The sequence below is a fragment of the Streptomyces sp. NBC_01198 genome (assembly GCF_036010485.1).
In the GTDB taxonomy this organism is placed as follows: Bacteria; Actinomycetota; Actinomycetes; order Streptomycetales; family Streptomycetaceae; genus Actinacidiphila.
This window is the reverse complement of sequence record NZ_CP108568.1, coordinates 7325001-7381489: the sequence shown is the minus strand read 5'-3', so window position 1 is coordinate 7381489 and position 56489 is coordinate 7325001. Positions and strand designations below refer to the sequence as shown.

The following is a 56489-nucleotide window of genomic DNA, read 5'->3' as shown; positions in this document are numbered from 1 at the left end:
CCGGTGGCGCCGACCAGGGCGACCGTCTCGCCGGGGGCGATCCGCAGCGAGACGCCGTGCAGCACCTCCTGGCCGCCGCCCCCTGCGTATCCGAAGGACACCTGCTCGAAGGCGATCTCGCCGCGCAGGGTGCCGACCGGCAGCGGCGAGGCGGCGGCGGGGGTGCCGGTGGGGGTGCGCATCAGGGTCCGCAGCCGGCCGAGGCCGACGACGGCCTGCTGGTAGCCGTCGAAGACCTGGGACAGCTGCTGGATCGGGGAGAAGAAGAGGTCGACGTAGAGCAGGAAGGCGATCAGGGTGCCCGCGGTCAGCGCCCCGGAGCGGACCTGGCCGGCGCCCACGGCGAGGACGGCGGCGGTGGACAGCACGCCGAGCAGTTCGATGAAAGGGAAGAAGGTGGCGATGTAGCGCTGGGCGCGCAGCCGGGAGTCGCGGAAGGCCCAGGCGAGCGCGGCGAAGTCGCGGGCGTTGCGGTCCTCGCGGCGGAAGGCCTGGGTGACGCGGATCGCGGTGACGTTCTCCTGGAGGCAGGCGTTGACGGCGCTGATGCGCTCCCTGGCCTCGTGGTAGGCGGGCACCGAACGGCGGCGGAAGAGCGCGGTGCCGCCGACCAGCACCGGCAGCGCGCAGAGCAGGACGACGGCCAGGCCCGCGTCGATGACCAGCAGGGTGACCAGGACGCCGAGTACGGTCAGCAGGCTGACGACGGCGGTGATCAGGCCGGTCTGCAGGAAGTTGGACAGCGCGTCGACGTCGGTGGTCATCCGGGTCATGATCCGGCCGCCGAGCTCGCGCTCGTAGTAGTCGAGGCCGAGCCGCTGGAGTTGGGCATAGGTCTTCACCCGCAGGGTGTAGAGCAGGCGTTCGCCGGTGCGGCCGGTGGTGCGCGACTGGGCGACACCGATCAGCCAGTCGGTGCCGACGACGGCCGCGGCGGCGCCGGCCGCCGCGAGCAGCGCGCTGCCGGAGTGGCGGGCGACCCCGTTGTCCACGCCGTGCCTGACCAGGATGGGTACGGCGATCTGCGCGAGGGCGTCCGCGGCGACCAGCAGCAGCCCGAGCAGCAGCGGCAGCCGGAACGGCCGGATCAGCGCTTGCAGTCCGAAGTGCGGGTCCCCGGCCCTGGCCGGCTCGGCGGGGACGTCGGGGTCGGCGTCGAGCAGCGGCATCCTGGCCAGCCCCGCGATGAGTTCCGGGGTGGGCGGGGCGGCGCCCAGCACCCCGGCGCCCGGGCCGCCGCGCCCGCGGCCCGCGGTGGCCGCGCTGAGCGCCATCGCCTGGGCGGCCTTGAGGTCGGCGTCGTCGCTGCGCCGGTCGGCCACCGTCGCCGTACGCCGCCACAGGTGGGCGGTGACGGCGGGGAGCGCGGTGTCGTCCTCGGCGGCGGGTACGTACTCGGCCGGGCGGTCGGCGGGGTCGCCGGCGGTGGTGCCGGCCGGCTCGGCGACGTCCACGGCGGACAGCAGGCTGCGGAAGAGCGCGGACCTGGAGCGCAGCTCGTCCATGGTGCCGGTGTCGACGACCCGGCCGCCGTCCAGGACCGCGATGCGGTCGGCCAGTTCGAGGGTGGACCTGCGGTGCGCCACGATCAGGGTGGTGGGCCTGCGGGTCGCGGTCCGCAGCCCGGCGTGGATCTCGGACTCCACCCGGGCGTCGATCGCGGAGGTGGCGTCGTCGAGCACCAGCACGGCGGGGTCGCCGAGCAGGGCGCGGGCCAGCGCGACCCGCTGCCGCTGGCCGCCGGAGAGGGTCAGGCCCTGCTCGCCGACGACGGTGTCGTAGCCGTCCGGCAGCCCCTGGATGAAGGCGTCGGCGCGGGCGATGCGCGCCGCCCAGCTGATCCGCTCCTGCGAGGCGTCCGGATCGCCGTAGGCGATGTTGGCCCGCACGGTGTCGGACAGCAGCAGGCTCTCCTCGAAGACGCAGCCGACGGCGCCGCGCAGCGAGTCGAGCCGCAGATCGCGGACGTCGGTGCCGCCGACCAGGACCGCGCCGGCCGCGACGTCGTAGAAGCGCGGCAGCAGCGCGGCGGCGGTGGACTTGCCGGAGCCCGCGGGGCCGATCAGGGCGACGGTCTCGCCGGGCGCGATGTCGAGGGTGAAGCCGCGCAGCAGCGGCTCGTGGCCGTTGCCGTAGCCGAAGGTGACGTCCTGCCAGCTGATCGCGGGCGGCCCGGCGGCCAGGTCGGTGGCGCCGGGGGCGTCGGTGATGACCGGGGCCTCGTCGATGACTTCGAGCACGCGTTCGGTGCCGGCCCTGGCCTGCTGCCAGACGGTGAGCAGGGTGGCGACCTGGCGGACCGGGGTGACGAAGGAGCCGAGGTAGCTGGTGAAGGCCAGGAAGGTGCCGAGCGAGATCCTGCCGTGCAGGGCGAGCCAGCCGCCCAGCGCCAGCACCGCGACCTGCCCGAGCGCGGGTACGGCCTGCAGCGCCGGGGTGTAGCGGCTGGTGTAGCGCACCACCCGCAGCCGGGAGGAGAACAGCCGCCTGGCCCTGCTCTCCAGTCCGGCCAGCTCGCGCTGCTCCTGCCCGAAGCCCTTGACCACCCGCACGCCGGTGACGGCCGCCTCGACGGTGGAGGCGACCTCGGCTGCCTCCTGCTGGGCGTGCCAGTTCGCCGGGAAGAGGTCCTTGCGGCTGCGCAGCGCGATGATCCACAGCAGCGGGCCGACCACCAGTGCCACCACGGTCAGCAGCGGGGACAGCAGCGCCATGAAGACCAGCGAGACCAGGAACATCAGGGCGTTGCCTGTCATGTTCGGCAGGAACTGCAGCAGCGTCTGGATCAGCGTGATGTCGGAGATCGACCGGCTGACGATCTGCCCGGTGCGCAGGTCGTCCTGCTGGGCCCCGCCGAGCCGCAGCAGCGCCGCGAAGGCGTCGTTGCGCAGGTCGTACTGCACTCCCAGCGACAGCCGGCCCGCCCGGTAGCGACGGGTGTAGCCGGCCGCGAACCGGGCGGCGCCGAGCCCGGCGAGCAGCGCGATCCACCAGCCGACCGGCCCGCCGGAGCCCCCGGCGACAGCGTCGACGACGTGCCGCAGCACCAGCGGCAGCACCGCGGTGGCGACCGCGGCGACCACCGCCCCAGTGAAGGCGGCGAGCAGGTCGCGGCGGTGCCGCAGGCAGTAGCCGCCGAGCCGCCGGGCCCATCCGGCGCTCTGCACGGCCGGGCCGGCCGCCGCGGCGGCCGGCCCGGGGGTCGTCGTACTACAGTCCGTCACGAAACTTCCGTGAGAGCGATGCCGAGGTGCCCGGCGCTGGTGTCGACGGTGTCGAAAAGGCGGTTGGCGGGGCGCGGCAGCCCGTAGTGGTCGCGCAGGGTGCTGCCGGTGTACTCGGTCCTGAACAGGCCGCGTTCCTGGAGGATCGGCACGACCCGGTCCACGAAGAGCTCCAGGCCGGAGGGCAGCACCGCGGGCATGATGTTGAAGCCGTCGGCGGCGCCCGCGTCGTACCAGTGCTCGATGGTGTCGGCGACCTGCTCGGCGGTGCCGGCGAAGGTGCGGTGGCCGCGGCCGCCGCCGAGCCGGCCGATGAGCTGCCGTACTGTCAGCCGCTCGCGCCTGGCCAGCTCCACGATGAGGGTGAAGCGGCTCTTGGCCCCCTCGATCTCGTCCTCGGTGGGGATGTCGTCCGGGAGCTCCTTGTCCAGTTCCAGCTTCGCCGGGTCGACGCGCAGCGTCTTGGACAGCTGCCTGACGGCGTACTCGGGCCGGATCAGCCGGTCGAGCTCGTCGTCCAGGGCCCGGGCCTGCTCCTCGGTGTCGCCGATGACCGGCACGATGCCGGGCAGGATCTTGACGCCCTCCGGGTCGCGGCCGAAGCCGACCGCGCGTTGCTTGACGTCCTTGTAGAAGCCGATGGCCTCTTCGAGGGTCTGCTGGGCGGTGAAGACCGCCTCCGCGTAGCGCGCGGCGAAGTCCTTGCCGTCCTCGCTGGAGCCGGCCTGCACGAGCAGCGGGTAGGCCTGCGGGGAACGCTGTACGTTCAGCGGTCCGTCCACCCGGAAATACGTACCCCTGTGCTCGAACTTCCGCACCCGGTCGGCGAGCGCGTGGACTCCGGACTCCTTGTCCGCGACGACCGCGTCGTCGGCCCAGCTGTCCCACAGCTTCGTGGCCACGTCCACGAACTCGGCGGCGCGCAGGTAGCGCTCGTGGTGCAGCGGGGTGTCGTCGAGGCCGAAGTTGCGGGCCGCGTCGGCGCCCGCGGTGGTGACGATGTTCCAGCCCGCCCGGCCGCCGGAGATGTGGTCCACTGAGGCGAAGCGGCGCGCCAGGTTGTACGGCTCGTTGTAGCTGCTCGACGCGGTGGCGATCAGGCCGATGTGCTCGGTGACCCCGGCGAGCGCGGTGAGCAGCACGGTCGGTTCCAGCTTGTTGGCCGGGCGGCGGCCGGGGTCCCCCATCAGGACCGGGCTGTCGGCGAGGAAGAGCGAGTCCAGCTTGCCGCGTTCCGCGATGCGCGCGAGGTTCTTGTAGTGCGCGATGTCGGTGCCGCCGGACGCGGGGCTCTCCGGCAGCCGCCAGGCGGCCTCGTGGTGCCCGACGGACATCAGGAACGCGTTCAGGTGCAGCGGCTTGCGGTCAGTCCTGCGGGTCATCGTGGTCCTTCTCCTCGTGCGGGCGCCCGCTCGCAGCGGGGGCGTCGGCGGGTCGCGGCTCGGGATGGGCGGGCTCGGCGGCGGCGTGCTGGTGCACCCCGAGCGCGGCGAGCAGGGTGTCGCGGTACCCCTGGAAGCGGGGGTCGCGGCGGCTGCGTGGGGTCGGCAGGTCGATGGTCAGATCGACCGCGATCAGGCCGTCCTCCAGGACCAGGACGCGGTCGGCGAGCTCGACGGCCTCGTCCACGTCGTGGGTGACCAGCAGCACCGCGGGGCGGTGGCGCTCGTACAGCTCGCGCAGCAGGTCGTGCATCCGGATCCGGGTGAGCGCGTCCAGCGCCCCGAACGGCTCGTCGGCCAACAGCAGTTCGGGGTCGCGGACCAGGGCGCGGGCCAGCGCGGCCCGCTGCTGCTCGCCGCCGGACAGCTCGTGCGGCCAGGACCGCTCGCGGCCTTCGAGGCCGACCTCGGCCAGTGCCTTCGCACCGCGCTCCTTGGCGTCCTTGCCGCGCACGCCGAGCACCACGTTGTCCAGCACCCGCAGCCAGGGCAGCAGCCGGGAGTCCTGGAAGGACAGCGACACCCGTTCCGGCACGCTCAGCTCGCCGGATCCGGCCACACCGTGGTCGAGCCGGGCGATCGCCCGCAGCAGCGTGGACTTCCCGGAGCCGCTGCGGCCCAGCAGTGCGGTGAACTCCCCCTGCCCCAGGGTCAGGTCGACCTCCCTGAGCACGTCCCGGTCGCCGAAGGAGCGCACCAGCCGGGTGGTGCGTACCGCCGCGCCGGCGATGCCGGCCGGGCGTTCTGCGATCAGTCCGCCAGCGTGCGTCGCCATGACAGCACCCTCCGTTCTGCGGCACGCACCAGCGCGTCCGACACGAAGCCGAAGATTCCGTAGACCACCAGACCGACGATGATCACGTCGGACTGGGCGTACAGCTGGGCCTGGAACATCATGTAACCAAGGCCCTTGGTGGCGTTGACCTGCTCGACCACCACCAGGCCGAGCCAGGACGCGGTGACCGCGAGCCGCAGCCCGACGAAGAAGCCGGGCAGCGCGCCGGGGACGACCACCTTGCGGATGAACTGCAGCCGGGTCAGGTCGAGGCTCTCGCCGAGTTCCACGTATCTGCGGTCGATGCCGGTGAGCGAGGCGTAGGTGTTGATGTAGACGACCACCGCGACGCCGAGGGCGATCAGGGTGACCTTCATCTCCTCGCCGATGCCCAGCCACAGGATCATCAGCGGCAGCAGGGCCAGCGACGGGATGGCCCGCTTGACCTGGAGAGTGCCGTCCAGCAGGTACTCGCCGGTCCGGCTGAGACCGGCGGCCACCGCGAGCAGCACACCGGCGAGCACCCCGAACAGCAGCCCGAGGCCGGCGCGTTGCAGCGAGACCGCCACATTGCTCTGCAGCCGGCCGCTCCTGATCAGGTCGACCGCCGTCGAGGCGACGGTGCCGGGACCCGACAGGATGCGCGGGTCGAGGTAGCCGGAGGCGGCGGCGGCCCACCAGATCAGCACCACGAGCACCGGTCCGGCCAGCCGCGCGAAGGGGATGGCCTTGCCGGGGCCGAGCCGCCGCCTGGTGCCTGTCGTGGTGGTCGTGGTGCGGCCCGTCCGCCGCGTCCGCTCCGGTTCCCGCGTCCGCTGCTCACGCTCGGCGGGCGCGGGGCGGGCGCGGTCCTTGGCCGGAGGCTCGGTGCGGTCCTTGGCCGGGGGCCCGGTGCGGTCCTTGGCCGAGGGCCCGGCCGTGCGCGCCTGGGGCAGGATGTCGGTCATGACGCCACCTGGTATTTCGCCGGGACGGCCTGCGCCGCCAGCCCCTCGAAGCGGCGGTCGAAGAGCGCCTCGGCCTTGACCTTCGGCACGAAGCCGCCCTCGGCCATCAGGTCGGCCGTCTCCTGCTCCCAGGCGATGGCCTTGTCCCAACTGCGCGGGAACTGCGGCTGGGAGAGCGAGGAGACGATGCGCCTGCCGTCCGCGGCGGTCACGCCCTGGTCCTTGACGTAATAGCTCTGGATCCACGCGTCGGTGTTCTCCCAGGCCCACACCACGCCCTTGGCCCACAGCGGGATGAAGCTGCGGATGGCGGCGACCTTCGCCTGGTCGTTGAGGACCTCGGTGGGCGCCCACAGGATGGCCAGCAGGTCCACCACGTCGGTGCTGACCGCCCTGGCGCCGTCCTTGCCGTACTGCGAGAGGTATTTGGTCAACGACGGCTCGGCCAGCGGCGCCACATCGACCTGCTTGGACTGCAGCGCGGTCAGGAACTGCGTGCTGGGCAGCGGGATCAGCGTGACGTCGGAGTTCTTCAGCCCTGCCTCCTTGATGGCTCGCAGCACCACCACGCCCTGGGCCTGTCCCTGCGAGAAGCCGATCTTCTTGCCGCGGAAGTCCTTCGCCGAGGCGATGGCGTCCCCGGTCCCCGGCGCGGTCGCGAAGCTGTAGATGGGGTGGTCGCGGCTCTGGACGGCGACGATCCGGGCGCCGACCTTGATGGCCTCGGCCTGTATCGGCGGAATTCCGGCGTTGCTCGCGAGGTCGATGGAATGGGCGCGGAATCCCTGGATCACATCGGGCCCCGCGGTCAGGTTCGGCCAGCTGGAGACGGTGAAAGGCAATTGCTTGGCCAGGCCGGAATCGGCAAGCTGCAACTGCGACGTGTGAATGGATATCGCGAGTTTCGTTCCCGGCGGCGGCGACCCCGAGGGGAGAGCGCGGGTCGGGACGGTGTCGATCGACGCGCTGGAATTACGGGAGCAGGCGGCTAGGAACGCCGCGCCTCCCGCTAGGGCGAGAAAGGACCGGCGGGGCAGGGGTCGGGCGGCTGGGGTGCTGGTCATGGTGAATTCCTGGGGAGAGGCCGGAATCGTCATCCGGTCGCTGGTCGGGGAGATGGCGTCGTGACGGCCGGTCAGAGGGTGTGGTAACCGCCGTTGTGGAAGAGCAGCGGCCCGCTCGCGCCGCCGGTCCAGGACTCCTGTACGTGGCCGATCACCACGCGGTGGTCGCCGGCCGGCACGATGTGTTCGAGGTCGATCCGCAGCCAGCCGGTCACCCCGTGGAGCACCGGGTCGCCACCCGGCAGCCTGCGCCAGCGGGTGGGTTCGGCGAAGCGGTCGATCCCGCTGGTGGCGAAGGTCCTGGCGAGCTGCTCCTGGTCGGCGCCCAGGAAGTTGACGACCGCGCTGCGGGCCTGCTCGACATGGGGCCAGGACGACGCGCCTGCGCCGATGCCGAAGGAGACCAGCGGGGGTGCGAGCGACAGCGAGGTGAGCGAGGTCGCCGTGAAGCCGGCCGGACCGCTGCCGGCGTCCACGGTGACGACGACCACGCCGGCGGGGTGGTTGCGGAAGATCTGTTTGAACCGCTCAGGGTCGATGCCCGTTGCGGGAAGCGACGGCACGGTGATGGTCAACGTCTCCCCCGGTTCACATGGAGGTGGGCGGAATGCGCGCAGCGGAAAGCACCGCGTCGACGGGCCGCACGGCATTGTGCGGCGCTCTGCGGGCGCGGCTGATCACATGGCGGAAAGCAGTGGAGATTCGGTGGAACGGAGAATGCCGCTGCGGGCGCCGCGCTGATTACGCGGTGCGGCGGGCACCCCGACACGAACGGCGCGGACTACACGCACCGGCGGAGTGACGGCGACAACAACACGCACGTCGGGCGGTGTCGCGGGCCGGCAAGGCGGGCATACCGAAGGAACGCGCCGCGTCGGGCGCCTGCTCCGGATTCCGCTGCTTACCGTTCATGATTCCATTCTCGCGTCCCCGTCGTGCTCGGGTCAACAATGCAACTGCCTGAATTAAGTCCGGAAGTCCGGAAGTGCGGCAGCCGGCCGGACGTGACGCCGGTTCAGCACACGGCGGGCAGCACCGGCCACGGGCCGAGCGGGTCGGCGTAGAGGGCGCCGAGCGCCACCGCCGCGCCGGCGACCGGCAGGACCGAGCCGGTGAAGCTGCTCGGCACCACCGCACGCTCCGGGTCGTCGCAGACCCAGGAGCGGGCCGCGACCTCGGCGCGCAGCACGCCCAGACACTCCGGCAGTCGCCCGGCGCCCGGCTCGACGACCACCACCACCTCGGGGTCGAACATGTCGAGCAGCAGCGCGACCGCCCGGCCCACCAGCAGCGCCCTCCGCCGGAAGAGGTCCACCGCACGCGGCTCGCCGGCCAGCGCCAGGTCGAGCAGCGCACGGAAGTCGGTGACGGTCAGTCCGCCGGCGGCGGCCTGCCGTACCAGCGCGGGCTCCGACACCTCGGACTGCAGGCAGCCGGGGGTGCCGCAGGTACACGGCTCCTCGGACGCCGTGCCGGGTCCGACCGGCAGATGCGCCACGCTGCCGGCCGCCGAACGGGGGCCGCGGTGGACGCCGTCGACGGTAGCGAAGGCGGCGTCCACGACGGCGCCCACGAAGAGCAGCACCGCGCTGTCCCGGGTGGCGACGGCGCCCAGCAACTGCTCGGCGCGGGCCAGCGCCCGGGAGTGGCTGTCGATGTGCACGGGCAACCCGGTGGCTGCCGCCAGGAACTCACGGGCCGGCACATGGCGCCAGCCCAGCCGCGGGTGGTCCACGATCACCCCGGCGTCGGGATCCACCCACTGCCCGGTGGCCAGCCCCATGGCCAGGACCTTCCGGCCGTCGGCGTGGGCCGCGACCATCCGCGGCAGCCGCGCGGCCAGCCCGCCGAGCACCCGCTGCGGGTCGGTGCCGCTGTGCGGCCTGCGGTCGCTGGCGACGATCCGGCCGCGCAGGTCCATCAGCGCCAGGGTGGAGTGGGCGACGGCGATGTGCGCGCCCGCCACCAGGTAGCGGCCGGTGTCGATCTCCAGCGGGATGTGCGGCCGGCCCAGCCCGCGCGGCCCCGCGGTCTCCGGGCGCTCGCGTATGAGCCCGCGGGCCAGGAACTGCGCGCAGTGGCCGCTCACCGCGGCGGGCGACAGGCCGGTCAGCCGGGCCACGGTGCTGCGGGCCACCGGGCCGTGGTCGAGGATCGCGCCGAGCACGGCGCCGGCCGCCGCGGGACGGCGGGGCGGGCCCGCCGCAGGTGGGACGTCGGCGCGGCGCAGCGGGGTCGGGGGCAGCGGGGCGGTGCCACGTCGGTCGGGCGGCGGCAGGACTACCACGGTGGCCTTCCAGGTGGTCGACGGCGGCGGGCGTACCCGTAGGGCCGCGCCGGCGGTGAACCGGCGGGGCGGGCACCCCCGTTGGCGCTCCTCGCGGAGCTGTGCTGTCAGACCTGGTGACACGCGGCGGAGCACACACGCTTGAGGTCGACATGACCCCGCGTCGTCAGGTGTGTGGTGCGCTGCATGCCGCGCAACGTAACCGGCGCAGCCGAGGGCGGTCAAACAGCTGACCGCATCGTGGACGCCGCAGTTGCCCGGCGGACGGCCCGCGGCGGCGCCCGGGGGCGGTTTCCGGCCGCCCCCCGGGCGCACCGGGAAGCGCGGGCGCGGCCGGGGCGCGGCGGGATCGGTACCGGCCGGGGAGCCCGCGGACTCAGCCGCGGAAGGTCTCCAGCAGGCGCAGCCAGATCTCGCTGATCGTCGGGTAGGCGGGGACGGCGTGCCACAGCCGGTCCACCGGCACCTCGCCCGCGACCGCCACCGTCGCCGAGTACAGCAACTCGCCGACCCCGGGGCCGACGAAGGTGACACCCAGCAAGAGGCCGCGGTCCAGGTCCACGACCATCCTGGCCCTGCCGTGGTAGTCGTCGCCGTACAGGCTGGCGCCGGCGACCTGGGCGAGGTCGTAGTCCACGACCTTCGTCCGCCGCCCGGCCTGCTCAGCCTCGGCGGCCGACAGGCCCACCGCGGCGACCTCCGGGTCGGTGAAGACCACCTGCGGCACCGCCGCGTGGTCGGCGGTGGCGACGTGCGCGCCCCAGGGCGCGTCGTCCACCGGCTCGCCCTTGGCGCGGGCGCCGATCACCGCACCGGCGATCCTGCCCTGGTATTTGCCCTGATGGGTGAGCAGCGCCCGGTGGTTGACGTCGCCCGCCGCGTAGAGCCAGCCGCCGTCCACGCCGGTGACCTGGCAGGTGTCGTCGACCGGCAGCCAGCCGCCCGGCTTGAGTCCGACGGTCTCCAGGCCGATGTCGCCGGTGTGCGGCTCCCGGCCGATGGCGAAGAGCACCTCGTCGGCGCTGACCCGGGCACCCCCCTCGACGCTGACCCTGACCTCGCCGTGGGCGCCGTCCCGCTCCACCACCGAGACGACCGCCCCGAACCGCACGTCGACCCCGGCCCCCCGCAGGGCGTCGGTGACCATCTCGCCCACGAAGGGCTCCATCTTGCCCAGCAGGCTCTCGCCCCGCACCAGCAGCGTGACCTGCGAGCCGAGCCCCTGCCACGCGGTGGCCATCTCGACGGCGACGACACCGCCGCCCACCACCACCAGCCGCCCCGGCACCTTCTTGGCGCTGGTCGCGTCCCTGCTGATCCACGGGTTGACGTCGTGGATCCCCGGCATCGGCGGCAGCGCCGCGGTCGTACCCGTGCAGACCGCCACCGCGTGCCGGGCGGTCAGGTGGACGGTGTCGCCGTCCGGAGTGGTCACGGCGACCTGGCGCGGGCCGTCGAGCCGGCCGTGGCCGCGTACCAGATCCACCTGCACCGACTGGAGCCAGCCGGCCTGCCCGTCGTCCTTCCAGTGCGAGGTGAACTCGTCCCGCCTGGCGAGCACCGCGGCCGCGTCCAGCGGTCCCTGCACGGCGTGGCTCAGACCGGGCAGCCGGCGGGCGTCGGCCTGGGCGAGCACCGGGCGCAGCAGCGCCTTGCTCGGCATGCACGCCCAGTACGAGCACTCGCCGCCGACCAGTTCGCTCTCCACGATCACCGTGCTCAGGCCGGCGGCCTGCGTGCGATCCGCCAGGTTCTCACCCACCGGGCCTGCACCGATGACGATCACGTCGTAGGTGCGGGGGGTGTCGTTCATGGCAGCTCCTGTTGCTGGCGGCGGACGGCGGGGCGGACCGGGCGGGGGCGCACCACCACCACCCGCGGCACGTCCCTTCGATCACACCGGCGTCACGCTGATGCCGCAACCGAGGGACGCGCGGTCATCGTACTGACGACCGGTGACGGGGAGTCTTTCCCGCCACCCGCGTGTCATGCGCGCCGATGCGCAGGTGGACGGCGTCTTGCGGACGCCCGACCGGCAGCTTGCGGGCGGCCGGCAGGTCGGTGGCGGGCCGTGCGGCCCGGCCGCCCGCGACACCTGCGACGTATGATCACTGCGGGGCGCCGAGCGGCGTCGCAGGAGGTGCAGCGATGGGTGAACTCGTGCTGATCAGGCACGGTGAGACCGAGTGGAGCCTGACGGGTCGGCACACAAGTTACACCGATCTGCCGCTCACCGAGAACGGCGAGGCGCAGGCCCGCTCCCTCGCGCCGCTGCTCGCGGCCCGCGACATCTCCGCCGTCCTGACCAGCCCCCTGCACCGCGCCCGCGACACCGCGAAACTGGCCGGCGTCGGCCATGCCACCGTCGACCCCGGCCTGCACGAATGGGACTACGGCGGCTACGAGGGCGTCACCACCGTGGACATCCATCGCGAACGGCCCCGCTGGGACCTGTGGACCGACGGCGTGATCCCCGGACCCGAGGGCCATCCGGGTGAGACCGCGCAGCAGATCGGCGAGCGCGCCGACCGGGTCCTTGCCCGGGTCGACGCGATCCTCGCCGCCGGCGTTGACGGCGATGTGGTGCTGGTCGCGCACGCCCACTTCCTGCGCGTGCTGACCGCCCGCAGGCTCGGGCTGCCTGCCGTCGACGGGGCGCTGTTCCAACTCGCCACCGGTACGGTCGGCGCGCTGGGTACCGAGCACGGCCGCTCGGTGCTGACCGCGTGGAACCGGATGCCCTGAGCCGCACACCGTCGCCCGACCGGCCGCACCGCGACCACCCACCGTCCGTGCGCGGCCGCCTGACCGGTCGTCGGTCGGCGCCTGACCGGCCTTGCGCCGGCCACCGGATCCGCTCCCGACACGCCGGGCGCTCCGCATGGCGCCGACCGCCCGGCGTGTGCCGGACCGAGGACACTGGTCGCTCCACCTCCCCGTCCGCGTCGGGGGACGTGTGCGGCGACAGGCGAGGGAGCGCGTATGACGGTGACGGCCGAGGAACAGCGGCAGCGGCTCGCGTCGCCCTGGATCCGCGGCGCCGCCGCGGCCCTCGCCGGCGCCCTGCCCGCACTCGCCTTTCCCGCGCCGTCGCTGTGGTGGCTGGCCTATGTCGCGCTGGTGCCCTGGATGCTGCTGGCCCGCTCGGCCGGCAGCCCGCGGCGGGCGATCCTCGACGGGTGGCTGGGCGGCGCCGGCTTCATGCTGGCCGTGCACCACTGGCTGCTCGCGAGCCTGAACGTCTTCCTCGTGGTGCTCGCGCTGCTGCTCGGGGCGCTGTGGGCGCCCTGGGGCTGGCTGGTGCGCCGGTTGCTCGGGGCCGGCGCGGAGGGACCGCCGCGGCTGCTGCCCGCGCTGGTGCTGCTGCCCTGCGGGTGGCTGATGGTGGAGCTGGTGCGCTCCTGGCAGTATCTCGGCGGCCCCTGGGGATTGCTGGGGGCCAGCCAGTGGCAGGTGGCGCCGGCGCTGCGGCTGGTGTCGGTCGGCGGGGTGTGGCTGGTCAGCCTGCTGGTGGTGCTGGTGAACACCGTGGTGGTCGCGCTGATCACGGTCCCCGCGCTGCGCGGGCCGGCCGCCGGGGCGCTGCTTGGCACCGCGGTGCTGACCGCCGCGGTCTGGCTGTGGACGCCGCAGCCGCACCCGGCGGGCAGCACCAGGATCGCGGTGGTGCAGCCGGGGGTGATCGCCACCGGTGGCGCCCGGCTGGACCGGGAGGCGCGGCTGACCGGGCAACTGGCGGGCAGTCACCCGGACCTGGTGGTCTGGGGCGAGAGCAGCATCGGCGTGGACCTGACCTCGCGGCCCGACGTGGCACGCCGGCTGGCCGCGCTGTCCCGGCAGGTCGGGGCGGATCTGCTGGTCAACGTGGACGCCGAGCGAGCCGACGGCGGCGGTATCTCCAAGACGACGGTGCTGGTCGGCCCGGGCGGGGTGACCGGGCCGACGTACGACAAGATGCGGCTGGTGCCGTTCGGCGAGTACATCCCGCTGCGGTCGGTGCTGGGCTGGGCCACCTCGGTGGGGAAGGCCGCGGGCGAGGACCGGCAGCCGGGCAGCAGGCAGGTGGTGATGGCCGCCGGGCGGCTGCGGTTCGGGCCGCTGGTGTGCTTCGAGACCGCCTTCCCCGACATGAGCCGCCATCTCGCCGGCGACGGGGCCCAGCTGCTGGTCGCCCAGTCCTCCACGTCGTCCTTCCAGCACAGCTGGGCGCCGGCGCAGCACGCCTCGCTCGCCGCGCTGCGGGCTGCCGAGAGCTGGCGCCCGATGGTGCACGCGACGCTGACCGGGACCAGCGCCGTCTACGACGCCGACGGCCGGCGGGTCGGCCGCAGGATCGGCACCGGCGCCAGCACGTCGGCGGTCTACGAGGTGCCGCTGGCGGCCGGCCGCAGTCCGTACGTGCGGTTCGGCGACTGGGCGCCGCACCTGGCGCTGCTGCTGGTGCTCGCCGCGGCGGCCTACGAGCTGACGCGGGCGGTCAGGCGGCCTGTTCCCGTACCTCGGTGACGATCCGTTCGCACAGCTCGTGGGTGAGCAGCGCGTCGCGCCCGTCGAGCTTGGCACCGGTGCGGACGGCGTCGAGGAAGGCCAGGGTGATCTGCTCGATGCCGCGCTGCCGGGCGACCGGCACCCAGTCGCCGCGGCGGCGTACCGTCGGCTGGCCCCGGTGGTCGATGACCTCGGCGAGGTTGAACACCTGGCGCCGGGTGTCGGCGCCGCTGACGTCGAGGCTCTCCTCGACCGAGCCGCTCATCCGGTTCATCGACCCGATCGCGGTGAAACCCTCGCCGGACAGGTGCAGGACGACGTGGTGCAGCAGGCCGCCGGTGACCTTCGCCGAGACCCGGACCTGCTCGACGGTGCCGGGCACGAGGAAGCGCAGGGTGTCCACGACGTGGATGAAGTCGTCGAAGACGACCTCGCGGGGGTCCTCCGCCAGGCCGATGCGGTTCTTCTGCAGGATGATCAGATCCCGCGGGTGGTCCAGGCACTGCAGGTAGCCGGGAGCGTAACGGCGGTTGAAGCCGGCCATCAGAGGCACCCCGCGCTCCTCGGCGAGCGAGACGAGGCGGTGGGCGCCCTCGGCGTCGCGGGCCAGCGGCTTGTCCACGTAGACCGGGACGCCCGCCTCGACGACCCGGGCGGCGATCTCGACGTGGCTCTCGGTCGGCGCGTGCACGAAGGCGGCGTCCAGTCCCTGGTCGAGCAGCGCGTCGAGGGAGGCGTGCCGGTGCGGCAGCCGGTAGGCGTCGCCGACCCGGTCCAGGGTCGCGGGGGTGCGGGTCTGCAGATGGATCTCCACGCCCTGCTGGGCGGTCAGCACCGGCAGATACGCCTTCTGGGCGATGTCACCGAGGCCGATGACGCCGATCTTCAGTGGGGCGCTGCCCGATGCCATGCCGTACTCCTCGTGCCGGTCCCGCGCTTCCCCAGGTGGGAGCGGTGTCACCGCAGCATACGGGCCGGTTTTCCGCCGGCTCCCGGGCGGGGTGACGGAGGTCGTCGCCCACTCGTACGGGTGAGCAGCGGGTGGGCGTGGCCGGTCTTTCACCCTTGCGGGGACTGTCGGGCGGCGTGCGGTGCGGGCACTGTTGGCGGTGTGCGCCTGCTGCCCGTCGTGGTGATCCTGCTGGCGGCCTGTGCCGCGGCCGGATGCACCACGGTCTCCGCTCCCCCGTCACCCGCCGTCCACTACCCTGCGCCGGCCCGGCCGGCTCCCGAGGTCGTGCCGCTGACCCCGCCGCCCGCCCGGCCGTTGCTGGCGACCGTACGGCCGGGCGCCGGAGAGGACGCCGCCGACGCCGCGACGCCGGGCAGCACCGGGCCGGCGCCCCGGCACCGGCCCGCCGCGGCCGCGCCGCACCGGCCACGGCCGGCGGGGCGCCGGACGCCGCGGGCCAGGGCGCCACGGGTCGGGCGGACGCCCGCGGGCAGCGGGAGCGGCGGGGTCTGCGCGCTGGGGCGTACCTACGGCGGCTGGGCGGCGGGCAGCGCCGCCTCCACCATCTGCGCCCGGACCTACGGCAGCTGACCCGAACCGGTCAGCCGCAGTTCCAGCCGGCCCACCGCGGCCCGCACCCCGTCGCCGTACGCGTCCTCGGCCAGCGCGCCGCAGGCCTTGCGGGCGAGTCCGAGGTGGCTGCGGGCCAGGCGGTCCTCGCCCACCCGGGCGTAGGCCGCGGCCAGGTTGAGGTGCAGCGAGGGGTAGAAGCCGCGTACCTGACCGGCCCTGCGCTCGTCTGCGCCCTGCTCGGCGGCCACCGTGTCGGCGGCCCGCAGCGCCCGCAGGTCCCAGGCCAGCTCGTCCTCCGGGTCGTCCTGGGTGTCCGCCAGGTAGTGCGCGACGGTGCACCGGTGCAGGGGGTCGCCCTGCTCGCCGAGCTCCGCCCACAGGGCGGTGAGGCGGTTGCGCGCCTCCTCCCGGTCCCCGGCGTGCAGCAGCATCACCACTTGCCCGATCCTGCCCGTCATGGCGTCGTCCGCGGCCGCCGGGTCGCCCATCGGCGCCTCCTGATGTCCTCGCATCCGATGACGCTAACCGGCGCGCCCGCCGAGATCGGGGATGCGCCAGTCGATCGGCTCGTGCCCCTGCGCCCGGACCGCCGTGTCGATCTGGGTGAAGGGACGGCTGCCGAAGAAGAGCTTCTGCGACAGCGGCGAGGGGTGGGCACCCTGGATCACGGTGTGCCGGGAGGTGTCGATCAGCGGCAGCTTCTTCTTGGCGTAGTTGCCCCACAGCACGAAGACCGCGGGATCGGTCCGGCCGGCCACCGCCCGGATCACCGCGTCGGTGAACTTCTCCCAGCCCTTGCCCTTGTGCGAGTTCGCCTCCGCCTCGCGGACCGTCAGCACCGCGTTGAGCAGCAGCACGCCCTGCTCCGCCCAGGGCAGCAGATAGCCGTTGTCCGGCACCGGGTGGCCCAGCTCGTCGTGCATCTCCTTGAAGATGTTGCGCAGCGAGGGCGGGGTCTTCACGCCCGGGCGCACCGAGAAGCACAGACCGTGGCCCTGGCCCTCCCCGTGGTAGGGGTCCTGGCCCAGGATCAGCACCTTGACCCGGTCGAAGGGAGTCGCCTCCAGCGCCGCGAAGACCTCGTCGCGCGGCGGGAAGACGCGATGCTCCTTGCGTTCGGCCTCGACGAAGTCGGTGAGCTGCTGGAAGTAGGGCTTGTCCAACTCCTCGCCGAGGACGCTCTGCCAGGAGTCGGGCAGCATGCTGGGCACGTCAGAACCTCCGGTACGCGATCCGTTACTGCGTCAGAAACTACCGGCAGGCACTGACAGTGCCCTCGCCCCGGCCGCCGCCCGACCCTGGCCTCGGTCTTCGCGGGGGTCCCAGCCGTCAGGCGACGCCCGCGCGCAGGAACAGGCCGCCGTCCATCACCAGGTTCTGTCCGGTGATCCAGCCGGCCTGGTCGCCGAGCAGGAAGGCCGCGGCGCCGCCGATGTCGTCGGGCACCCCGAGCCGCTGGAGCGGGTAGCCGGCCGCGGCCTCCTCCTCGCGCCCCTCGTAGAGAGCCGCGGCGAACTTCGTCTTGACCACCGCGGGGGCGATGGAGTTGACCCGCACGCCCGGCGCCATCTCGGCGGCTAGCTGCACGGTCAGGTTCACCATCGCGGCCTTGCTGATGCCGTAGGCGCCGATGAAGGGGGACGGGGCGAGCCCGGCGATCGAGGCGATGTTGAGGATCGCGCCGCCGTTGTCCTTCTGCCAGGCCTTCCACGTCTGCTGGGCGAAGCCGAGCGCGGAGATCACGTTGGTCTCGTAGACCTTGCGGGCCACGCCGAGGTCGAGGTCGGCGAGCAGGCCGTAGACGGGGTTGGTGCCCGCGTTGTTGGCGAGGTAGTCCACCCGGCCGAAGGCCTCCATGGTGCGTTCGACGGCGATGGCCTGGTGCGCCTCGTCGTGGGCCTTGCCCGCGACGCCGATCACCCGGTCGGGGCCGAGCCGCTCGACCGCCTGCTTGAGCGCGTCCTCGTTGCGCCCGGTGATGCACACCCGGTCGCCGCGGGCGACCAGCGCCTGCGCGATGCCGTAGCCGATGCCGCGGCTCGCACCGGTGACCAGCGCTGCTTTGCCGGTGTCCTTGGCGGGGGTGGTGGGGGGGAGCTGGGTCATGATGTCGGGCCTCCGGCCTGTCAGTTGAGCGGGCCGCCGGCCACGTAGAGCACCTGGCCGGAGACGAAGCCGGCGTCGTCGCCGGTGAAGAAGGCGATGGCGCCCGCGACGTCCTCGGGCCTGCCGACCCGCTGGACCGGGATCTGGGTGGCGGCGGCGGTCTGGAACTCCTCGAAGTCCATGCCGACCCTGGCGGCGGTCGCGGCGGTCATGTCGGTGACGATGAAGCCGGGGGCCACGGCGTTGGCGGTGACGCCGAACTTGCCCAGCTCGATGGCGAGGGTCTTGGTGAAGCCCTGCAGGCCGGCCTTGGCGGCGGAGTAATTGACCTGGCCGCGGTTGCCCAGCGCGGAGGACGAGGAGAGGTTGACCACCCGGCCGAAGTGCGCGTCCACCATGTGGCTCTGCACGGCGCGCGTCATCAGGAAGGCGCCGCGCAGGTGGACGCCCAGGACGGTGTCCCAGTCGACGGCGCTCATCTTGAACAGCAGATTGTCGCGGAGCACTCCCGCGTTGTTCACCAGGACGGTCGGTGCCCCCAGTTCGGCGGCGACCCGGGCGACTGCGGCCTCGACCTGCGCCTCGTCCGAGACGTCGGCGCCCACCGCGACGGCCCGGCCGCCGGCTGAGGTGATGGCCTCGACGGTGTCCTTGCAGGCGCTCTCGTCGAGGTCGAGTACGGCGACGGCGCGGCCCTGCTCGGCCAGCCGCACCGCGGTGGCGGCGCCGATTCCGCGGGCGGCGCCGGTGACGATCGCGACGCGCTGCTCGGTGCTGGACATCTGTTCTCCTCAACCCTTTGGTGCGGCCGGCCGGCGTCTCGACGCATGAGCGACCGCTTAGTACGTCCCGTTGCCGAAACCGTAGGAGGACAGTGACCCAGTGTCAACGCCACCACGGGCGCGAGAGCGCGTGGCGCTCAGTGGACCAGCAGCGCCAGCAGCCGGTCCACCTCGGCCACCGGGTCGGCGGTCAGCCCGGTGTGGATCGGCCCCGGTTGCACGACGGTGCTGCGGGGCGCGGTCAGCCAGCGGAAGCGGCGCCCGGGGTCGTCGTCGCCGGCCTGGCCCGCCTCCTCGCCGCCCGCGCAGATCTCCTGGTAGCCGCGCAGCGCCGCTCGCACGCCCGCCACGTCCACCTCGGGGTCGAGGCAGCGCAGCCGGTTCTCGTCCAGGTGCACCCGCGCGCCGACGAAGCTCCTGGCCCGGCAGTAGACCAGCACCCCGGCGTTGATCATCTCGCCGCGCTCGATCCGCGGCACCACGCGCACCAGCGCGTACTCGAACACCTCGCGCCGGCTCATCAGGCGTTCTTCCCCTCGACCCAGGTACGCAGCCACTCCGGCGGCGGCTGCCGTTCGCGCCGCAGCGGCGCGAGCGTGATCCGTTCGTGGATGTCCGCCGCCCTGGCCGCCAGCAGGTCGGCGTATGCACGGCGTACGTCGTCGGGCGCGGCGAAGCCGGGTTCGTCGGCCAGCCACTCGTCGGGGACCAGCGCGGTCACCTCGGCGAGCAGGTCCGCGGTCACCAGCGGCGCCAGTTCGGCCGCCGCGGCGGCGGGCTGCGGCGAGAAGCGGGCCAGGGCGTGGTCGGAGGCGTCGTAGGCCTTCGCGGAGGCGGTCCGCGCGCTCTTCCAGTTGTGGTGCCAGATCAGCGAGGCGCCGTGGTCGATAAGCCATACGTTGCGGTGCCACACCAGGAGGTTGGGATTGCGCCAGGACCGGTCGACGTTGCCGATCAGCGCGTCGAACCAGACGATGCGGCCCGCCTCGGCCGGTTCGACGCCGAAGACCAGCGGGTCGAAGCCGAGCGAGCCGGGCAGGAAGTCCATCCCGAGGTTCAGGCCGCCGCTCGCCTTCAGCAGGTCCTGGATCTCCTCGTCCGGCTCGCCGAGGCCGATCACCGGGTCGAAGTCGAAGCGGACCAGTTCCGGCACCCGCAGGCCCAGCCTGCGGCCGAGTTCGCCGGCGATCACCTCGGCCACGAGCGCCTTGCGGCCCTGGGCGGCGCCGCTGAACTTCACCACGTACGTGCCCAGGTCGTCGGCCTCGACCACGCCGGGCACCGAGCCGCCCTCGCGCAGCGGCGTCACATAGCGGATGCCCGTCACGTCTCTCAGCATTGCGCCAGGTTATCGGGGTCGCGCCGGGGCCAGGACCGGTGGTGGCCGAGTGGCCGCTGCGACGCCCGGGGGAATTCCCGCGCGCGTCGTTGAACGGATCGCGGTGATCGCCCGTATGAACGGACACGCGTGGCCACACGCTGCCGGGCGGTCGCACGCGGTCGCCCGGCCCCACCAGCGGACAGGATGCAGCTCATGGCCGAAACGCCCGGATTCTCCCAGCCCCCGACCCGCCGTACCGTCTTCGCGGCCGCGGGCGGCGCCGGCCTCGCCGCGGTACTGACCGCGTGCGGCTCCGACTCGGACTCCGGGTCGGCCGCCGGCGCCCCGTCAAGCGGGTCGGACGCGCCGTCCACGGCCCCCTCGGACGCCGGAGCGCCGTCCGGCTCGTCCTCCTCAGGTTCCGGCGGCGGGACGCCGCTGGGGAAGACCGCGGACATCCCGGTCGGCGGCGGGAAGGTCTTCGCCGACCAGAAGGTGGTCGTCACCCAGCCGACGGCCGGCGACTTCAAGGGCTTCTCGGCGGTCTGCACCCACATGGGCTGCGTGGTCGCCGACGTCTCCGGCGGCACGATCAACTGCCACTGCCACGGCAGCAAGTTCCACGCGGCGGACGGCACGGTGGCGAACGGCCCGGCCACCGCACCGCTGCCGGCCCAGCCGGTCAGCGTCTCCGGCGACAGCGTCACCCTGGGCTGAGCGCCCGGCGGTGCGGGGTCCGCGGCGCCACCCGCGGCCGCAGCGGCCGGGGATCCGCGTGACCGGTCAGGAGTGGCGGCCCGCGGTCCGCGTGACCGGTCAGGAGTAGCGGCGCGCCGCCGTGCCGAGGGCGTCCACCGCAGCCCGGATCGCCGGGCGGCGGTCGGCGTCCTCGCGCCAGACCGCGTAGACGTGGCGCCGCATGGTGTGGCGGACCGGCACCACCCGCACGCCGCCCGGCATCGGGTCACGGCCCAGCCGGGGAATGACCGCGACCCCGAGCCCCGCGGCGACCAGGGCGAGCACGGTGGCGTGCTCCTCGGCATGGTGCGCGACCCGTGGCTCGACGCCCTTGCCGCGGAGGGTGAACAGCAGCCACTCGTGGCAGAAGCCGCCGTCCGGCCAGGCGATCCAGGCGTCCTGCGCCAGTTCGACCAGGTCGATCTCCGCGCGGTCCGCGAGCCGGTGGCCGGCCGGCAGTGCCACGTCGACGATGTCGTCGAAGAGCGGCGCCTTGGCCAGGCCGCCGGGCAGTGACAGCGGCTTGTTGTACCAGTCGAGGACGACCGCCAGGTCGAGGTCGCCGCGGGTGAGGCGGGCCAGCGAGTCGTGCGGCTCCAGCTCGTGCACCATCGCCCGCAGTTGCGGGTGCTCGCGCCGCAGTTCGGTGAGTGCGGCGGGGAACAGCCCGCGTACCGCGGTGGGGAAGGCCCCGGCGATCAGGTCGCCGAGCGCGGCCCCGCGGTGCGCCTCCAGGTCGGTGTGGGCGAGTTCGACCAGCGAGAGTATCCGCTCGGCGTGCCCGGACAGCAGCCGTCCGGCGTCGGTGAGCCGCACCCCGCGGCCGCTCCTGGCCAGCAGGGCCTGGCCGGTCTCCCGCTCCAGCTTGGCCAACTGCTGCGAGACGGCGGACGTGGTCACGCTGAGCACGTCCGCCGCGGCGCTCACCGAGCCGTACGTGTCGATGGCGTGCAGGATACGCAGGCGTTCCAGGCTCAACATGTAAGAAATACTACGACGACTGTGAACGAAAACTCGCTTGTTCTACGAGGTCCGAGCCGTCATCGTGAACACATGACCGCACCTGCCGAGAGCCGACCCGCCGCCGTTCCTCCGACCGCACCCGGCGCCATGCCGCCTGCCGCGGTGCCGGCCGGCGGATCCGCCACCGTGCCCGGCGCCGCGGCGCGTACGCGCCGGCCGGCGGTGGACTGGCGGATCCGCTTCGCGGCGCTCGGCCTGGTCTGGGGCTTCAGCTTTCTCTTCATGAAGGTGGGCAACGAGGCCTTCGCCCCGCTCCAGGTGACGCTGGGCCGGATGGTCTTCGGCACGGCGGTGCTCGCCGCGGCCGTCGCGGTCAAGCGGGAGCGGCTGCCACGCAGTCCGCGGACGTGGCTGCATCTGGCGGTCGCGGCCTTCCTGCTCAACTCGGTGCCGTTCACGCTGTTCGCCACCGCCGAGCAGACCATCCCCTCGATGCTGGCCGGGATATGCAACGCGGCCACCCCGCTGTTCTCGATGCTGGTCTCGCTGGTCGCGCTGTCCGAGGACCGGCCGTCCCGGGAGCGGTTCGCGGGTGTGGGCCTCGGCTTCATCGGCGTGCTCACCGTTCTCGGCGCCTGGCAGGGCTTCTCCGGTCAGGACCCGAAGGGCACGCTGATGGCGCTCACCGCGGCCCTCAGCTATGCGGTGGGCTGGGCGTACGTCCGGCGCACCCTGACCGGGACGGGCAGTTCGCATCTGGCGGTCTCGGCCAGCCAGTTGCTGCTCGGCACCGTGCAACTGCTGGTCGTCACGCCGTTCTTCACCTCGATGCCGGACAGCTGGCCGGCCAAGTCCGTGCTGTCGGTGCTGGCGCTGGGCGCGCTGGGCACCGGTGTGGCGTTCCTGATCCAGTACGGCCTGGTCGCGGAGAAGGGCCCGACGATCGGCGCGATGGTCACGTATCTGATACCCATCGTGGCGACCACCGCGGGCGTGACGCTGCTCGGTGAGACGCTGCACTGGAACGAGCCCGTCGGCGCGGTCGTGATCCTGGCCGGCGCCGCGCTCACCCAGCGGCGCCCGAAGCAGCAGCCGGCCGCCGGGAAGGCTCAGCCGTAGTGAGCGGCGGCAGGACCGTGCAGCACCTCGGCGACCGCGTCGGCCAGCGGCTCGATGTCGCCCTGGCCGAGCGGTGAGACGGTCAGCCGCACACCGGGTGCCGAGCGCAGCCGGAAGCGGGCGCCCGGGGCGACGGCCCAGCCGCGCTGGAGCAGCCCGGCGACCGCGCCGGTCTCGTCGCTGACGGGTACCCAGACGTTCATGCCGCTCCGCCCGTGGGCCGCCACCCCCCGGGCGGCCAGCGCCCCTACCAGCGCCTCGCGCCGTTCACCGTACGACCTGGCGACCGCAGCCGGGTCGACCGCGCCGGTGCGCCAGAGGTGGACCAGGGCGTGCTGGAGCAGATGGCTCACCCACCCGGCGCCGAGCTGGTGCCGGCCGCGGACGCGGTCCACCGTGGTGGCGTCGCCCGTGTACAGCGCCAGCCGCAGATCGGGCCCGTAGGCCTTCGCGACCGAACGCACCAGCGCCCAGTGCTCGGTGGCGCCGGACAGGCAGTGCAGCGGCAGGTCCACGCTGCCGCTGACATGGTCGTCGTCGATCACCAGCACCTGCCGGTGCCGGGCGAGTACGGCACGCAGCTCGGCCGCCCGGGCCGCCGACAGTGCCGCGCCGGTGGGATTCTGCCCCCGGTCGGTCACCACCAGGGCGCGGACCCCGGACCGCAGCGCGCGGGCCACCTCCTCGGTCACCGGCCCCTCGTCGTCCACCGCCACCGGGACCGCCCGCAGGCCCAGCGCGGGGACGAGGTCGAGCAGGCTCCCCCATCCCGGGTCCTCGACGGCCACCGCGTCGCCCGGCCGCAGGTGCGCGGTGAGCACCCGGTCCATGGCGTCCAGCGAGCCCGAGGTGAGGCCCACGGGCCCCGCGGGCACACCGTCCGCGTCCAGCGCGGCCCGGGCCAGCCATCCCAACTCCTCGTCCACCGGGGGCCCGCCGTAGAGCGCGGGCGTCCGGGCGTTCCGTGCGGCGGCGGCTGCGAGCGCGTCGGCCAGCGGCGGCAGCAGGGCTGGATCGGGGTTGCCGGTGGAGATATCCCGCACCCCGGTCGGGACGGCGATCCGGATCTGCGCGCGGGGCACGGTCGCCGGGCGCGCCCTGACCCGGCTGCCGCGGCGGCCCGCCGTCTCGATCACCCCGCGGTCGCGGAGCAGCCGGTAGGCGGCGGCCACGGTGTTCGGATTGACGTCCAGTTCCGCGGCGAGCTGCCGCAGCGGCGGCAGCGGCGCACCCGGTTGCAGCGCACCGCTGCCCACCGCGCTCTCGATGTCGGCGGCGATACCCGATGCGCCACGCCCGGCGATTCGATACTCTCCTAGCACAATGGGAATTGTGCACTAGTTCAAAGGAGCGCGCCATGTCCACCGCGCCCGCCGCGCCTGCCGCCGGCTACACCGCCACCGACCGCAGCACGCCCACCCGTTCCAAGGAGCGGGCCGCCTACGACCGCGAGACCGTGCACGCGATCCTCGACCAGGGCTACGTCTGCCACCTCGGCTTCGTCCGGGACGGTGCGCCCGTGGTGCTGCCCACCCTCTACGCCCGCAGCGGCGAGCGGCTCTACGTGCACGGGTCCACCGGATCGCGACCGCTGCGGGGAGCGGCGGACGGCGGGCTTGCGGTCTGCCTGACGGTGACGCACGTGGACGGCCTGGTGCTCGCCAAGTCCGCCTTCCATCACTCCCTCAACTACCGCTCCGTGGTGGTCCACGGCACCGCACACCAGGTCGTGGACCCGGTCGAGCGCGCGGCGGCACTCGACGCCATCGTCGAGCAGGCGGTCCCCGGCCGGTCCGCCGACGCGCGGCGGCCGAACGCGAAGGAACTCGCGTCGACCGCCGTGCTGAGCCTGGACCTGCACGAGGTGTCGGCGAAGCTCCGCACCGGCGGCCCCATCGACGAGCCGGAGGATCTCGCGCTCCCGTACTGGTCGGGCGTGGTCCCCGTCGTCACCTCCTTCGGTACGCCCGAACCCGCCGAACTCCCGGGCCAGGACGGGCCGCTGCCGGAGTATCTGCCACCGCTGCCGCCGCGGCAGCGGTGAGCACCGCCTGCCGCGGCAGGCGCCGCATGCCGCGGGCCTCGTCGGCGACCAGCAGGCCGACGGCTCCCAGCAGGCATGCGGTGCCCAGCACGGTGGCGGCGGTGAGGCGTTCACCGAGCAGCGTGACGGCGAGCAGGGTCGCCGAGACCGGCTCGATCAGCGCGATCACCGACACGGTGGCCGAGCGCAGCACCGCCGCGCCGGCGAAGTACAGGCCGTAGGCCAGGGCGGTGGGCACCGACGCCAGATAGCCGAGCAGCAGCAGGGTGCGGCCCAGCCGGGCCGCGTGCGGCAGCAGTCCCTCCGCCCAGGCGGCCGGCAACAGCAGGGCCGCGCAGATCCCGAACGCCCACATCGAGGCGTCGAACGGGTCGCCGGCCACGCCCTGCCGGCCCCACCAGCGGGTCAGCAGGGTGATCGCCGCGTAACCCGCCGCCGACAGCAACGCCAGGGCGACACCGGCCGGGTGGACGGTGCCGCCGCCGTTCGGGCTGCCGCCCAGCACCAGGACGGCCAGGCCGCCGAGGGCGCCGGTCACCGCCACGGCGCCGCCGCGGCCCAGCCGTTCGCCCATCGTGAGCCGGGCCGCCAGGGCGATCAGCACCGGGCCTGAGCCGAGCGTCACGACGGTGGCCACGGCGAGCCCGGTGGAGCGCACCGCGCAGAAGTACGCGGTCTGGAAGACGGTCAGGCCGGCTCCCGTCGCGAGCACCCGGTAGCGAAGGGCCCTCCCCCACCGTCCGCTCCGGGCCGCCGCCCCGCGCGGGGCGGGGCGGCGGCGCGAGAGCCGGACGGCGAGCAGCAGCGCGAAGCCGCCCGCGGCGCGCCAGAAGGTGAGGGCCAGCGGGCCGAGGCCGCTGTGGCCGTACAGCGCCGCGGCCACGGCACCGGCGGTGCCCCACCCGGTTGCCGCGACGACGACGTAGATCAGGCCCCGGGCGGCCGGGGCATGCCTGAATGACACGGAGTTCTCCTGTGGAGAAGGGGGATGGTCGGTCTGCTCATCGCTCGTCGCGTGTACGGGCAGCACCGACTGCCCCCGGTCGTCCGCGGCGTGCGCGGCCGTGCCCGGGTGACGTCTACGCCTGCGCGCGTGCCGGTGGCTCCGTCGTCTCGTACGGAGGCGGCTGCGCTGCCCGCGTCAGGCGGCGGGAGGCGGAAGCACGGTGGAATGCATGCGGTCAGGATAGGGGGGTGCCGGGGGAGTCGTCGCCGGGCGTTCCCGGCAACGCCGGGGTGAGGGCCGGCTGCCGAGGTGTTGCGGGCCCGCCACGCCGGTGGTCAGGGGGCGCTGGGCACCGGCTCCGGGACGGGGGCGGGGGTGTCGGTGGGGGTGGTGGTCGTCGCGGTCTGGGCGACCAGGGCGCCGGCCAGGACGAGGGCGCCGCCGGTGATCTGGGCCGGGCCGAGGTGTTCGGCGAGCAGGACCCAGGCAAGCACGGTGGCCACCACCGCTTCGAGGCCGGCCACGACACCGGCCACCTGCGGACTGAGCGTGCGGACCGCGAGCACACCGGTGAGGTAGGCGACGACGGTGGAGACCAGCACGATCCAGCCGATGAGCAGCACCGCGGGCACGTCGCGGTCGCCGAGCGCGGCCTGGTGGGCCAGCGCGGAGAAGTCCATGGTCCAGGGGTGCGCGACCGCCGTGAGGACGACGGCGCCGATGACGAGGCCGTGCGCGATGACGGTCACCGGCTCCGGCGCGTCGGCCGCGTCCGTGCCGTGGTCGGCCAGGACGAAGTAGGCGACCTGGCAGCACGCGGCCCCGAAGGCGTAGAGCAGCCCGAGGGCGTCGAAGGCGAGCCCCGACCAGACTTCGACGACGCACGTCATACCGGCGGTGGCCAGGACGACGCCGAGGGCGGCGGCCCGGGTGACCGGGCGGCGCTGCACGAAGCGGATCCAGCCAAGCAGCAGGGCGGGGCCGAGGAATTCGACCAGGATGGCGACGCCGACCGGGATGCGGGCGATGGCCACGAAGTACAGCGCCTGGCAGCCACTGATGGCCAGCAGCCCGAAACCGGCGACCAGGCCGGGCCGTTGCCGGAGCAGCGCCCGGGAGCGCAGCGCGACGGGCAGCAGGATCAGGGCGGCACCGGCCACCCGCATCCACACCACCTGGAGCGGGTCGATACCGAGGTCGATGAGCGGCTTGGCCGCCACTCCCGAGCCGCCGAAGGCGAACGCCGACAGCAGGGCGAGCCCAAGTCCCCTGCTCCTGGCTCCTGATCCGTGCATCAGGTCATCATGTCAGCAGGCGACAGGACCGTCATCCCCTTGATCCCTGACAGCACACCAGCCGGGTGCGGATCCCACCGCCGTCGTGCCCCGGCCGAGCGCGGTACGCCCACGGCCCGGCGGCCGGGGCCACCGGGACGCGGGCGCGCCGGCGGTCACGGCCACAGCAGCGTGCGGGACCAGCCGCCGCCCTCCCTCGTATAGCGCAGCCGCAGGTGGAAGCGGGAAGGGTCGCCCTGGAAGAATTCCGCCGTACGGGCACGCAGCCGGTAGACGGTGTGGCCGGCCGGTACCTGCTCGGGCTCGGCGGCCACCAGCGCCTCGGCCGCGCGCTGCTCGCGCTCGTACTGCTCCGCCCCGGCCAGCGGGGTGCTGATCCGGCCGGTGAAGGCGGCGGCGCGGGAGGCGGGTGAGCGGCCCAGGAAGTCCCGCCGGGTGACCTCCTCACCGAGGACGTCCACCGGCCCGGCCACCCGGATCTGCCGGCCGTGCGCGGGCCAGTACCAGGTCAGGGCGGCGACGGGCCGTACGGCCAGGTCCTGGCCCTTCCCGCTGCCGCTGTCGCCGGCGAAGACGAACGCGCAGTCCGCGGAGTCGACACCGCGCAGCATCAGCACCCGGGCGCTGGGCGTGCCGTCGGCAGCGGCGGTGCTCAGCGTCATGATCTGCGGTTCCGGCACGTCGTCGGCCAGGGCCAGGCCGAGCCAGTCGGCGAACAGCGGCCCGGGGGTCTCCGGTGCGCGGTCCGGGTCGAAGGGCGGCAGCGGCCCGGCCAGCACCGGCGCGGCCCTGATCCGGGCGAGCAGTGCCCGGTCGGCGGCGGCGCTGCCGCCTGCGGTCCCGCCGGGTGCGCCCGCGCTGTCCTCGTCCCTGCGCTGCATCGGGTCCTCCCCACGGCTGTGCGGCGCGACGGCCGCGTGTCCCACTACGCCAAGCACCCCCCAGCCTGGCCGGTCCGGCCGTGCGGCGCACGCGACGCGGCGGGCCGTGGCCGAGGAGAGTCCCCGGCCACGGCCCGCCGTGGCAGTGCGCGGCCGGTGGGGCGGCCGGCGGTGCGGGTCAGTGCACGGTGACCGTGGCGGTCTGGGTGCCCGCGGTGAACACGTAGGCGCCCCGGGCCACCTGCTGCTTGCCCGAGCCGTCGATGTCGCCCGGGGTGACGGCCAGCCGGCTCGGCGGCACCTTGAGCGTCACCGTCGAGCTCTGGCCGGCCGCGAGGTGCACCTTGGCGAAGGCGACCAGCTTGGCGGGCGGGGCGAGCACGTCGCTCGACGGCTGGGAGACGTAGACCGGCACCACCAGGTCGCCGGCCCGGTCACCGGTGTTGGCGACACCGACCTTGAGGCTGATGGTGTCGCGGGTGCGCGCGTTCGTGGAGCCCGCGGCGATCGAGTTGAACGCGAATCCGGTGTAGGACAGTCCGGCGCCGAAGCGGTAGGCCGCGTCGTAGGAGGACTCGGGTCCGCCGTTGGTGCCGGGGAGCTGCTGGTAGTACAGCGGCTCGTTGCCGATGTCCTTGGGCCAGGAGGCGCTGAGCCGGCCGCTGGGGTTGACCTTGCCGAAGAGCACGTCGGCGACCGCGTGGCCGCCCTCGCTGCCGGGCAGCCAGGCCATCAGCAGGCCCTGGGTGTCGGCGGCGTCGCCCAGCACCAGCGGGCGTCCGGCGACCACCACGGTGACCACCGGCTTGCCGGTCGCCTTGAGCGACTTCACCAGCGCCTGCTGGTCGGCGGACAGTTCGGGCCGCGGGGCGTCCGCCGCTCCCTCGGCCGCCGCCTTCTCGCCGACCACGACGACGGTCAGGTCGGCGTCCTCGGCCTGCGCGACGGCGTCGGCCGCGGTGGTCGTGCTCACCACGGACGTGCCGGACGGGGCCGCCTCCTTGATGCCCTGGAGGACAGTGGTGCCGGAAAGCCGCACGCCTTCCGGCACGCCCTGCCACCCGACGGTCCAGCCGCCCACCTGGTCGTTGATGTCGTCGGCGTAGGAGCCGGCCACCACGATCTTCTTCGCGGACGGCGGGATCGGCAGCACGCTGCCCTCGTTGCGCAGCAGCACCTGCGACTCGTCCGCCGCCTGCCGGGCCAGTGCGGTATCGGCGCCGATCACCCGGGAGTCGGCCTTCGAGGCGTCCACGTAGGGGTGTTCGAACAGGCCGAGCTTGAACTTCATGGTCAGGATCCGGCTCACCGACTGGTCGATGCGCTTGACGGAGACCAGGCCGCGCTGGACGGCGGTCTTCAGCCCGTCGCTCCAGCCCTGCGCGTCGTACGGCTCCATCGCCATGTCCAGGCCGGCGTTGACGGCCTTCGCGATGGCCTCGGGGTAGTCGGCGGCGATGTGGTAAGCCGTCTGGAGGGCGCGGACGTCCTGCCAGTCGCTCACCTCGACGCCCTGGAAGCCCCACCGGTCGCGCAGCACGTCGGTCAGCAGGTAGTGCGACGAGGTCGCCGGGATGCCGTTGATGGCACCGGAGTTGACCATCACCGACATGGCGCCGGCGTCCACCGCCTGCTTGTACGAGGGGAGCAGGGTGTCCTGGAGGTAGCGCAGCGAGACGTCGCCCGGCACCCGGTCGTGGCCGTTGCCGGGTTCGCCGTAGCCGCCGAAGTGCTTGACGGTGGCGGCGACGTCCTTGGCGCCGTCGGCACCCTGGATGCCGGTGACCGCGGCGGACGCCAGCGTGCCGGCCAGCAGCGGGTCCTCGCCGAAGGTCTCGTAGTAGCGGCCCCAGCGCTGGTCGCGCGCGATGTCGGTGACCGGTGCGAAGTTCCAGTCGATGCCGGTGGCGGCGACCGCCTTGGCGGTGGACGCGCCGGCGTCCTGGACCAGCCCGGGGTCCCAGGTGGAACCCATGCCGATCTCCTGCGGGAAGATCGTGGCGCCCAGCACGTTGTTGTGGCCGTGGACGGCGTCGACGCCGTAGATGATCGGGATGTGCAGGCGCGAGTTGTCGATCGCGTACTTCTGCACGGTGTTGACCATCGTCGCCCAGTTGGCGGGGCTGTTCACCGCGGGGCCGGCGCCGCCGCCGGAGATCACCGAGCCGGCGGCATTGTCGACCAGCACCGACTTCATGCAGGATTCGGTGAAGGCACCGCCGCTCCACTGGCAGTCGCCCTGCATGTTCACCACCGAGATCTGGTCCATCTGCCCGATCTTCTCCGCCAGCGTCATCCGCTTGAGGAGGTCCTTGACCCGGACGTCGATGGGGGCCTTGGCATTGGTGTAGCTGGGGTTGTCGCCGGCCTGCGCCGGCACCGACGCCACCGCGGCGACACAGGCGGCCGCGGTGGCGAGTGTCAGGAGGCTTCTCATACGTAGTCGTCGAGCGTTCGTTGGCATCGCAGGCGTCCCGTTCCTGTTGGGGGTCCCCGGCGGACGACCGGGGCCGATTGCCGTAAACGTTTCCGATCGGCGGGAAGTCTGTCCTTGCCCCGACTGATCGTCAAGACTGTGTGCAGGAAGCTTTTTGCCGGTTTCTCAGACAACTCTCATACCGTGGTCGTCTCGTCCTCGTCTCGTCCTCATGTCCACTCGCGCAGAACGGGTATGCCGTGAACATCCGTGAACTCGCCCGCCGCAGCGGCGTGTCGACCGCCACCGTCTCCCGCGCGCTGAACGACCGCGCGGAGGTGAGCGAGGCCACCCGGGCCAAGATCCGGCGGCTGGCGAGCGAGCTGGGATACGCGCCCAACGAGCCCGCACGCACGCTGGTGCGCCGCCGCTCCGACACCGTGGGGCTGGTGTGGGACAGCGGGCAGGAGGCGCTGGGACAGCACAACCCCTTTCTGCTCGGGCTGCTGAGCGCGGTGCGCACGGCGCTGTCCGACGCCGACTACCACCTGATGCTGCTGACCACCCCGGGGCCCGAGGATCAGGACGGCGCCCACCTGCAGGCCGTACGGCGGCACAACCTGGAGGGGGTGATCGTGCTGACCACCCCGCCGGACGACCGATGCCTGCGGATGCTCGCCGACTCGACGGTGCCCTGCGCGGGGATCGACACCGCCTTCACCGGCCCGCGTACGGTCCGGGTCAGCTCGGACAACGCGGCGGGCGCGGAGGCGGCCGTGCAGCATCTGTACGAGCTGGGCCACCGCAGGATCGCCACCGTCACCGGGCCGCTGCACCTGCCGCCGGCCGCGGAGCGGCTCGCGGGCTACCTGCGGGCCTGCACCCGGCTGGGGCTGAGCGTGCCGCCGGAGTACGTGACCGAGGGCGACTTCTTCCTGGCCAGCGGGGAGGCGGCGGGCAGGCGGCTGCTCGCGATCCCCGACCGGCCCACCGCGATCTTCGCGGCGGGCGACCAGATGGCGATCGGCGCGATGCACGCGGCCGCGGACGCGGGCCTTTCGGTGCCCGGCGACCTGGCGGTGGTCGGTTTCGACGACATCGACGCCGCGGCGCTGGTGCGGCCGGCGCTGAGCACCGTCGCGCAGGACCAGCGGGGTCTCGGTGAGGCCGCGGTGGAGGCGCTGCGCGGGCTGATCGATTCGACGCCGGTGGACGCCGTGCCGGCGCAGCCGCGGATCATCCCCACCCGGCTGCTGATACGCGGATCGAGCCGGTCCGGGGTGTGAACCTCGGACCGGCTCGATCCTCTGCCGCCGTGCGGCCGCGCCGCCGGTCTCCCGGCGGGCGGCCGCGGCGTCCGGCTCAGTCCCGCTCGACGTCCTCGTCGGCGAGGATCAGGTAGAGCCTCTTGCGGGCCTCGTTCACCACCGCCAGCGCCTTCTCGCGCTGGTCGGGGGTGCCGGTGGCCCACACCTGGCGGAAGGCCTCGATGAGGCCGCCGCCGGCCTTCCTTATCTCGTTCATGGCGTCCCAGTCGACGCCGCGGCCGGCGTCCTCCCAGGGGGCGTCGGGGCCGGCCTCGGCCTCTTCGCGGCCGGTGCCGGTGAGCGTGAACAGCTTCTTGCCGCCCTCGCTCGCGCTGCTGATCAGGCCCTCGTCCTCCAGCAGCTGCAGCGTCGGGTAGACCGAGCCGGGGCTCGGCTTCCACGCGCCGCCGCTGCGCTCGGCGATCTCCTGGATCATCTCGTAGCCGTGCATCGGCCGGTCCTTGAGGAGCGCCAGGATCGACGCCCGCACATCACCCCGCCTGGCCCGGCCGCGTGGTCCGCCGCGCCCTCGGCCGCCGGGTCCGAACGGTCCGCCGCCGAAGGGCGGTCCGAAGGGTCCGAAGGCGGCCCTGCGCCCCTCGTTCTCGCCCCAGCCGTGCCGGCCGGGACCGAAGGGGCCGTGCTCGTGTCCATGTGAATGCCCGTGCATAACGGTTCTCCTATCGTGAGCGTTCGTGATGGCTCAACGATATATCGGAACTGTTCTTATGGCAAGGACCCAGGTCAGGGCGCGCCCGCCCGGGCCGGTCGGGGGTCCGACCGGCTGGGGACGCCGGACGCGGTGCCTGCCCGCGAGCGCCCGGCGGCGGCGAATCTCGGTTGATCCGGACCCCGGCTTGTGAATACTGACTGCGGGTGACCATGCACGAAGACCAGGTGGACGTGACCACCGAAACCGTTGCGACCTTGATCCAGGAACAGTTCCCGCAGTGGAGCGGTATGGCGATCCGACTCCTGCCGTTGACCGGGACGGTCAACGCCGTCTTCCGCATCGGGGACGACCTCTCCGCGCGTTTCCCGCTGCGCCCGGCCGGCGCTGCCGAGGCGCTGGCGGTCCTGGAGCGGGAAGCCCGGGCGAGCGCGGAGCTGGCGCGGGTGTCGCGCTTCCCCGCGCCGGAGCCCGTCGCCCTGGGCGAGCCCGGAGCCGGCTGTCCCATGCCGTGGTCGGTCCAGACATGGCTGCCGGGAACGGTCGCCTCCGCTGCCGACCCGAGCGGGTCGGAGGCTTTCGCCGGGGACCTCGCGGCCTTCATCGCGGCCCTCCGGAAGGCCGAGACGCTGGGCCGGCCGTTCAACGGCGAGGGCCGTGGCGGCGTTCTGGCCACCCACGACGACTGGGTGGCGAAATGCTTCGAGCAGAGCGAGGGGCTGCTCGACGTGCCCCGGCTGCGCCGGGTGTGGAGCCACTTCCGGGAGCTGCCGCGCACCGGTGCCGACGTGATGAGCCATGGCGACCTGATTCCCGGCAACGTCCTGGTCGCGGGAGACCGGCTCGGCGGCGTACTCGACACCGGCGGCTTCGGCCCGGCCGACCCCGCGCTGGACCTGGTCAGTGCCTGGCACCTGCTGCGGCCGGGCCCGCGGGAAGTGCTCAGGCGGAGCCTGGCCTGTGACGATCTGGAGTGGGAGCGGGGCAAGGCCTGGGCCTTCGAGCAGGCGATGGGTCTCGTCTGGTACTACGCCGAGACCAATCCGGGCCTGAGCGGCATGGGGCACCGGACGCTTCGCCGCATCCTGGAGTCGGTGGAGTGTCCGACGTGACCGTGCGGCTCGGACCGGCCTGTCGGAGGGCCGGGGCATACTGAGGGCATGGACAGGTCGGATCTTGTACGGCTGCGGCGCGCCCGCGACCGGATGGACCGCGACCACGCCCGGCCGCTCGATGTGCCGGCGCTGGCGCGGGAGGCGCTGATGTCGCCCGGACACTTCTCCCGCAGTTTCCGGGCGGCCTTCGGCGAGACCCCGTACGCGTATCTCATGACCCGGCGGATCGAGCGGGCGAAGGCCCTGCTGCGCCGGGGCGACCTGTCGGTGACCGACGTGTGCATGGCCGTCGGGTGCTCGTCGCTCGGGTCCTTCAGCTCGCGCTTCACCGAGCTGGTCGGCGAGACGCCGAGCGCCTATCGGGCGCGCAGCCACGCCGAGCTGGCGGCGCTGCCGGCCTGCGTGGCGAGGATGATCACCCGACCGGTCAGGATCAAAGAAGTGCCGGCAGGTGGTTCCGTCGTAGCGTGAGCGGCATGGACATCAAACTTTCGCACACGTTCCTCGCCGTCGACGACCACGACAAGGCCGTCGAGTTCTACCGCGACGTACTCGGCCTCGAAGTCCGCAACGAGGTCGGCTACGGCACCATGCGGTGGGTCACCGTCGGCGCGCCCTCCCAGCCGGAGGTCGACATCGTCCTCGAACCGCCGGCCGCCAATCCGAACATGTCGCCGGAGGACCGCAGCACGGTGGCCGACCTGATGGCCAAGGGCGTCTACGCGCGCCTCGTGTTCTGGACCGACGACGTCGACCAGACCTTCGACCGGGTCCAGGCGGCCGGCGCCGACGTCGTCCAGGAGCCGACCGACCAGCCGTACGGCGTACGGGACTGCGCCTTCCGCGACCCGGCGGGCAACGAGGTGCGGTTCAACCAGGCCAAGCACTGACGCGAGCGGCACTCCCGAGCCGTGGAGCGGGTCCGGGTCCGGAACTAGACTCGTGAGGGAGCAGAAGGAGGAGATGCGCCATGCGCAAGGTCGCCGACTGCAGGCAGGTCCCGAGCGACACAACCTGCACCCTCACGATCTCCGGTGAAGAGGACGAGGTCGTCCGTGCCGCGAGCGAGCACGCGGTCTCGGTGCACGGGCACAGCGACACCCCGGATCTGCGCGAGGAGATCCGTTCCAGCCTCAAGGACGACGTGCCCCAGCACACCTGACCCGTCCACCGCGTCGGGCTGCCGGGGCTTTGCGGGCCAACGCGGGTATCGACGGTTCGCGGTCGCTACGCTCACGCCATGCGTATCCGTATCGTCGACGCGTTCACCGACCGTCCCTTCGCCGGGAATCCCGCCGGGGTGCTGGTGCTGGACTCGGACGGCTTTCCCGGCGACCGCTGGCTGCAGCAGGTCGCGGCCGAGGTCAATCTGTCCGAGACGGCGTTCGCCCACCCGCTGACGGGTGCGCCGGACGCCGGGTGGGCGCTGCGCTGGTTCACCCCGACCACCGAGGTGGGGCTGTGCGGCCATGCCACGCTGGCCACCGCCCATGTGCTGCGGACGACGGGCGCGGCACACGGGGTGATCGCGTTCCGTACCAGGGCGGGCGTGCTGACCGCCGACGCGGACGGCGACGGCACGATCACCCTGGACTTCCCGGTCGCCCCGCTCACGCCGACGCCGGCGCCCGACGGCCTCGCCGAGGCGCTGGGCGCGGTCCCGCTGACCGTGCTCGACACCGGCCCCGACTGCGGTGACCTGCTGGTCGAGGTCGCCGACGAGGCGGCGGTACGGGCGCTGGCCCCCGATCTCGCCGTGCTGGCCCGGCTCTCGCGGCGCGGGGTGGTCGCCACCGCCGCCGCGGCCGACCCCGCGGCCGGCTACGACTTCGTCTCCCGCGGCTTCTTCCCCGCGGTCGGCATCGACGAGGATCCGGTCACCGGCAGCGCGCACACCGCGCTGGCGCCGTTCTGGTCGGAGCGTCTCGGCCGGGCGGAGCTGACCGGTCTGCAGGCCTCCGCCCGCGGCGGCCTGGTCCGTACCCGGCTGGACGGCGCACGGGTGCTGCTGACCGGGTCCGCGGTGACCGTGATCGACGGCGAACTGCACGCGGTTCCTTAGCGGCGGGGGAAGGTCAGCCGGTGGGCAGCCAGCCGACCTTCCCCGCCAGCAGCGCGTAGCCGACGAAAGCGACCGTGTCGATCAGGGAGTGCGCGGCGACCAGCGGTCCGACCCGGCCCCAGCGGCGGTAGAGCAGCACGAAGACGACGCCCATCGCCATGTTGCCGACGAAACCGCCGATGCCCTGGTAGAGGTGGTAGGAGCCGCGCAGCACGGCGCTGGCGGCGAGCGCGGCCATCGGTGTCCAGCCGAGCCGGTCGAGGCGGCGCAGCAGGTACCCCACCACGATCACCTCTTCGAGTACCGCGTTCTGCACCGCGGAGGCGACGAGCACCGGGATCTTCCACCAGACGTTCGGCAGCGACTCGGGCACCACCGTGAGGTTGAAGCCGGCCGCCCGCGCGCCGAGGTAGAAGGCCAGGCCCGTACCGCCGATCACCGCGGCGACCGCGGCCCCGCGGGCCAGGTCCAGCCGCGGGCGGGTCAGGTCGAAGCCGATCGAGCGCATGCCGGCCCGCTCCCGGCCGAGCAGGTGGGCGACCAGGGCGACCGGCACCAGCGCGCTGGCGATGGAGAAGACTTGCCAGGCCAGGTCGAGCCACGGCCGGTTCGGCGCGAAGGAGCCGACCAGCGTCGCCGCCTGGTTCTTCAGCGCGCCCGGTCTGGTGACCGAGCCGATGAAGCTGATGAGCGCCGACACGCCGCTGGCGCCCAGCGAGATGGCCAGCACGATCAGCGTCTCGTTGCGCAGCGTCCGGTTCGGCAGCCCCGCGTCCACCTGGTGCGGCTCTGTGATCATGCGGGGCCCTCCGACGGCGTGGGTGTCTCCGGACAAGATACGAAGATCCCGCCCCCGGTCGCGGAGCCACCCCCCGTCGGGCCGCCGGTTTCACAGCACGGGCCACCGGTGCACCGGCTCGCCCTCCCGCATGTGCTCGGCGTAGCGCTGGGTCATGGCGGCCAGCGCCGCCCGCCGGTCGGGAGTGCGCTCCAGCAGCCGGTGGAAGGTCGCCGACTGCCACTCGGCGCCGTTGGTGCGCAGCCGGCAGCGCTCCTCGATGATGCCGAGGTAGAGGTCGCGGTCGGCGGGCTCGATGCCCCAGGCGTCCAGCCCGGCCGCCGCCAGCGGCAGCAGCTCGTCCCTGATCAGGTCGGCGGCGGGGATCTCCACCAGGCTGCCGCGGCCGCGCGGCCAGTGCATGACCGCGCCGATGCCGTCCCGGCAGCCCGCCTCGAAGTTGGCGGCCGCGGCCCCGAAGGGCAGCCGGTGCCAGACCGGGCGTGGCGCCTCGGCCAGCGCCCTGACCAGGCCGTAGTAGAAGGCGGCGTTGGCCAGCACGTCGGCCACGGTGGGCCCGGCCGGCAGGACCCGGTTCTCCACCCGCAGGTGCGGGACGTCGTCGACGACCGCGTAGACCGGGCGGTTCCAGCGGTAGATCGTGCCGTTGTGCAGCGTCAGCTCGCGCAGCGCAGGCACTCCCCCGTCGTCCAGCACCCGCAAGGGGTCCTCGTCGTCGCAGATCGGCAGCAGCGCCGGGAAGTAGCGGACGTTCTCGGCGAACAGGTCCATGGGCGAGTCGATCCACCGTTCGCCGAACCAGGTCAGCGGGCGCACGCCCTGGGTACGCAGCTCCTGCGGCCGGGTGTCGGTGGCCTGCTGGAAGAGCACCGGACGGGTCTCCCGCCACAGCTCGCGGCCGAAGAGGAACGGCGAGTTGGCGCCGGCTGCGACCTGCGGCCCGGAGACCACCTGGGCGGCGTTCCAGACCGCGGCGAAACGGCCGGGGGTGACCTGCAGGTGCATCTGGGTGGACGTGCAGGCCGCCTCGGGCGCGATGGACGTCGAGGCGTAGACCAGGTGTTCCGCGCCCTGGATGTCCAGCGTGATGTCCTCGCCGCGCATCGCCAGGATGCGGTCGTTGAGCAGCATGTAGCGGTCGGCGCGCGACAGGTTGGTGGACACCAGGTCCTGCGGTTCCAGGGTGGGCAGAATTCCGACCATCACGATGTGCGCGCCGACCTCGCCCGCCCTCCGGTCGGCGTATGCAAGCCCGGTCCGCAGTTCTTCGGCGAGCCGGTCGAGTACGGGCCCGGAAAGCCGGTGCGGCGCAATGTTCACTTCAATGTTGAACTGGGCGAGCTCGGTCTGGAAATCGTGGCTCGCGATGCGCTCGAGCACTTCTTCGTTCATCATGCGAGGCAGTCCCGCGGAATCCGCGAGATTCAATTCGATCTCCAGGCCCATGAGATTGCGCGGCCGGTCGAATCGCTTCGCCTCCAGCAGCCGCTCCAGTCCCAGCAGGCACTGCTGGAGTTTGTGCCGGTACCGCCCGCGGTCAGCCGGGTCGAACCCGCTGGCGACGACCTTCTCCCCCATAGACGCATCCCTTCTCGTACGGCCGTCCCGTGGCCACCCATCGGAGGATGCCCACCCAAATGATCGATAACGCCACACTGCACCACGACTGCACGCTAGGCTTGCTGTAGCAGCCATCCGCGCACGTTCCAGCGGCACATTCCAATGCCATGGGCCCTGCCGGAGTACGGGTGAAATGACCGACGGGATCAGGCCGTCCGTGGCGGGCAGAAATATGCGCCGCCCTCCCCATACGCTGCGGGAATGCCGTCGACACGTCCGCGGAAGAAGGCGAATTATCGCCTTGCGCGTAATACTGGTCGCGACTAGACGAAACACGGAGCGAACACAGGTCGTATAAACTCCGCGCACAAGGCTAAGCATCCGCCGTCGCCGGACGTGCCTGAGAGGTCTCCCACAGAGCATCGAAGCGACCGTGCCGTCCGCCCACCGCTCTCCCCGCACCACGTGTCTCCCAGTGAGAGGCGACATCATGCCGCTGCTTGTTTCCCCAGCACCTGCCCCAGCCCTGCTGAGCGTCCTTGCCGCGCTCAGTTCGCCCACCGCGGTCCTGGAAGCCAGGACGCCGGCGCTGCGGACCGCGGAAGGGCCGCTGGCCGCCGAACACCCACTGCCTGTCCATGTGTTCGAGCCTGCGACCGTTCCGGGAGCACTGCCCCAGGCGCGGCTGACCGGCTGGCGGTTCCATATCAGGGCGGGTGCCCGGGTGGCCGCTGCGGGTGAGACCGTGGTGACTCCCGACGGCTGGGTGTTCTCGCGGTTCTCCGAGGGACCGTTCCTCGCGTCGATCGAGCGGGCGCTGCATCAGGCGGAGACGCTGCCGGCCACGTACCAGCCCCATCTGCTGTCGGTTCCGGGGCTCTACATGCTGGCGCTGTGGCTGCACTGCGACGCGCGGGCCGAAGCCGCGACCGCCCAGCCGGACCCGGACGACCTGCTGGTGCCGCTGGCGCCCGCACCGCCCGGCATCGCCCCGCACCGGGTGCACCGGCTGACCGAACTGGCGTCGGCGTTGAGCGTGCGGCTCGCACCGCCCCCGCTGATGGGCTCGCCCGCCTGACACCCGCGCACCACCGAAGGGGTGCCCCGCGGCCGCGGACGGCCGCGGGGCACCGTCATGTGCGTGAACACGCCGCCGGCCGTGAACGGACGGTGACGGCAACCGCCCGGGTGGGTGACACGTCCTTCCTCATGGGGCACCGCCTGGAGGAAATCCCTGCGGATTGACGCCAGGAGGGCAAGACTGGGAGCGGCCGCACGCACAATCGGGGGACGCAGATGCATCAATCAGACCGCGCGACCCATAGCACCACTCACCTCACGCAGCGAGAGACTCGACCCATGTGCCAGCACGAGCCGAAGTGCCCGACCGCAGAAGGCCCCGACCGTGAGGCCGCATTCACCGTGGCCCATCACCCGGAGCAGGGCTGGAGCCTGCTGTGCAACGGCGTGCTGCTGTTCGAGGACACCGGGGAGCTGCTGCCGGACGGGCAGATCATCGCCCCGCACCGGCCGCTCGGCACCCAGCACATCACCACCGCGGCCTGACGCCGGCACCGTCGCGCCGCGGCACACCGAGCCGGTTCCCCGTCCGCCAGGGAACCGGCTTCGCCATGTCTGCGGCCGCTGCCGCGCCGACCGTGCCGGTCAGTGGTCGTAGGCGTCCAGCGGCGGGCAGGAACAGACCAGGTTGCGGTCACCGAAGGCGCCGTCGATGCGCCGCACCGGCGGCCAGTACTTGTCGGCCGCCGACACCCCGGCCGGGAAGACGGCCTCCTGCCGGCTGTACGGGTGCTCCCACTCACCGCCCAGCGCCGCCGCGGTGTGCGGGGCGCTGCGCAGCGGGTTGTCGTCGGCGGGCCACTCGCCGGACCCGACCCGGTCGACCTCGCCGCGGATGGCGATCATCGCGTCGCAGAAGCGGTCGAGCTCGGCCAGGTCCTCGCTCTCGGTCGGCTCGATCATCAGGGTGCCCGCGACGGGGAAGGACATGGTCGGCGCGTGGAAGCCGTAGTCGATCAGCCGCTTGGCGATGTCGTCGACGCTGACGCCGGTCTCCTTGGCCAGCGGGCGCAGGTCGATGATGCACTCGTGGGCGACCAGCCCGCCGGGGCCGGTGTAGAGCACCGGGAAGTGCGGCTCCAGGCGCCTGGCGACGTAGTTGGCGCTCAGCACGGCCTGCTGGGTGGCCTGCCTGAGGCCGTCGGCTCCCATCAGCCGCACGTACGTCCAGGAGATCGGCAGTATGCCCGCCGAGCCCCAGGGCGCCGCCGAGACCGGGCCGACGCCGGTGGCGGGGCCCGCGGCGGGCTGGAGCGGGTGGTTGGGCAGATACGGCGCCAGGTGCGCGCGTACCGCGACCGGGCCGACGCCCGGGCCGCCGCCGCCGTGCGGGATGCAGAAGGTCTTGTGCAGGTTGAGGTGCGAGACGTCGGCGCCGAAGCGGCCGGGGCGGGCGAGGCCGACCAGCGCGTTGAGGTTGGCCCCGTCGACGTACACCTGGCCGCCGGCGTCGTGCACGGTCGCACAGATGTCGGTGATGTTGTCCTCGAAGACGCCGTGGGTGGAGGGGTAGGTGACCATCAGCACGGCCAGCCGGTCGCGGTGCTGCTCGATCTTGGCGTGCAGGTCGTCCACGTCCACGTCACCGTCCTGGCCGGTCCTGACCACGACGACCTTCATGCCGGCCATCACGGCGCTGGCCGCGTTGGTGCCGTGCGCGGAGGACGGGATCAGGCAGACCGTACGGGCGGTGTCGCCGTTCGCCCGGTGGTAGGCGCGCACCGCGAGCAGGCCCGCGAGCTCGCCCTGCGATCCGGCGTTCGGCTGCAGGCTGACCCTGTCGTAGCCGGTGACCTCGGCGAGCTGGTCCTCCAGGCCGCGGATCAGCGTCAGGTAGCCCTCGGCCTGCTCGGCGGGCGCGAAGGGGTGCAGCGCGCCGAACTCCGGCCAGGTGACCGGCTCCATCTCGGTGGTGGCGTTGAGCTTCATGGTGCAGGAGCCGAGCGGGATCATACCGCGGTCCAGCGCGTAGTCGCGGTCGGCGAGCCGGCGCAGATACCGCAGCATCCCGGTCTCGCTGCGGTGCAGGTGGAAGACCGGGTGGGTCAGGTAGGCCTCGGTACGCGCCAGGGCGGTGGGCAGCGCGTCCGGCGCCGCCTCGTCGAGCGCGTCGACGTCGATGTCGCCGGTGGCGCCGAAGGCGGCCAGCACGGCGGTCAGCGCGGCGCGGTTCGTGGTCTCGTCGCAGGCGATGCCGACCAGGTCGGCGTCGGTCTGCCGCAGGTTCACGCCGGCGGCGCGGGCCGCGGCGACCACCTCGGCGGCCCGGCCCGGCACCCGGGCGGTGAGCGTGTCGAAGTAACCCTCGTGGACGATCTCCACACCGGCCGCCCGCAGCCCCGCGGCCAGCACGGCCGCGTAGCGGTGGGTACGGCGGGCGATCTGCGCCAGGCCCTCGGGGCCGTGGTAGACCGCGTACATCCCGGCCATCACGGCGAGCAGCACCTGTGCGGTGCAGATGTTGCTGGTGGCCTTCTCCCGGCGGATGTGCTGCTCGCGGGTCTGCAGCGCCAGCCGGTAGGCGGTGTCGCCGTCGGCGTCGACCGAGACCCCGACGAGGCGTCCGGGCAGGTTGCGGGCGTAGGCCTCGCGCACCGCCATGTATCCCGCGTGCGGCCCGCCGAAGCCCATGGGGACGCCGAAGCGCTGGGTGGTGCCGACCGCGATGTCCGCGCCGAGCGCGCCGGGCGAGGTGAGCAGGGTCAGCGCCAGCAGGTCCGCGGCCACCGTGACGACCGCGCCCAGCTCGTGCGCCCGCTCGATGACCGGCCTTAGGTCGCGTACGGCTCCGGAGGCACCGGGGTACTGCAGCAGCACGCCGAAGACGCCGCGCTCGGCGACCTCGGCGGGGATGCCGTGGGTCAGGTCGGCCACCACGACCTCGACGCCGGCCGGCTCGGCCCGCGTCCCGATCACGGCGGTGGTCTGCGGGAAGGTGTCGGCGTCGACCAGGAAGACGCCGTCCTTCACCTTGCCGACCCGCCGGGACAGCGCCATCGCCTCGGCCGCGGCGGTGCTCTCGTCCAGCAGGGAGGCGCCGGAGGTGGGCAGGCCGGTGAGGTCGGCGACGACGGTCTGGAAGTTGATCAGGGCTTCGAGCCGGCCCTGCGAGATCTCCGGCTGGTAGGGCGTGTAGGCCGTGTACCAGGCCGGATTCTCCAGGACGTTGCGCAGGATCACCGGCGGGGTGAAGGTGCCGTAGTACCCCAGGCCGATCATCGGGGCGAGCACCTGGTTGCGGTCGGCCAGCGCACGCAGTTCGGCCAGCACCTCCGCCTCGGTGCGGGCGGCGGGCAGCGCGAGGGCGGCGGCGCTCTTGATGGTGTCCGGTACGGCCGCGTCGGTGAGCTCGTCGAGCGAGCCGTAACCCACCTGGGCGAGCATCTTGGCCTGGTCCGCGGCGTCCGGGCCGATGTGGCGGCGCGCGAAGGGCAGGCCCGCTTCGAGGTCGGCGAGCGGGGTGCGGCGGGGGGTCGGATCAGTCATCTGCGGAGGCCTCCTGGTCAGCGACGACCTTCGGGGGTACCCGGCGCGGGCACCCGTACGGCCTCCCCCTCTGTCATCAGTACCTGAGAGCTTCACCGCCCCTGCACGGGACGGCTTTCACCTTCGGTGAAGACCTGTCCCACGAACGGTGCTCACGGGGCGGGTCCTGCTTTCCAGAGTGACCTCGCCCCTGCGGTACGGATGCCTGAGAGATTCCGGGGAGGATTTGCTCCTTCGGCGCCTCCGAGATGCCACTGCGGCACGCTCTCGAAGGACTCTCCCGCACGGGGTCTGCAGCCGTTGTCCAGCCTACCAGCGCCTTCCGGGGGGCCGCCGGTCCGACATTCCGGTCGACATCACCCCTGATGTGGCTTTTGGTGGTACCAACAGCTGTCGTCTTTGGTTGGAGGGACCGTGCAGACCGACATCGATCCGCGAAGCCTCATCGGCCGCCGCGCCTTCGACCGCGACGGCGCGAAGATCGGCACGGTGGACGAGGTGTATCTGGACGACGCGACCGGTACGCCGGAGTGGGCGGCGGTGCGGACCGGTTTCTTCAGCCGCGACGCGTTCGTGCCGCTGGAGCCGAGCGAGGTGGTGGACGACGGTCTGCGGGTGCCGTACGAGAAGTCGCTGATCAGGGACGCACCGGACTTCGGCGTGGGGCGGCACCTGTCGCCGGAGCAGGAGCTGCAGCTCTACCACCACTACGGCATGCAGGTGCCGGTCGCGGAGGCAGGCGACGGACCGCCGCGCGACTTCGGCGAGTTGGCCGGCGGCGACCCGCGGCCGGGCGACAGCACCTAGCGCGGCAGCCCGGATCGGGCGCGGGGCCGCTCAGCCGGCATGGCCGGCCGGGGTCGGGCGGCCGGTCAGCGGGATCGGCTCGGACCTGGACAATGCGGGGTCGTCGACCGGGAAGGTCCGCACCCGGCCGGGCACCGCGTCCGAGGGCACCTCGAAACGGATGGTCACCCGGCCGACCCCGCTGCCCTGGACCCAGCCGGGACCGTGTTCGGCGTGTTCGACGTCCTGGCCCGGCAGCCAGCGGTGGGCCTGCTCCGGTTCCGGCGGCGGGGTGACCGGGAGCTCCGGAGGGGCGTCCTTGTCGGGCTCGGCGCCGGGGCCGGATTCGCGGCGGGTCTGGGCGGCCTGGGCGAAGAGGTCCTCCTGGGTGAAGTCGGCCAGTCCGGACACGCCGACGCCGAGCAGCCGCACCCCGCCGGTGGTGTCCACGGCCTCGGCGAGCCTGCGGGCGGTCTCCTTGACCACGGCCGGGTCGTCGGTGGGCGCCCGCAGCGTCTCGGAGCGGGTGAGGGTCGAGAAGTCGTACCGCCGGATCTTCACCACCACCGTCCGCCCGGAGCGGCCTGCACCGCGCAGCCGCTGGGCGCAGCGGTCGGCGAGCCGGTCGATCTCGTACCGCACCCGGGCCCGGTCGGTCAGGTCGGTGTCGAAGGTGTCCTCGACGGAGATGGACTTCACGTCCCGGTCGGCGACCACCGGTCGGTTGTCGAGGCCTGCGGCCATCGCGTGCAGCGAGCTGCCGTGCGCCTTGCCGAGCAGCCGGACCAGCTCGGGCTCACCGGCCTGCGCGATCTCGGCGACGGTGAGGATGCCGGCCCGCCGCAGGTGCTCGGCGGTCGCCGGGCCGACGCCCCACAGGGTGCGTACCGGAAGCGGGTCGAGCAGCGCGCGCTCGGTGCCCGGCTCGACCACCACCAGGCCGTCCGGCTTGGCCTGCTCGGAGGCGATCTTGGCGAGCAGTTTGGAGCCGGCCAGGCCGACCGAGGCGGTCAGCCCGGTCGCGGCCATGATGTCGGCCCGCAGCCGCTCGGCGACCGCCCGCGGGTCGCCGGCCAGGTCGCCGGCCTCCAGGTCGACGAAGGCCTCGTCCAGGCTCAGCGGCTCTATCAGCGGCGACACCTCGCAGAGCAGGGCCATCACGGTGTCGCTGATCCGCCGGTAGACGCCGAAGCGCGGCAGGAGATAGGCGGCGTTGGGGCACAGCCGCCGGGCGTGCGCCATGGCCATCGCCGAGTGCACGCCGTGCACGCGCGCCTCGTAGGACGCGGTCGCCACCACGCCGCGGGGTCCGAGCCCGCCGACCACCACCGGCTTGCCCCGCAGGCTCGGCTTGGACGCCTGCTCGACCGCGGCGAAGAACGCGTCCATGTCCAGATGGAGGATGGTCGGCGTACTTCTCACACCACCGATCGTGCCGCACACCGCCGACAATCGCCGTACACCTGTACGGCACGGCGTCCGCCGGAGCCCCCGGCAGCGGCCACCGGCGCGGCCACGTCACCGGCCGCCGCGCACGTCGGCGTCCCGCCGCGGGCGGCTCAGACCGCCCGGTTGCGCCGCCTGGCCAGCTCGTCCGCCGGATTGTGGCCGACCAGCGTCTCGCCGGTGTCCACCCGCTCGCCGTGCAGCTCGGACAGCGAGCTCTCCACGTCCCGCCAGACCACGCCGACGGCGATCCCGAAGACCCCCTGGCCGCCCTGGAGCAGGTCGACCACCTCCGCGGGCGAGGTGCACTCGTACACGGTGGCGCCGTCGCTCATCAGGGTCATCCTGGCCAGTTCGGCCGGGCCCACCGAGCGCAGGTGGCGTACCGCCGTCCGGATGTTCTGCAGGGCCACACCGGTGTCGAGCAGCCGCTTGACGATCTTGAGCACGACCACGTCGCGGAAGCTGTAGAGCCGCTGGGTGCCCGAGCCGTACGCCGGGCGGACGCTGGGCTCGACCAGGCCCGTCCGCGCCCAGTAGTCGAGCTGGCGGTAGGTGATGCCGGTGGCCGCGCAGGCCGTGGGGCCGCGATAGCCGACCTGCTCCGGCTCGGGGTCGCCGACGGGTGCCGGTCCCGCCGTCCCCGGTTCCGCGGCGCGGGCCAGTGCCCCCAAGGGCGGATAGGGGCCGCCGACCGCCGAACCGTCGCCGGTGCTTCTCACGCCGCCCTCCGTCCCTCACGTCCCGAACACCGCGTGCACGTGCCACGGGACTTTCCACTTCGACGGTAGGCAGTCACTCGGGGTGCGTCAACGATCGCCACACTCGGCACGCCGAGTGAAATTGACCCCACGAGTGGTTTGATGTGATCGGCACCGGGAACGGCTCCCCGAATGGCCTCACAGGGCAAGCTTGCCCAGCCGGCCGTGCCGATCGGTCGGCCCGCCGGGCCGGCCCGGCGCACAGCCGGGCCCGCGCCGGATCACTGGTTGCTGGTGCCGAAATCCTCCGGCGAGATCTGATCGAGGAATTCGCGGAATTTCTCCACTTCGTCCTCCTGCTCGTCCGGGATCGCGATCCCCGCGTCGTCCAGCACACCGTCACTGCCGTAGATCGGCGTACCGGTGCGCAACGCGAGCGCTATGGCGTCCGACGGGCGGGCGCTGACCTCCACGCCGCTGGCGAAGACCAGCTCGGCGTAGAAGACACCTTCCCGCAGGTCGGTGATGCGGACCTCGGTGAGCGTCTGCCCCACAGCTTCGAGCACATCCTTGAAGAGGTCGTGCGTCAGCGGTCGCGCAGGTGTCATTCCCTGCTGCGCGAAGGCGATGGCGGTGGCCTCGCCCGGCCCGATCCAGATGGGCAGGTACCGGTCGCCTCCCACTTCACGCAGGAGCACGATCGGTTGATTGGAGGGCATTTCCACCCGGACACCCACAACATCGAGCTCGTTCACACGTCAACCCTAGGACGTGCCCGCCGGGTTTGGGTAGTCGGGCACCCCGGGCGCCGCCTGCGGGTGTCCTCCGAGCAGCGGGAATTCCCCGGTCAGCGCAGCCGCAATCGCAGTGCTGACCGCACCATGGCCGCATGCAGCCGAACCGACAGCTCGGCCAGCTCTTCCGCGGTGATCTCGGCGTGTCGGCGGGTCTGCGGGTTGCGGTGCCTGCGCAGCGGCGCCACCAGCTGCTCCACCAGGCCGGCCTCCCGGTCCGCGGCGGCCTTCACCGCCCGCAGATGCCGCGGTTCCAGGCCGCGGCGGCCCAGATCGGCGATGAGCCGGCCGATCACCACCGTGTCGGCGTCGTAGCCGCCGTCGCCGCCCGCCTCGACCAGCCCGTAGGACTCCCACTGGTCCAGCTCGGCCGCGCCGGCCCCGGTCGCCGCCAGAAGCGCCTCCCTGCCCAGCCGGAGCTCCTGGGGGCCACGCAGGGCCTCCTCGGGGCCATCCTGCGGCCGCGCGCCGTCGTGCGGCTGCCCGTCCACCTCGTCACCGGCCCGGCCGGGCAGTACCGGCTGCTCGCCCCGGTCCAGCCCGGCCAGATGCTCCTTGATCACCCGCAGCGGCAGATAGTGGTCCCGCTGCACCCGCAGGACGTAGGCGAGCCGCCGCACGTCCTCAGGAGCGAATTTCCGATACCCCGAGGGGGTGCGCTGCGGTTCGACCAGGCCCTCCGCCTCCAGGAAGCGGATCTTGGAGATGGTGACCTCGGGGAACTCGTCCCGCAGCTGCCCCAGCACCGCGCCGATGCTCAGCAGTGCGCCGTCCGTGGTGGCGGTGCCGTCCCCGGCACCGCCCGGCGTTCGCGGCATGAGCACCTCTCTGGAGGGTGGGATCCCCCCGGACGGCCCGGGAGGAGTCAGATGCCCCGCAGGCTCGAGTAGAAGACCAGCCGGTACTTGCCGATCTGCACCTCGTCGCCGTTGGAAAGCAGCACCGCGTCGATCCGCTCCCGGTTGACGTAGGTGCCGTTCAGGCTGCCCACGTCGGAGACGGTGAAGTAGCCGTCGGGGCCGCGGCGGAACTCGACATGCCGCCGGGAGACGGTGACGTCGTCCAGGAAGATGTCGCTCTGCGGATGCCGGCCCGCGGTGGTCAGCTCGCCGTCCAGCAGGAAGCGGCTGCCCGAGTTCGGGCCGCGGCGCACCACCAGCAGCGCGGAGCCCGGGGGCAGCGCGTCGACGGCGGCCTGCGCCTCGGGCGACAGGGACGGCATGACGGTCTGGCCGGTGGCCTCCGCCTCGTACGCCTCGATACCCGAGATCGAGATCGTGGACGTGGTCTCCGACGCGCGCTCGGACGGAGCACCGCCCGGCCGCAGCGGGGCACCGCAGTTGGAGCAGAAGCGGCTGGCCGCCGCATTCGTGAAACCGCACCTGCCGCAGACCGGCAAACCGAACCCTCCACCCGTGGTCGAGGTCGATGGTTCTCCGGAACCTATGCGAGCGGAGGACGCAGGGTCAACAGGCGCCACGCCGGGCGCACCGGAGTATCCGCCGCTCCTGCCCTGCCCGTCGTTCCTGAACAGCGGGCGGTCGGCGGACTGCTCGTCCTCCGGCGTGCTCCGTGGCGCGCGGTGCCGTGCGGTCGCCGGGTCACCCGACTGCCGCGCACTCTTGCCGAACAACTTCCCAAACAACTTCACGGGCGATTCCCCTTGAAAGACGCAGACCCGCCCGTAAGGCAGGACGAACCCTCACTACACACAGTTTCCACCACACCACAGTCCACCGACGCCCCGACCCCCCGCCTCATCGGGATGACGACCGAGCGTAGTCAGGCTGCTTCGACGGCCGCAAGGCGTCCACGACGATCTTCTGCGACCTCACCACATCTGCCGTGGCCTGCTCCTTCTCCAGCGTCTGCACCACCCCGCCCGGGATGTTCAGCGCCGGCTCCAGATCCTGCGGATTGCCGATCACCTTGAAGACGTACGGCTGGGACACCTGATGGCCGTCGATCCGCACCCCGTCCGTACCGTCGGTGAAGTACGTGTCCGCGACCACCCGCACGTTGTTGATCTGGATCGCCTCGGCACCGGCCGCCCGCAGTTCCTGCAGGGTGTCCAGCAGCGAGTCCGCGGCGACACCGCCGTGCGGGTCGGTGATCGTCAGCGTGATGCCGGGCCCCTGGGCCCCGACCGTGCCCGCCAGGATACCGAGTTGCTGCTCCTTCTGGCGGGTCTGTTTGAGCGCCTCCGCGGCCTGGTCGGAACTGGACTGGAGCTCGGTGCGCTGGGTCTCCAGGCCGCGCTTCTCGTCCTCCAGGCGCTGGGTGCGGTTGTCCACCTCGGTGAGGATGCGGACCAGGTCCTCCTGGCGGGCGCCGCGCAGGGTGCCGCCGTTGTCGCTGGTCGTGTTCACCTGGATGGCCAGGCCCAGGCCCAGCACGAACAGCAGCACCGCCACCGTCAGCTGGGCGCGGGAGGCCCGCGGCGGCCACAGGCCAGCGACCAGCCGCTGCCGGCCGCTGGGCTGTGGCGCGGCCGGCTGCTCCGGCTCGTCCGTCGTGCGGTCCGCCGCTGCCTCCTGCGGGGCGGGCGGCTCCTCGGCCTCGCCGCGGCCCGGGTCGTCGTTGCGCTCGTCGCTCATACCGCGGTCACGCCCGGAAGACGTGGCGGCGGATGGCCGCCGCGTTGGAGAAGATCCGGATCCCGAGCACGACCACCACACCGGTCGACAACTGCGCGCCCACCCCGAGCTTGTCGCCGAGGAAGACGATCAGCGCGGCCACGACGACGTTGGACAGGAAGGAGACCACGAAGACCTTGTCGTCGAAGATCCCGTCGAGCATCGCGCGCAACCCGCCGAAGACGGCGTCCAGCGCGGCGACCACGGCGATGGGGAGGTACGGTTCGACTCCGGTGGGCACGACAGGGCGCACCACCAGTCCGACCACGACTCCCACGACGAGGCCCAGTACGGCGATCACTACGAACCCTTCCCTGTTGCGGCGGTGTCCGCCTGCCCGCTGCTGCCCGCGACCGGCCGGGCGTACCGCACGATCAGGCTCGGGGCGGCCGCCAGGCGGACGTCCTTCTCCACGGTGACGCTCGCCCGGATCCCGTAGTTCTGCTCCAGCGCGTGCAGATACTGACCGTCCGCACTGTCCTGGAAAGCCGTGCTCAGCTTTTCCCCGTCACCGATCGCCAGCACCGTATACGGCGGCGCCAGCGGTCTGTTGTCGACCAGTATGGCGTCCCCCGCGGCCCGGATCGCCGACAGTGCCGTCAACCGCTGCCCGTTGACACTGATCGCCTCCGCGCCGGACGCCCACAGGCCGTTGACCACCCGCTGCATGTCCCGGTCGCGGACACGTCCGGTGTCGGCGAAGCCGCTGCTCTCCCGCGGGCCGCCGGCGTCGCCCTGGGACGCCTCCTTGGCGTCGTCCACGACCAGCTTCACCCCGCGGCCGCCGGCCGGCGTCGCGCCCGCCAGCAGTTCGAGCAGCGCGCTGTCGTCGCCGCCGTGGTCGTGCAGCGCGGCACGCTGCTCCGAAGACACGGTGTCACGCAGGCCGTCCACGTTCTTCTGCAGGCTGTCCGCGCTCCTGGTCTCCGACTGGACCCGGTCGATCAGCTTCTGCCGCTCCTTGGCCTCGGTGGGCGCCGCCCGGTGGGCCTCGGCGGCCCCCACGGTGACCACGACCGCCGCAAGCAGCAGGCCGCCGGCCAGTCCGAGCCGGCCGCTGAGCGAGGTGGGCAGCCGCGACGTGCCGACCTGGCCACGACGGGCCGCCGCCTCGGCGTACCCGTCGTCGAGGCTGTGCTCCATCACGTTAGTGAGCAGGGACATCGACGCGTCGGGCCGCCGCGGAGCAGCCCCCTTGGCGGGGCTGCTCCGATCGGGTTGCGGCTGCGGCATGCCGCACATCGTCGCACGTCGTGACCACCGCACTCGAACGGCCCCCTCAAGGTCCGCCGTCCGGGCGCGCGTTCACGCCGGAGCCGCCCCGCCGCTCAGCGCGGGGTCACTCCCCGGCGCCCTCCACGACCTGCGACCACTCGTCGAGCAGCGCCTGCGCCGAGCCGTCGTCCGGGCCCTCCGCCCACAGGTGGGTGACCGCTTCCGCCGGGTCGGGCAGCACCATGATCCAGCGCCCGTCCGACTCCACCACCCGCACGCCGTCCGTGGTGTCCACCGAGCGCTCGCCGGCCTCCTCGACCACCCGGCGCATCACCATGCCCTTGACCGCCCACGGGGTCGGCACGTCCCGCTTGAGGACGTGGGCCTGCGGGATACGGGCGTCGATCTGGCTCAGGGTGAGCTGGGTGCGCGCCACCAGGCCGATCAGCCGCACGAAGGCCGCGGAACCGTCGAAGACGCTGCTGAACTCCGGCACGATGAAGCCGCCGCGGGCGTCACCGCCGAAGATCGTGCCCTCCTCACGGCCGACCCGGGTCAGGTCGTCGGGCGACGTCGTCGTCCAGGTGACCTGGGTACCGTGGTAGGCGGCCACCTGCTCGGCGATCCTGGTCGTGGTCACCGGCAGCGCCACCCGCCCGCTGCGCCGCTCCGCAGCCACCAGGTCCAGCAGCACCAGCAGCGCGCGGTGGTCCTCCACGATCCTGCCGCGCTCGTCCACCAGCGACAGCCGCTCGCCGACCGGGTCGAAACGCACACCGAAGGCGGCCCGCGCCGACGACACGATCTCGCCGAGCCGTACCAGCCCCGCCCTGCGTCCCTCCTCGGTCTCGGTGGGGCGCGCCTCGTCCAGGCCGGGGTTGACCATCAGTGCGTCGACCCCGAGCCGGCCGAGCAGCGACGGCAGCACGAGCCCCGCGCTGCCGTTGGCGGCGTCCACCACGACCTTGAGGCCCGACTCCGCGATACCCGAGATGTCCACCGCACGCAGCAGCGCACCGGTGTACGAGTCGAAGACCGTCGAGGGGAACCGCAGGTCGCCGATCTCGCCGGGGAAGGCCCTGCGGTACTCCTGCCGGGAGAAGACCCGGTCGAGTTTGCGCTGGCCGGCCGCGGACAGGTCGGCGCCCCGCTCGTCGAAGAACATGATGTCGAGCGAGTCGGGCCGGCCCGGCGAGGTACGGATCATGATGCCGCCCGCGCTGCCGCGGGCGGTCTGCTGGCGCGCAACCGGCATCGGGACATTCTCCAGGTCGCGCACCTCGATCGCGCTGGTCTGCAGCGCCGAGATCACCGCCCGCTTGAGCGCACGCGCACCACGGGAGTGGTCACGTGCGGTGGTGACGGTGGCGCCCTTCTTGAGCGTCGTCGCGTACGCCCCCGCCAGCCGTACGGCCAGCTCGGGGGTGATCTCGACGTTCAGGATGCCGGAGACCCCGCGGGCGCCGAACAGGTGCGCCTGACCGCGCGACTCCCAGATGACCGAGGTGTTGACGAAGGCGCCGGCCTCCACCGTCTTGAACGGGTAGACCCGCACCGTGCCCGCGATGATCGACTCCTCGCCGATCAGGCACTCGTCGCCGATCACCGCGCCGTCATCGATCCTGGCGGCCCGCATCACGTCGGTGTTCTTGCCGATCACACAGCCGCGCAGGTTGGTCTGCGGGCCGATGTAGACGTTGTCGTGGATCACGGCCTTGTGCAGGAACGCGCCTGTCTTCACCACGACGTTGGATCCGATGACGCTGTGCTCGCGGATCTCCGCGCCGGCCTCGACCTTGGCGTAGTCACCGATGAACAGCGGTCCGCGCAGCACCGCGTCCGGATGGACCTCCGCGCCCTCGGCCACCCACACGCCGGGCGCGATCTCGAAGCCGTCGATGTCGACGTCGACCTTGCCTTCGAGGACGTCCGCCTGCGCCTTCACGTAGCTCTCGTGGGTGCCGACGTCCTCCCAGTAGCCCTCGGCGATGAAGCCGTAGATGGGCTTGCCTTCCTTCATCAGCTGCGGGAAGACATCACCGGACCAGTCGACCGGCACGTCGGCCTCGACGTAGTTGAAGACCTCGGGCTCCATCACGTAAATACCGGTGTTCACCGTGTCGGAGAACACCTGGCCCCAGGTCGGCTTCTCCAGGAAGCGCTCGACCCGGCCCTCGTCGTCGACGATCGTGATGCCGAACTCCAGCGGATTGGGCACGCGGGTCAGGCAGACGGTGACGAGTCCGCCCTTCTGCTTGTGGAACTCGATCAGCTCAGTGAGGTCGAAATCCGTGAGCGCGTCGCCTGAGATCACCAGGAACGAATCGTCCTTAAGGGCGTCCTCGGCGTTCTTGACGCTGCCCGCGGTACCGAGCGGCTTCTCCTCGTTCGCGTAGGTCAGCTCCATTCCGAATTCCTCGCCGTCCCCGAAATAATTCTTCACCAGGGATGCGAGAAACTGGACTGTGACGACCGTCTCAGTGAGCCCGTGCCTCTTGAGCAGCGTCAGAACGTGCTGCATGATCGGCCGATTCACCACTGGGAGCAGAGGTTTGGGCATGCTTGAGGTCATTGGGCGAAGGCGGGTACCTTCGCCGCCGGCCATAACAACCGCTTTCATGTCGGAAACATCCTCCTCGTGACTCAGCCAGCCGTGGTGTCCGCGCTCACAAGTCGGCGGACCTGCACCACGTAGAGGATCCCTGCCCACCAGTACAGGGTTGTACCCCAACCTGTGAACGCCCAGCCGAAAACAGCCGCCAGTGTCGCAAGCCACCCGCTGCCGTCGCTCAGCAGCAGCAGCGGAAAGGCGTACATGAGGTTGAAGGTAGCCGCTTTCCCGATGAAGTTCACCTGGGGTGGGCCGTAGCGGTGTCTCCGGAGAATCAGGAGCATCACCGCCATCATCGCCTCACGGGCGAGGAGCAGCAGGGTGACCCACAGAGGCAGGATCCCCCGCCAGGTCAGTCCGACCAGCGTGGTCAGCACATACAGCCGGTCAGCGGCGGGATCCAGCAGCCGGCCGAGGTTGCTGATCTGATTCCAGCGGCGGGCCAGCTTGCCGTCCAGGTAGTCGCTCACCCCGCTGAACGCCAGCACCAGCAGCGCCCACCCGTCGGCCTTCGGGCCGCCGAACTCGGGCCACAGAATCAGCCACAGGAACACCGGCACACCGACGAGGCGGGCCATACTCAGGATGTTCGGGACCGTGAAGATCCGATCCGTTTGCACCCGTGTCTCCTGGACCTCCACCGGGTCCCCTCCTGCTGTATCTACGTGCGTACGTTGCGGGCCGACTCTACCCCAGGCACAAAAAAGGCCTGGCCCCGGATCAAGGATCCGAGGCCAGGCCTCTAATAATTGTTCGGCGGTGTCCTACTCTCCCACAGGGTCCCCCCTGCAGTACCATCGGCGCTGAAAGGCTTAGCTTCCGGGTTCGGAATGTAACCGGGCGTTTCCCTAACGCTATGACCACCGAAACACCATGAAACACACACCACACCACCCAACCACCCCGCCATAGGGGGTATGGGTGTGTGGTGGCTGGTTGTTTCAGAACCACACAGTGGACGCGAGCAACTGAGGACAAGCCCTCGGCCTATTAGTACCGGTCAGCTCCACCCCTTACAGGGCTTCCACATCCGGCCTATCAACCCAGTCGTCTACTGGGAGCCTTACCCCATCAAGTGGGTGGGAGCCCTCATCTCGAAGCAGGCTTCCCGCTTAGATGCTTTCAGCGGTTATCCCTCCCGAACGTAGCCAACCAGCCATGCCCTTGGCAGGACAACTGGCACACCAGAGGTTCGTCCGTCCCGGTCCTCTCGTACTAGGGACAGCCCTTCTCAAGACTCCTACGCGCGCAGCGGATAGGGACCGAACTGTCTCACGACGTTCTAAACCCAGCTCGCGTACCGCTTTAATGGGCGAACAGCCCAACCCTTGGGACCGACTCCAGCCCCAGGATGCGACGAGCCGACATCGAGGTGCCAAACCATCCCGTCGATATGGACTCTTGGGGAAGATCAGCCTGTTATCCCCGGGGTACCTTTTATCCGTTGAGCGACGGCGCTTCCACAAGCCACCGCCGGATCACTAGTCCCTACTTTCGTACCTGCTCGACCCGTCAGTCTCACAGTCAAGCTCCCTTGTGCACTTACACTCAACACCTGATTGCCAACCAGGCTGAGGGAACCTTTGGGCGCCTCCGTTACCCTTTAGGAGGCAACCGCCCCAGTTAAACTACCCACCAGACACTGTCCCTGATCCGGATCACGGACCGAGGTTAGACATCCAGCACGACCAGAGTGGTATTTCAACGACGACTCCCCCCAAGCTGGCGCTTGGAGTTCACAGTCTCCCACCTATCCTACACAAGCCGAACCGAACACCAATATCAAGCTATAGTAAAGGTCCCGGGGTCTTTCCGTCCTGCTGCGCGAAACGAGCATCTTTACTCGTAGTGCAATTTCACCGGGCCTATGGTTGAGACAGTCGAGAAGTCGTTACGCCATTCGTGCAGGTCGGAACTTACCCGACAAGGAATTTCGCTACCTTAGGATGGTTATAGTTACCACCGCCGTTTACTGGCGCTTAAGTTCTCAGCTTCGCCACACCAAAATGTGACTAACCGGTCCCCTTAACGTTCCAGCACCGGGCAGGCGTCAGTCCGTATACATCGCCTTACGGCTTCGCACGGACCTGTGTTTTTAGTAAACAGTCGCTTCTCGCTGGTCTCTGCGGCCACACCCAGCTCACCGAGTAAATCGGATCACCAGACATGGCCCCCCTTCTCCCGAAGTTACGGGGGCATTTTGCCGAGTTCCTTAACCATAGTTCACCCGAACGCCTCGGTATTCTCTACCTGACCACCTGAGTCGGTTTAGGGTACGGGCCGCCATAAAACTCGCTAGAGGCTTTTCTCGACAGCATAGGATCATCCACTTCACCACAATCGGCTCGGCATCAGGTCTCAGACTATTGCCACCCGGATTTACCTGGATGACGTCCTACACCCTTACCCCGGGACAACCACCGCCCGGGCTGGACTACCTTCCTGCGTCACCCCATCACTTACCTACTACAAGTCTGGTCCGTCGGCTCCACCACTCCCCCTCACTCCGAAGAGATCAGAGGCGGCTTCACGGACTTAGCATCGCCTGGTTCAGCACTGGGCGCTTTACAGCGGGTACCGGAATATCAACCGGTTGTCCATCGACTACGCCTGTCGGCCTCGCCTTAGGTCCCGACTTACCCTGGGCAGATCAGCTTGACCCAGGAACCCTTAGTCAATCGGCGCAAGAGTTTCCCACTCTTGTATCGCTACTCATGCCTGCATTCTCACTCGTGAACCGTCCACCACTGCCTTCCGGCGCGGCTTCACCCGGCACACGACGCTCCCCTACCCATCCGTACAGGCGTTGGCCCTATATGTACGAATGACACGACTTCGGCGGTACGCTTGAGCCCCGCTACATTGTCGGCGCGGAATCACTTGACCAGTGAGCTATTACGCACTCTTTCAAGGATGGCTGCTTCTAAGCCAACCTCCTGGTTGTCTCTGCGACTCCACATCCTTTCCCACTTAGCGTACGCTTAGGGGCCTTAGTCGATGCTCTGGGCTGTTTCCCTCTCGACCATGGAGCTTATCCCCCACAGTCTCACTGCCGCGCTCTCACTTACCGGCATTCGGAGTTTGGCTAAGGTCAGTAACCCGGCAGGGCCCATCGCCTATCCAGTGCTCTACCTCCGGCAAGAAACACACGACGCTGCACCTAAATGCATTTCGGGGAGAACCAGCTATCACGGAGTTTGATTGGCCTTTCACCCCTAACCACAGGTCATCCCCCAGGTTTTCAACCCTGGTGGGTTCGGTCCTCCACGACCTCTTACAGCCGCTTCAACCTGCCCATGGCTAGATCACTCCGCTTCGGGTCTTGAGCGTGCTACTCAACCGCCCTATTCGGACTCGCTTTCGCTACGGCTACCCCACACGGGTTAACCTCGCAACACACCGCAAACTCGCAGGCTCATTCTTCAAAAGGCACGCAGTCACGACACCAAATGCAAGCACTTGATGCGACGCTCCCACGGCTTGTAGGCACACGGTTTCAGGTACTATTTCACTCCGCTCCCGCGGTACTTTTCACCATTCCCTCACGGTACTATCCGCTATCGGTCACCAGGGAATATTTAGGCTTAACGGGTGGTCCCGCCAGATTCACACAGGATTTCTCGGGCCCTGTGCTACTTGGGTGATCTCCAAGAGAGCCGCTCATGTTTCAGCTACGGGGGTCTTACCCTCTACGCCGGACCTTTCGCATGTCCTTCGCCTACACAAACGGTTTCTGACTCTCCGACCGGCCGGCAGACCGATCAAGGAAACTCCCACGACCCCGTATACGCAACCCCTGCCGGGTATCACACGCATACGGTTTAGCCTCATCCGGTTTCGCTCGCCACTACTCCCGGA

At 71.8% G+C, this 56489-nt stretch carries 50 protein-coding genes, 2 rRNA genes and 2 riboswitches (2 of these 54 cut by a window edge); of the genes, 15 read left to right on the top strand and 37 right to left on the bottom strand.

What is annotated here, in order from left to right:
* From OG702_RS33000 to OG702_RS32965, 8 genes are all read right to left on the bottom strand, one after another.
* On the bottom strand, window positions 1–3224 hold the 5' portion of the coding sequence (locus tag OG702_RS33000; protein WP_442814664.1) for an ABC transporter ATP-binding protein. It extends 700 nt beyond the left edge of the window; the window shows 3224 of its 3924 coding nt (coding positions 1–3224); its start codon is at window positions 3222–3224; its stop codon lies off the left edge, out of view.
* Entirely contained in the window at window positions 3221–4606 is a 1386-nt protein-coding gene (locus OG702_RS32995; RefSeq protein WP_327292614.1) for an LLM class flavin-dependent oxidoreductase, read from the bottom strand. The genes OG702_RS33000 and OG702_RS32995 overlap by 4 nt, the downstream gene beginning before the upstream one ends.
* Window positions 4590–5441 carry an ABC transporter ATP-binding protein gene (locus OG702_RS32990; protein WP_327292613.1) on the bottom strand — a complete coding sequence of 284 codons (852 nt, stop codon included), beginning with the start codon at window positions 5439–5441 and terminating at the stop codon, window positions 4590–4592. Before OG702_RS32990 ends, OG702_RS32995 begins: the two co-directional genes overlap by 17 nt.
* Entirely contained in the window at window positions 5417–6388 is a 972-nt protein-coding gene (locus tag OG702_RS32985) for an ABC transporter permease (protein WP_327292612.1), read from the bottom strand. Before OG702_RS32985 ends, OG702_RS32990 begins: the two co-directional genes overlap by 25 nt.
* Window positions 6385–7452, bottom strand: coding sequence for an ABC transporter substrate-binding protein (locus OG702_RS32980; protein WP_442814663.1), 1068 nt, complete (start codon window positions 7450–7452; stop codon window positions 6385–6387). The genes OG702_RS32985 and OG702_RS32980 overlap by 4 nt, the downstream gene beginning before the upstream one ends.
* A 71-nt stretch (window positions 7453–7523) precedes the next feature.
* Window positions 7524–8027, bottom strand: a complete 504-nt coding sequence (locus OG702_RS32975) for a flavin reductase family protein (RefSeq protein ID WP_327292610.1) — start codon at window positions 8025–8027, stop codon at window positions 7524–7526.
* A gap of 440 nt (window positions 8028–8467) precedes the next feature.
* The gene (locus OG702_RS32970; protein ID WP_442814755.1) at window positions 8468–9739 is read right to left on the bottom strand and encodes an ROK family transcriptional regulator; all 1272 of its coding nucleotides are present in this window, start codon (window positions 9737–9739) and stop codon (window positions 8468–8470) included.
* A gap of 376 nt (window positions 9740–10115) precedes the next feature.
* Entirely contained in the window at window positions 10116–11552 is a 1437-nt protein-coding gene (locus tag OG702_RS32965; RefSeq protein WP_327292609.1) for a dihydrolipoyl dehydrogenase family protein, read from the bottom strand.
* A 335-nt stretch (window positions 11553–11887) separates the two neighbouring features.
* On the opposite strand from OG702_RS32965, the gene OG702_RS32960 reads away from it, so the two are divergent.
* Both OG702_RS32960 and lnt read left to right on the top strand, forming a co-directional pair.
* Window positions 11888–12484, top strand: a complete 597-nt coding sequence (locus tag OG702_RS32960) for a histidine phosphatase family protein (protein ID WP_327292608.1) — start codon at window positions 11888–11890, stop codon at window positions 12482–12484.
* Between the two features lie 237 nt (window positions 12485–12721).
* Entirely contained in the window at window positions 12722–14245 is a 1524-nt protein-coding gene (gene lnt / locus OG702_RS32955) for an apolipoprotein N-acyltransferase (RefSeq protein WP_327292607.1), read from the top strand.
* Here lnt and OG702_RS32950 read toward each other — a convergent pair.
* Complete coding sequence (locus tag OG702_RS32950) at window positions 14217–15116, bottom strand: Gfo/Idh/MocA family protein (RefSeq protein WP_327293459.1); 900 nt, start codon at window positions 15114–15116, stop codon at window positions 14217–14219. The two genes, lnt and OG702_RS32950, sit on opposite strands and share 29 nt — an antisense overlap.
* Before the next feature lie 222 nt (window positions 15117–15338).
* Between OG702_RS32950 and OG702_RS32945 the strand changes: the two genes are divergently transcribed.
* Window positions 15339–15770: a hypothetical protein gene (locus OG702_RS32945; protein WP_327292606.1), complete on the top strand. Its 432-nt coding sequence runs from the start codon at window positions 15339–15341 to the stop codon at window positions 15768–15770.
* Here OG702_RS32945 and OG702_RS32940 read toward each other — a convergent pair.
* The 6 genes from OG702_RS32940 to OG702_RS32915 all read right to left on the bottom strand — a co-directional run bounded on the left by OG702_RS32940 (window position 15758) and on the right by OG702_RS32915 (window position 19979).
* The gene (locus OG702_RS32940; protein ID WP_327292605.1) at window positions 15758–16264 is read right to left on the bottom strand and encodes a hypothetical protein; all 507 of its coding nucleotides are present in this window, start codon (window positions 16262–16264) and stop codon (window positions 15758–15760) included. The two genes, OG702_RS32945 and OG702_RS32940, sit on opposite strands and share 13 nt — an antisense overlap.
* A 9-nt stretch (window positions 16265–16273) precedes the next feature.
* A complete protein-coding gene (gene ung, locus OG702_RS32935; RefSeq protein ID WP_327293458.1) occupies window positions 16274–16954 on the bottom strand; it encodes a uracil-DNA glycosylase in 681 nt (226 codons plus the stop codon).
* Window positions 16955–17081: 127 nt separating this feature from the next.
* A complete protein-coding gene (locus OG702_RS32930) occupies window positions 17082–17858 on the bottom strand; it encodes an SDR family oxidoreductase (RefSeq protein ID WP_327292604.1) in 777 nt (258 codons plus the stop codon).
* Between the two features lie 20 nt (window positions 17859–17878).
* Window positions 17879–18640 carry a 3-oxoacyl-ACP reductase FabG gene (fabG, locus tag OG702_RS32925; protein ID WP_327292603.1) on the bottom strand — a complete coding sequence of 254 codons (762 nt, stop codon included), beginning with the start codon at window positions 18638–18640 and terminating at the stop codon, window positions 17879–17881.
* A gap of 137 nt (window positions 18641–18777) precedes the next feature.
* Window positions 18778–19161: a DUF3037 domain-containing protein gene (locus tag OG702_RS32920; RefSeq protein ID WP_327292602.1), complete on the bottom strand. Its 384-nt coding sequence runs from the start codon at window positions 19159–19161 to the stop codon at window positions 18778–18780.
* The gene (locus OG702_RS32915; RefSeq protein ID WP_327292601.1) at window positions 19161–19979 is read right to left on the bottom strand and encodes a HipA family kinase; all 819 of its coding nucleotides are present in this window, start codon (window positions 19977–19979) and stop codon (window positions 19161–19163) included. Before OG702_RS32915 ends, OG702_RS32920 begins: the two co-directional genes overlap by 1 nt.
* Window positions 19980–20174: 195 nt before the next feature.
* Here OG702_RS32915 and OG702_RS32910 point away from each other — a divergent pair, with 195 nt between their 5' ends.
* Window positions 20175–20678 carry a Rieske (2Fe-2S) protein gene (locus OG702_RS32910; RefSeq protein ID WP_327292600.1) on the top strand — a complete coding sequence of 168 codons (504 nt, stop codon included), beginning with the start codon at window positions 20175–20177 and terminating at the stop codon, window positions 20676–20678.
* A gap of 99 nt (window positions 20679–20777) precedes the next feature.
* Here OG702_RS32910 and OG702_RS32905 read toward each other — a convergent pair whose 3' ends face one another.
* Entirely contained in the window at window positions 20778–21680 is a 903-nt protein-coding gene (locus OG702_RS32905) for a LysR family transcriptional regulator (RefSeq protein WP_327292599.1), read from the bottom strand.
* A 72-nt stretch (window positions 21681–21752) separates the two neighbouring features.
* Between OG702_RS32905 and OG702_RS32900 the strand changes: the two genes are divergently transcribed.
* Complete coding sequence (locus tag OG702_RS32900; protein ID WP_327292598.1) at window positions 21753–22781, top strand: DMT family transporter; 1029 nt, start codon at window positions 21753–21755, stop codon at window positions 22779–22781.
* Here the strand turns inward: OG702_RS32900 and OG702_RS32895 are convergent.
* The gene (locus OG702_RS32895) at window positions 22772–24103 is read right to left on the bottom strand and encodes an aminotransferase class I/II-fold pyridoxal phosphate-dependent enzyme (protein WP_327292597.1); all 1332 of its coding nucleotides are present in this window, start codon (window positions 24101–24103) and stop codon (window positions 22772–22774) included. The genes OG702_RS32900 and OG702_RS32895 overlap by 10 nt on opposite strands.
* A gap of 35 nt (window positions 24104–24138) precedes the next feature.
* On the opposite strand from OG702_RS32895, the gene OG702_RS32890 reads away from it, so the two are divergent.
* On the top strand, window positions 24139–24825 hold the full coding sequence (locus OG702_RS32890) for a pyridoxamine 5'-phosphate oxidase family protein (protein WP_327292596.1): 687 nt from the start codon (window positions 24139–24141) through the stop codon (window positions 24823–24825).
* On the opposite strand, the gene OG702_RS32885 is transcribed toward OG702_RS32890, so the two are convergent.
* The 4 genes from OG702_RS32885 to OG702_RS32870 form a co-directional block, all read right to left on the bottom strand.
* Window positions 24731–25789 carry a DMT family transporter gene (locus OG702_RS32885; protein WP_327292595.1) on the bottom strand — a complete coding sequence of 353 codons (1059 nt, stop codon included), beginning with the start codon at window positions 25787–25789 and terminating at the stop codon, window positions 24731–24733. The genes OG702_RS32890 and OG702_RS32885 overlap by 95 nt on opposite strands.
* Before the next feature lie 317 nt (window positions 25790–26106).
* Window positions 26107–27066 (bottom strand): EamA family transporter, encoded by a 960-nt coding sequence (locus tag OG702_RS32880; protein WP_327292594.1) that lies wholly within the window; start codon window positions 27064–27066, stop codon window positions 26107–26109.
* Between the two features lie 155 nt (window positions 27067–27221).
* Entirely contained in the window at window positions 27222–27947 is a 726-nt protein-coding gene (locus OG702_RS32875) for a pyridoxine/pyridoxamine 5'-phosphate oxidase (RefSeq protein WP_327292593.1), read from the bottom strand.
* 178 nt (window positions 27948–28125) lie between these two features.
* Window positions 28126–30384 (bottom strand): glycoside hydrolase family 3 N-terminal domain-containing protein, encoded by a 2259-nt coding sequence (locus OG702_RS32870; RefSeq protein ID WP_327292592.1) that lies wholly within the window; start codon window positions 30382–30384, stop codon window positions 28126–28128.
* A gap of 239 nt (window positions 30385–30623) precedes the next feature.
* Here OG702_RS32870 and OG702_RS32865 point away from each other — a divergent pair, with 239 nt between their 5' ends.
* Window positions 30624–31649 carry a LacI family DNA-binding transcriptional regulator gene (locus tag OG702_RS32865; RefSeq protein ID WP_327292591.1) on the top strand — a complete coding sequence of 342 codons (1026 nt, stop codon included), beginning with the start codon at window positions 30624–30626 and terminating at the stop codon, window positions 31647–31649.
* A 76-nt stretch (window positions 31650–31725) separates the two neighbouring features.
* Here OG702_RS32865 and OG702_RS32860 read toward each other — a convergent pair whose 3' ends face one another.
* Complete coding sequence (locus OG702_RS32860; RefSeq protein ID WP_327292590.1) at window positions 31726–32340, bottom strand: PadR family transcriptional regulator; 615 nt, start codon at window positions 32338–32340, stop codon at window positions 31726–31728.
* A 212-nt stretch (window positions 32341–32552) separates the two neighbouring features.
* Here OG702_RS32860 and OG702_RS32855 point away from each other — a divergent pair, with 212 nt between their 5' ends.
* The 5 genes from OG702_RS32855 to OG702_RS32835 all read left to right on the top strand — a co-directional run bounded on the left by OG702_RS32855 (window position 32553) and on the right by OG702_RS32835 (window position 35517).
* A complete protein-coding gene (locus OG702_RS32855; protein WP_327293457.1) occupies window positions 32553–33452 on the top strand; it encodes an aminoglycoside phosphotransferase family protein in 900 nt (299 codons plus the stop codon).
* Between the two features lie 48 nt (window positions 33453–33500).
* On the top strand, window positions 33501–33926 hold the full coding sequence (locus OG702_RS32850; RefSeq protein WP_327292589.1) for a helix-turn-helix transcriptional regulator: 426 nt from the start codon (window positions 33501–33503) through the stop codon (window positions 33924–33926).
* Window positions 33927–33931: 5 nt separating this feature from the next.
* Window positions 33932–34345, top strand: a complete 414-nt coding sequence (locus OG702_RS32845) for a VOC family protein (protein WP_327292588.1) — start codon at window positions 33932–33934, stop codon at window positions 34343–34345.
* Window positions 34346–34425: 80 nt separating this feature from the next.
* A complete protein-coding gene (locus OG702_RS32840) occupies window positions 34426–34617 on the top strand; it encodes a DUF1059 domain-containing protein (RefSeq protein WP_327292587.1) in 192 nt (63 codons plus the stop codon).
* Window positions 34618–34695: 78 nt separating this feature from the next.
* A complete protein-coding gene (locus OG702_RS32835; RefSeq protein ID WP_327292586.1) occupies window positions 34696–35517 on the top strand; it encodes a PhzF family phenazine biosynthesis protein in 822 nt (273 codons plus the stop codon).
* Between the two features lie 13 nt (window positions 35518–35530).
* Here OG702_RS32835 and OG702_RS32830 read toward each other — a convergent pair whose 3' ends face one another.
* Window positions 35531–36316 (bottom strand): CPBP family intramembrane glutamic endopeptidase, encoded by a 786-nt coding sequence (locus OG702_RS32830; protein WP_327292585.1) that lies wholly within the window; start codon window positions 36314–36316, stop codon window positions 35531–35533.
* Between the two features lie 90 nt (window positions 36317–36406).
* The gene (locus tag OG702_RS32825; protein ID WP_327292584.1) at window positions 36407–37894 is read right to left on the bottom strand and encodes a glutamate--cysteine ligase; all 1488 of its coding nucleotides are present in this window, start codon (window positions 37892–37894) and stop codon (window positions 36407–36409) included.
* Between the two features lie 472 nt (window positions 37895–38366).
* On the opposite strand from OG702_RS32825, the gene OG702_RS32820 reads away from it, so the two are divergent.
* Window positions 38367–38954 carry a hypothetical protein gene (locus OG702_RS32820; RefSeq protein ID WP_327292583.1) on the top strand — a complete coding sequence of 196 codons (588 nt, stop codon included), beginning with the start codon at window positions 38367–38369 and terminating at the stop codon, window positions 38952–38954.
* 281 nt (window positions 38955–39235) lie between these two features.
* On the top strand, window positions 39236–39442 hold the full coding sequence (locus OG702_RS32815; RefSeq protein ID WP_327292582.1) for a DUF5999 family protein: 207 nt from the start codon (window positions 39236–39238) through the stop codon (window positions 39440–39442).
* 99 nt (window positions 39443–39541) lie between these two features.
* Here the strand turns inward: OG702_RS32815 and gcvP are convergent, their stop codons facing one another.
* The gene (gene gcvP / locus OG702_RS32810) at window positions 39542–42442 is read right to left on the bottom strand and encodes an aminomethyl-transferring glycine dehydrogenase (RefSeq protein ID WP_327292581.1); all 2901 of its coding nucleotides are present in this window, start codon (window positions 42440–42442) and stop codon (window positions 39542–39544) included.
* A 60-nt stretch (window positions 42443–42502) separates the two neighbouring features.
* Window positions 42503–42625, bottom strand: a riboswitch (glycine riboswitch).
* Window positions 42626–42735, bottom strand: a riboswitch (glycine riboswitch).
* 121 nt (window positions 42736–42856) lie between these two features.
* Here gcvP and OG702_RS32805 point away from each other — a divergent pair.
* Window positions 42857–43249: a PRC-barrel domain-containing protein gene (locus OG702_RS32805; protein ID WP_327292580.1), complete on the top strand. Its 393-nt coding sequence runs from the start codon at window positions 42857–42859 to the stop codon at window positions 43247–43249.
* Between the two features lie 30 nt (window positions 43250–43279).
* Here the strand turns inward: OG702_RS32805 and OG702_RS32800 are convergent, their stop codons facing one another.
* From OG702_RS32800 to OG702_RS32745, 12 genes are all read right to left on the bottom strand, one after another.
* Window positions 43280–44650: a DNA polymerase IV gene (locus OG702_RS32800; protein ID WP_327292579.1), complete on the bottom strand. Its 1371-nt coding sequence runs from the start codon at window positions 44648–44650 to the stop codon at window positions 43280–43282.
* Between the two features lie 137 nt (window positions 44651–44787).
* On the bottom strand, window positions 44788–45339 hold the full coding sequence (locus OG702_RS32795; RefSeq protein ID WP_442814754.1) for a MerR family transcriptional regulator: 552 nt from the start codon (window positions 45337–45339) through the stop codon (window positions 44788–44790).
* A 317-nt stretch (window positions 45340–45656) separates the two neighbouring features.
* On the bottom strand, window positions 45657–46130 hold the full coding sequence (locus OG702_RS32790; RefSeq protein WP_031518684.1) for a bifunctional nuclease family protein: 474 nt from the start codon (window positions 46128–46130) through the stop codon (window positions 45657–45659).
* A 92-nt stretch (window positions 46131–46222) separates the two neighbouring features.
* Window positions 46223–46987 carry a transcriptional regulator FtsR gene (ftsR, locus tag OG702_RS32785; RefSeq protein ID WP_327292577.1) on the bottom strand — a complete coding sequence of 255 codons (765 nt, stop codon included), beginning with the start codon at window positions 46985–46987 and terminating at the stop codon, window positions 46223–46225.
* A 47-nt stretch (window positions 46988–47034) separates the two neighbouring features.
* Complete coding sequence (locus tag OG702_RS32780) at window positions 47035–47568, bottom strand: FHA domain-containing protein (protein ID WP_327292576.1); 534 nt, start codon at window positions 47566–47568, stop codon at window positions 47035–47037.
* 358 nt (window positions 47569–47926) lie between these two features.
* Window positions 47927–48766 (bottom strand): DUF881 domain-containing protein, encoded by an 840-nt coding sequence (locus OG702_RS32775; protein WP_327292575.1) that lies wholly within the window; start codon window positions 48764–48766, stop codon window positions 47927–47929.
* A gap of 7 nt (window positions 48767–48773) precedes the next feature.
* The gene (locus OG702_RS32770) at window positions 48774–49106 is read right to left on the bottom strand and encodes a small basic family protein (RefSeq protein WP_033175851.1); all 333 of its coding nucleotides are present in this window, start codon (window positions 49104–49106) and stop codon (window positions 48774–48776) included.
* Complete coding sequence (locus OG702_RS32765) at window positions 49106–50047, bottom strand: DUF881 domain-containing protein (protein WP_327292574.1); 942 nt, start codon at window positions 50045–50047, stop codon at window positions 49106–49108. The genes OG702_RS32770 and OG702_RS32765 overlap by 1 nt, the downstream gene beginning before the upstream one ends.
* Before the next feature lie 97 nt (window positions 50048–50144).
* A complete protein-coding gene (locus tag OG702_RS32760; RefSeq protein WP_327292573.1) occupies window positions 50145–52640 on the bottom strand; it encodes a mannose-1-phosphate guanyltransferase in 2496 nt (831 codons plus the stop codon).
* A 23-nt stretch (window positions 52641–52663) separates the two neighbouring features.
* Entirely contained in the window at window positions 52664–53272 is a 609-nt protein-coding gene (locus tag OG702_RS32755) for a CDP-alcohol phosphatidyltransferase family protein (protein WP_327292572.1), read from the bottom strand.
* 110 nt (window positions 53273–53382) lie between these two features.
* Window positions 53383–53499, bottom strand: a 5S ribosomal RNA gene (gene rrf / locus OG702_RS32750).
* Between the two features lie 102 nt (window positions 53500–53601).
* A 23S ribosomal RNA gene (locus OG702_RS32745) occupies window positions 53602–56489 on the bottom strand; it runs 237 nt beyond the window's last position.

Excerpts from the sequence above, each read along its gene's own strand:
- OG702_RS32995 (WP_327292614.1), bottom strand. The coding sequence starts at position 4,606 with ATGACCCGCAGGACTGACCGCAAGCCGCTGCACCTGAACGCGTTCCTG.
- OG702_RS32990 (WP_327292613.1), bottom strand. The coding sequence starts at position 5,441 with ATGGCGACGCACGCTGGCGGACTGATCGCAGAACGCCCGGCCGGCATC.
- OG702_RS32985 (WP_327292612.1), bottom strand. The coding sequence starts at position 6,388 with ATGACCGACATCCTGCCCCAGGCGCGCACGGCCGGGCCCTCGGCCAAG.
- OG702_RS32980 (WP_442814663.1), bottom strand. The coding sequence starts at position 7,452 with ATGACCAGCACCCCAGCCGCCCGACCCCTGCCCCGCCGGTCCTTTCTC.
- OG702_RS32965 (WP_327292609.1), bottom strand. The coding sequence starts at position 11,552 with ATGAACGACACCCCCCGCACCTACGACGTGATCGTCATCGGTGCAGGC.
- OG702_RS32960 (WP_327292608.1), top strand. The coding sequence starts at position 11,888 with ATGGGTGAACTCGTGCTGATCAGGCACGGTGAGACCGAGTGGAGCCTG.
- lnt (WP_327292607.1), top strand. The coding sequence starts at position 12,722 with ATGACGGTGACGGCCGAGGAACAGCGGCAGCGGCTCGCGTCGCCCTGG.
- OG702_RS32940 (WP_327292605.1), bottom strand. The coding sequence starts at position 16,264 with ATGCGAGGACATCAGGAGGCGCCGATGGGCGACCCGGCGGCCGCGGAC.
- ung (WP_327293458.1), bottom strand. The coding sequence starts at position 16,954 with ATGCTGCCCGACTCCTGGCAGAGCGTCCTCGGCGAGGAGTTGGACAAG.
- OG702_RS32930 (WP_327292604.1), bottom strand. The coding sequence starts at position 17,858 with ATGACCCAGCTCCCCCCCACCACCCCCGCCAAGGACACCGGCAAAGCA.
- fabG (WP_327292603.1), bottom strand. The coding sequence starts at position 18,640 with ATGTCCAGCACCGAGCAGCGCGTCGCGATCGTCACCGGCGCCGCCCGC.
- OG702_RS32920 (WP_327292602.1), bottom strand. The coding sequence starts at position 19,161 with ATGAGCCGGCGCGAGGTGTTCGAGTACGCGCTGGTGCGCGTGGTGCCG.
- OG702_RS32915 (WP_327292601.1), bottom strand. The coding sequence starts at position 19,979 with ATGCTGAGAGACGTGACGGGCATCCGCTATGTGACGCCGCTGCGCGAG.
- OG702_RS32910 (WP_327292600.1), top strand. The coding sequence starts at position 20,175 with ATGGCCGAAACGCCCGGATTCTCCCAGCCCCCGACCCGCCGTACCGTC.
- OG702_RS32905 (WP_327292599.1), bottom strand. The coding sequence starts at position 21,680 with ATGTTGAGCCTGGAACGCCTGCGTATCCTGCACGCCATCGACACGTAC.
- OG702_RS32900 (WP_327292598.1), top strand. The coding sequence starts at position 21,753 with ATGACCGCACCTGCCGAGAGCCGACCCGCCGCCGTTCCTCCGACCGCA.
- OG702_RS32890 (WP_327292596.1), top strand. The coding sequence starts at position 24,139 with ATGTCCACCGCGCCCGCCGCGCCTGCCGCCGGCTACACCGCCACCGAC.
- OG702_RS32880 (WP_327292594.1), bottom strand. The coding sequence starts at position 27,066 with ATGCACGGATCAGGAGCCAGGAGCAGGGGACTTGGGCTCGCCCTGCTG.
- OG702_RS32875 (WP_327292593.1), bottom strand. The coding sequence starts at position 27,947 with ATGCAGCGCAGGGACGAGGACAGCGCGGGCGCACCCGGCGGGACCGCA.
- OG702_RS32870 (WP_327292592.1), bottom strand. The coding sequence starts at position 30,384 with ATGAGAAGCCTCCTGACACTCGCCACCGCGGCCGCCTGTGTCGCCGCG.
- OG702_RS32860 (WP_327292590.1), bottom strand. The coding sequence starts at position 32,340 with ATGCACGGGCATTCACATGGACACGAGCACGGCCCCTTCGGTCCCGGC.
- OG702_RS32855 (WP_327293457.1), top strand. The coding sequence starts at position 32,553 with ATGCACGAAGACCAGGTGGACGTGACCACCGAAACCGTTGCGACCTTG.
- OG702_RS32850 (WP_327292589.1), top strand. The coding sequence starts at position 33,501 with ATGGACAGGTCGGATCTTGTACGGCTGCGGCGCGCCCGCGACCGGATG.
- OG702_RS32845 (WP_327292588.1), top strand. The coding sequence starts at position 33,932 with ATGGACATCAAACTTTCGCACACGTTCCTCGCCGTCGACGACCACGAC.
- OG702_RS32840 (WP_327292587.1), top strand. The coding sequence starts at position 34,426 with ATGCGCAAGGTCGCCGACTGCAGGCAGGTCCCGAGCGACACAACCTGC.
- OG702_RS32835 (WP_327292586.1), top strand. The coding sequence starts at position 34,696 with ATGCGTATCCGTATCGTCGACGCGTTCACCGACCGTCCCTTCGCCGGG.
- OG702_RS32830 (WP_327292585.1), bottom strand. The coding sequence starts at position 36,316 with ATGATCACAGAGCCGCACCAGGTGGACGCGGGGCTGCCGAACCGGACG.
- OG702_RS32825 (WP_327292584.1), bottom strand. The coding sequence starts at position 37,894 with ATGGGGGAGAAGGTCGTCGCCAGCGGGTTCGACCCGGCTGACCGCGGG.
- OG702_RS32820 (WP_327292583.1), top strand. The coding sequence starts at position 38,367 with ATGCCGCTGCTTGTTTCCCCAGCACCTGCCCCAGCCCTGCTGAGCGTC.
- OG702_RS32815 (WP_327292582.1), top strand. The coding sequence starts at position 39,236 with ATGTGCCAGCACGAGCCGAAGTGCCCGACCGCAGAAGGCCCCGACCGT.
- gcvP (WP_327292581.1), bottom strand. The coding sequence starts at position 42,442 with ATGACTGATCCGACCCCCCGCCGCACCCCGCTCGCCGACCTCGAAGCG.
- ftsR (WP_327292577.1), bottom strand. The coding sequence starts at position 46,987 with ATGCCGCGAACGCCGGGCGGTGCCGGGGACGGCACCGCCACCACGGAC.
- OG702_RS32775 (WP_327292575.1), bottom strand. The coding sequence starts at position 48,766 with ATGAGCGACGAGCGCAACGACGACCCGGGCCGCGGCGAGGCCGAGGAG.
- OG702_RS32765 (WP_327292574.1), bottom strand. The coding sequence starts at position 50,047 with ATGTGCGGCATGCCGCAGCCGCAACCCGATCGGAGCAGCCCCGCCAAG.
- OG702_RS32760 (WP_327292573.1), bottom strand. The coding sequence starts at position 52,640 with ATGAAAGCGGTTGTTATGGCCGGCGGCGAAGGTACCCGCCTTCGCCCA.